Origin of the sequence: Acinetobacter sp. YH12205 (genome assembly GCF_013418125.1) — a bacterium.
Taxonomy (GTDB): domain Bacteria; phylum Pseudomonadota; class Gammaproteobacteria; order Pseudomonadales; family Moraxellaceae; genus Acinetobacter; species Acinetobacter towneri.
The window spans coordinates 400,633-446,176 of the sequence record NZ_VPCQ01000002.1 but is presented as its reverse complement, the minus strand read 5'-3'; the positions used below and the strand labels follow the sequence as shown (position 1 = coordinate 446,176).

Here is a 45,544-nt window from a genome sequence, read left to right as displayed (position 1 = left end):
GCTTGGCCAGAAAAATGAGTCGTTCTCGCTGTTCTAAACTAAGTGGTACAGAAACAATTCGAGGCATGTGTGAACATCTGTTAACTAAAAAAACTTTTTCGCATGATTAGTTATTTTTGTCAACTTAACACAGGTATTACCACCTATATTTGGTTGTTATCTAATAGCAAGCCTGAATCACGTAAAGGCAAAGTACAACTAATTGATGCAAGTTTACTTTACCGTAAGTTGCGTAAAAACTTAGGACAAAAGAACTGTGAGTTTGCGCCTGAGCATCTTGAAGAAATTTTAAATGTGTACCTGAATGGGCAAGATGTTGAACGTGGGCTTGATGCCAACAATGACCCGATTGGTTTAGCCTCTAAAGTGTTTAATAACAGTGATTTTGGTTATTACAAAGTCAATATTGAACGTCCTGATCGTCGTAAAGCACAGTTTAGTTTGGAGCGTTTACAGCCATTACGTTTTGATAAGTCATTGCTTGAGCCAATGGAATATATGTTTGCTGAATATGGTGATGCGATTTACCAAGCAGGCAAGCTCAAAGAAGTGGAAAAAGACGTTTTAGATTGGTGTGAGAAGCAAGAGATTAGCTTAAATACCAAGGCAAAAGCTAAGCTGTTTGATATTAAGCATTGGACAGCACTCAAGACTTTGTTTGAATCTGCTCAAGCGATTATGGAACAAGTAGGTGAAGTGGAATCAAGCGACTTTAATGTGTTTAAAGACAATGTGGATAAAGCGATTAAAGCCCTTGATTTAAAGCTGTCTGCATCTGAGAAGAACGCTATTTTAAATGCTGTGAGCTGGTATGACGAAACGGCTGAGAAAGTGCTGAAAAAAGTGGTGAAACTCAATGGCGATAAGTTAGCGGAGCTACTTGAACATTTAGGCTGTGAAGAGTCTGATTTAGCCGACTTTGGTTATTTTGCAACAGGCAAAAAAGGTGAGTACATCACCTATGAAACTAATGCTGATATTCGTGACAGTGAGTCTGTGCCGTTAAATCAGCGTATTCACCAATACTTTTTAGATGAAGTAAAACCGCATGTGGATGAAGCATGGATTAATTTGGATTCTGTAAAAATTGGTTATGAGATCAGTTTCAATAAGTATTTCTACCAACATAAGCCGTTACGTTCGCTTGAAGCGGTGGCTCAGGATATTTTAAGTCTTGAGAAGCAAGCGGATGGTTTAATTGCACAGATTTTGGGTCTTTAAGGAGAGGCTGAATGTTTAATAAATATGATGCTTATAAAGATTCTTGTGAAGGTTGGATTGGCTTAATACCTAATCACTGGGAAGTTGTTAAGTTAAAGCATTTATTCACTGAGAAAAAGCATAAAAAAAATATGTCATTGAGTTCAGGTTCAATCAGCTTTGGAGATGTTGTTTATAAAGATGACGAAAAAATTACAGAAGCTACAAAAGCTTCTTATCAAGAGGTTTTGAAAGGGGAGTTTTTATTAAATCCTCTAAACTTAAATTACGATTTAATTAGTTTACGGATAGCTTTATCAAAAATTAATGTAGTGGTGAGCGCAGGCTACATAGTTCTTTTAGCAAATAATCTTGTCTATAAGGAATATTTTAAATATTTACTGCATCGTTATGATGTCGCATATATGAAATTATTAGGGTCAGGTGTCCGTCAGACTATTAGTTTTAATCATATAGCTAATAGTCTATTACCTTACCCAAGCATGCTTGAGCAGAAAAATATAGCAGAATTTCTAGATCAAAAAACATCTGAAATTGACCAAGCCATAGCCATTAAAGAACAGCAAATTGCTTTACTGAATGAACGTAAGCAAATTGTGATTCAAAAAGCAGTGACGCAAGGTTTAAATCCAAATGTACCAATGAAAGATTCGGGTGTGGAATGGATTGGTCAAATTCCTCAGCATTGGATTGTCAAAAAACTTAAGTATGTTTTAAAAGAAAGATCAGAGCGTTCAAAAGATGGTTTAGAACCTTTATTAATGATGAGCCAAGTACATGGGCTAGTCGTTAGATCTGAATATAGCGAAAAAACTGAAGTAGCAGCTACTACGGTTGGTAATAAGCTTGTTTATAAAAATGACCTTGTTTTTAATAAACTTAAAGCTCATTTAGGTGTCTTTTTTTCTAGTGTTCATGATTTTGCAGGGTGTGTAAGTCCCGACTATGCTGTTTACGACTGTGTAAATTATATTGAAAATACTAAATTCTTAGAATTGTTGTTTAGAAATCCTTTGTATATCAAACAGTTTATTTTGAGATCAAGTGGTATTGTAGAAGGTCTAATTCGCCTTTATACGACGGAACTTTTCGATTTAAAAATTGGTATACCTCCTAAAGACGAACAAATGGCTATTCTAAAACATATTGAAGAACAATCTTTTAGGTTTGATGAAGCTGTGAAAAATTACTCTGAGCAAATCGAAAAGCTAAAAGAATATAAAACCACGCTCATTAATGATGCGGTGACAGGCAAAATTAAAGTGGCTTAATTATTTATCTAGCTTTTAAAAAATATAAATTACCAATGCATGCAAGAGGGGTAACTGTGAACAAAAATTTAAACGAATTGGCTTTAGAAAAAAATATCGAACGTGCATTGGTCGGTATCTGTAAAGAAGACCTTGCTCAAGGCATCGCTCAAGCCCATACGGGTTTGGGCTATGTCATCGGGCAAGTGTCTGACTTTAATACAGACTATGCCATTGATGAAAAACTATTTTTTCAATTTTTAGAAAGCACTCAAAAAGATAGCTTAGATGCCTACAAAGCCTATAACAAAAACGACTGGAAACAAAAAATTCTAGGGCGTTTTGACAAGCTGATTAAAAAACATGGCATTGCCTATATGCTTAAAAAAGGGATGGCACTCGATGAGCAACATTTTCATTTTATGTATCCATGCCCATTGGCAAGCAGTAGCCAATCGGTTAAACAAAATTTCGCGTCTAATATCTTTAGCGTGACACGACAAGTACAGTATTCACTGAAAAACCGTCGTGAAGAAATTGATATGGTCATCTTCCTGAATGGTTTGCCATTGGTGACGATGGAACTTAAAAACGCATGGACAAATCAAACAGCACGTTATCACGGTCAAAAACAATATCGTGAAGATCGTGATCCAACACAGCCATTGCTTACACCTGCACGTTGCTTGGTGCATTTTGCTGTCGATACCGATGAAGTCTATATGACCACCAAACTAGAAGGTAAAAAGACTTACTTTTTGCCATTTAACAAAGGTACAGCTTCAGGTGGACAAGGTAATCCTGTTAATCCAAACGGTTATAAAACAGCATACCTGTGGGAAGAAATCTTTGCCAAAGAAAGCTTGGTCAATATTGTTCAACACTTTGTCCGTTTAGACGGTAAAGATTCAGATCAACTCAGCAAACGCACCTTATTTTTCCCACGTTATCATCAGCTTGATGTGGTACGTAAAATCATTCGTGATGTGTCACAGCATGGCGTAGGCAAGCCGTATTTGATTCAACACTCCGCAGGTTCGGGAAAATCAAACTCAATTACTTGGGCAGCTTTTCAGCTCATTGAAGCCTATCCAAATAATGCACTTGCAGCAGGCAAACGAGCGTTACATCAACCGTTGTTTGATTCGGTAATTGTGGTGACAGACCGTAAAATTTTGGATAAACAACTGCGGGATAATATTAAAGATTTTTCGGAAATCAAAAACATTATTGCCCCTGCAATGAACAGTGCTGAATTAAAAAGTGCTTTAGAAACAGGTAAAAAGATTATTATTACCACCATTCAAAAGTTCCGCATCATTTGGGATAGTGTGACTGATTTAAGTGATAAAAACTTTGCCATCATTATTGATGAAGCACATAGTTCACAATCAGGCGAAGCACATAACAGCATGAACCGAGCGATGGGCAATGAAGCGTTAAAAACTGCTGATGATGTTCAGGACATGCTTGTGGCAATGATGACCACACGTAAAAAGCGTGAAAATGTATCGTACTTTGCTTTTACTGCAACGCCTAAAAACACCACTTTAGAAAAGTTTGGTCAACTAGATGTTGCGACAGGCAAATATGTACCATTTCATCTATACAGTATGAAACAAGCCATTGAAGAAGGCTTTATTTTAGATGTGTTGGCAAACTATACGACATATAAGAGCTTTTATGAGATTCAAAAGTCGATTGAAGACAATCCAATGTTTGAATCGAAAAAAGCACAACGTATTTTAAGAGCCTATGTGGAAGCATCACAACAATCCATTGATGCCAAAGCCAGCATTATGCTTGAGCACTTCATTGATAACGTGGTCAATAAGAAAAAGCTCAAAGGCGTCGCAAAGGGCATGGTGGTGACACAAAGCATTGAAGCTGCAATCCGCTATTACTTATCACTCAAAAAATTGCTAGATCAAAAAAATAACCCATTTAATATCATGATTGCGTTCTCAGGTGAGAAAGAAGTTGATGGTACAACCTATACTGAAGAATCACTGAATGGATTTAATGATGCTAAAACAAAAGAAAAGTTTGATTTAGATGAAAACCGTATTTTGGTGGTGGCAAACAAATATCTCACAGGTTTCGATCAACCGAAACTGACCACGATGTATATCGATAAAAAATTGACAGGCGTACTATGTGTGCAGGCATTGTCACGTTTAAACCGTGCTGCGCCAAAATATAATAAACGCACGGAAGACTTATTTATCTTAGATTTCTACAATGAGATTGATGACATAAAAAAAGCATTTGATGATTTTTATACTTCGACCTCGTTATCTGAAGCGACTAATGTCAACGTGCTCAATGATATTAAAACGGCCTTAGATGACACAGGCATTTATGAATTACATGAGGTGGTGAAGTTTAATGAACTGTTCTTTAGTAATGCTTCTGGCAGTGACCTAAGCCCTATCATTGATACAGTGGCAGCCCGTTTTGATGACGAAAGAAAAGGATCATGGGAACATGAGCAACGTGTCGATTTTAAGGTGAAGGCAAAACAGTTTGTTAAAATTTATGCCCAAGTCTCTTCGATCATGCAGTTCAATAAAAAGGAATGGGAACAACTGTATTGGTTCTTAAAGTTCCTTATTCCAAAATTGAATGTACAAGATGGACGCTTAAATGGTATTGATGATCTGTTGGAATCAGTTGATTTAAGCACTTATGCTTTAAAGCGTGAGCATATCAACAAAACCATTACGCTTGATGCAGAGGAAACAGTTGTAGCGCCAACAAACGCCAATCCTCGTAATCCAAGCGAAGAAAATGATGATGAGACTTTAGATACGATTATTTCGAAGTTTAATGAAAAGTGGTTTCAGGATTGGAGTGCGACACCACAAGATCAACGGGTGATTATCATTGATTTGGTGAAACGTATTCAGCAGCATCAAAACTTTATGAAAAAGTATAAGCAGACACAAGATCCACAAAACAGAGCACTCGTGTTTAAAAAGATGCTCGATGAAATTATGGTGGTACAGCGTAAAAACATGGTGGATTTATATAATCTTTACCGTAAGGACTCAGCATTCCAAGATACGTTTAGCCAAACCTTGGAAAACTTGGTTGATATGGAAGAAGTTTGATTTTCTAAATTTGGTCATTGGGTATCAGTACCCAATGACCTTTTATTTTGTATGTTTTAGATATTTTGAGGGGCGTCTTAATGGCGAAATATTCAGTACATCAGCATCCAATTGATACATTACTCTCTTGGATAAAATCAGGTGAAATCGCAATTCCTGAAATCCAGCGACCTTTCGTTTGGTCGAGTAGTAAAGTGCGGGATCTAATGGATTCGCTATATAAAGGTTATCCTGTCGGCTATATCATCACATGGCGTAACCCGGATATTCGTCTTAAAGATGGAACCTTATCCGCAGGAAAAAAGGTACTTATTGATGGACAGCAACGTATTACTGCATTGACTGCTGCTGTTGTTGGGCAGTTGGTGTTAGATAAGGACTATAAAGAAACTAATATTCGAATAGCGTATAACCCAACTGCTAAAGATGATGAGCCCTTATTTGAAGTATGTAACACAGCTATCGAGCGTAATCCAATCTGGGTCAATAATATCGCCCCAATTTTAAATGGGGATATTTCAATATCTCAGGCTAGACGTGCATATATGGGATTGAATCCAGATGCAAATGAAGATTTCATTGAAGATAAGCTTGAGCAGTTAAAAGCAATCAAAAATCGTCAGATTGGTATCATTGAACTAGATTCATCTCTGGATATCGACACGGTTACTGAAATTTTTATACGAATCAATCAAAAGGGTGTAGTACTCAGTAATGCAGACTTTGTTATGTCAAAGATTGCATCAGATGAGCAATTTGGTGGAAATCGATTACGTAAAATGATTGATTACTTTTGCCATCTTTTGAAAGATGGTAGTTTTAATAAAATCATTAAACAAAATGATAAAAATTTTGCAGATACGGAGGACTATAAAAAAATTAGTTGGATAGCTGATATCAAAGATGATTTGTATCAACCTAACTATATAGATGTTTTACGTGTGGCATACACGTGCCAATTTAATCGTGGAAAATTTAGTGATCTTGTGGCGTTACTTTCTGGCCGCGATTTTGAAAATAGACGTAATATACAAAGTATTGCTGAAGAAAGTTATCACAAGTTACGTCAAGGTTTAGAAGACTTCTTCAACCAGACAAATTACCAACGTTTTCTAACGATCATCCAATCAGCGGGATTTATTGACAAAAAACTTATTAGCTCAAAGACTAGCTTGAATTTTGCTTATGCGCTTTATTTGCAGCTTAGAGCATCAAAAATGCCTGAGCCACAAATTCAAAATCTTGTAAAACGCTGGTATGTGGTTTCGTTACTGACAGGGCGTTATTCTGGATCTTCAGAATCAGCGATTGAGCGTGATAGTAAACAAATCTTAGAAAAAGGTATTGAAGGATACTTAGCTCAAATCGAGCAAGCAGATTTAGATGATGGGTTCTGGAATTACCGTTTGGTAAATGAGCTGGATTCTTCAAGTACTGTTAATAATGCATACTTGTGTTATCTAGCAGCACAATGCAAATCAAATGAGCAATCCTTCCTGTCTGGTAGTTTAACTGTACGAAGCTTAATAGAGCAAAGAGGGGATGTACATCACGTTTTTCCAAAAGACTATTTAGCTAAAAATGGGTTTAAGAAAAGTGAATATAATCAAGTAGCTAATTATGTTTATACAGAGCAAGCAATCAATATTAAACTAGGAAACGCTTCTCCAAAAGTGTATATGGAAAAAATCCAAAATGATATTAAGTTGGATAAGAATGAAATAACTTCTCTGAAAAGTATTGAAGGTTTAGACCTGAATTTACAGACTCATTGCATACCAAGTAATTTAAACCAGTTAGATGCTGATCAATATACTGAATTTTTGAATGAGCGTCGTAAGCTCATGGCACAAAAAATTAAGGAATTCTATAAAGGTCTATAATTCTTATAGATGGTTACAGGCTGTGCTTCATGCACAGCCTATTCTCTTTCTGAGGTTGATGGGTAAATATGGGTAATAGATAGTGGGTAATATTGTTTTAACTTCATGTTTAAATTAAATTTTCAATATGAGTTGTTTTGTCACCATCTCAGCAAAAAAATCAAATAAGAAAAGTAGATATTCAAGAAATTAAACAATTTTTAAGCTTTATGACATCTCCTGTCATTTTCATATCTTATTTTCATCTTTCAATTGATTAGTTACCGCAGTCAAGCAAAATTAAAAGGAAGCTCACATGAAAATATGCCCTAATCCATTTACTATTAAGCAAAAGATGAAAGCACTAAAGCGTCTTTTAAAAGCATTAATATTTGGAAAAATAAAATGGGCTGAATTAAAGAAGTTCTATTTAGCAATGTTACATCTAGAACGTTATTTAGAAAGGCTAAATTCTCTTTAAATTAAAATTTCATTAATGTTTTTATGTGATTTAGTGTAATTTTTTGTTTGTTTAATGTGTTATATTTCAAGTATATCAAACTTTAAAATTTTGATATGTGTTTTAAATAATTAGAGAAAATTTATGCAGCGTGATGATTCTATTCATGAGCGTTTAGCCGACCGATTGGCCAATATTTTAACAAAGTTAAATATGGGCTATCAGTTAAGTATAAAAGAGCTCGCATCCGAGTTTGGGGTAAGTACACGTACTATTTCGAGAGATTTTGATCGCCTTAACACTTATTTGCCATTGCTACAAGATGATGAAACTAAAAAATATTACTTAGAAGCAAATTATTTAGGGAAAATTGCACCACAAGATATCCGTAATTTTGCACAGCTCTCAGGAATTAGTGATTTATATCCTTCATTAGATATATCCTTTTTACGTGAACTTTTAGATAGTCGAGCACATCATATTTATAGTGTTAAAGGTTACTCTTTTGAAGATGCAAGTCAGTTTAAAGAATTATTTAAAGTGCTTGGAAAAGCAATTCAAGAACATAGCCAAATTGGCTTTGTATATAAAGGGGAACCTAGACTGGTTCAGCCTTATCGTTTAATTCATCATCACGGCAGTTGGTATTTGGCTGCGGTGAGAAAAAATCAACTGCGTACTTATCGTTTTTCACATATTCAGCTTATGGACTCTTCACATGGATATTCACAATTTGTTCCAGATCCGAATATTGTAAAACTTGTAGAAGATGATGACAGCATCTGGTTTGGACAGGATAAACAGGAAATCATTTTATCTATTGATAGTCAGGTTGCTTTTTATTTCAAACAGAGATCAATACTACCTGAGCAACAAATTGTAAGAGAGTTGGGGGATGGTGGGTTGTTGGTCTCCTCAAAAATTAATCATGATATGCAGCTGTTGCCTTTAATCCGGTTTTGGATTCCACATCTTAAAATTGTAAATCCAGGAAGATTGCAAGATGAGATGGAAAAGGGACTAAAGGAATATTTAGAGCGTAGGAGTTCATAATGGCGTGGAAGCCTAAACCAATGAAAATACAATGCCATCAATGTAAAAAAATAGGAATTTTTGCACCAAAAAGTGATGTGATTTTAGGTTTTCCAAGATGTAAAAAATGTGGAACCATCATGCAAGTGGTGGGAGAAGTCACATTATTAAATTGGGTAAAACACCCTAAAAGTTGGTTTAAATAAGTAGCATATTAGGAGATAAAATGTCAGCTTCATATTTATTAAAAGAAAGCCAAGATTTAAGGAAATATAGTCAAGATTTTCTCAATCAATCTTTGCGAAGTGAAAAGCCTGTGATTGTGACTTGGGGATTGATGAATGCAGGTAAAAGTTCATTATTAAATATGTTGACTCAACATATTGAGCAAGAATTTTTTAAAACTAATGATTTTCGTGAGACCACAGAAGTCAGTGCTTATGAAGGGGATCAATATATTTACTTAGATACACCAGGATTAGATGCAAATACAGCAGATAATTTAGAGGCACTAAAAGGTATTAAAAAGGCAGATATTGTACTTTTTGTACATCAGCTTCAGGGTGAATTGGAAGCAAATGAGGTTGAATTTTTAAAAGATGTTCGTACTTCTTTTGGTCAATATGCAGAGAAAAATATTATTCTGATCTTGAGTAAAGTGGATAAGGAAGATCGATCTAAGGTTGATCAAATTCAAAAAAGAGTATTAGAGCAATGTGAGCAATATTTAGGTTTTCAACCACAATGCTTTCAAATTTCAAATAAACTTTATCAACAAGGAATACAAAAGCATAAAGATGGTTTAGTTCGTCATAGTCATATTGAAGATTTAAAGCAATGCATTAATAGTATCGTCTCGAATACGCGAGTCGTTCGTCAAGAGCGATTAAATCAAGAGAAAGCGCTATTGTTAAAAAAATTGACTGAACAAAAAACGAAGATTGAAGCGGAACATCAGGTACAACGATCATTATTAATGGATGGTTTTGTCTCATTCCAAAGAAGTTTAAAAAGTTTAAAACAATTTGTTGAGACAAAAGCTCAACAGTACAAAAATATTTAGGAGAATAATCATGCCATTACCTTGGTTAATTGGAGCAGCAGTGGTTGCTGCAGGGGCTGCGGTGGTTGCGGCATTATCAGAAGATGATAAGCCGTCAAACAACAATAATGATGATGAAGATCGCCGTCGCCGAGCTGCTGAACGTGAACGTCAAGAACGTGAGCGTAATGAAAGAAAAATATCGATTAAACAAGAGTTCGATCACGGTGTCCAACGGACATATCAAGAGATCATTGCCTCATTACCCAATTTGGTGACAGTACATGGAACGATGATCAATAATCTAACCTTGTCGAGTAATGGTTCTAATTTTTCAGAACTGGAATCGAATGCGGTAAAAACTGCAAAATATCAGTTTATTAAAGATTTTTCTTTGTTTGAGCAAATTTATGGAATTAATGTTAAACCTACTGAACAACTGAAAAGTACGCTGAAACAGATAGATTTACTTCAAGATGAATTGAACCAATTAACATCAGTAATTAAAGCATTATCTTAAATTTTTATGTGTAATTCCTTAGTAAAAGGAATTGCACATTTTTTGACTTAAATTAAGTTTGGATTATTTTATGGAATCAGCGGTTTTGTCAATTTCTCGCCCAGAACTCTTAAATATTTTTAAAGAGTTGCAACAAAAATTTAATTTTTCCCAAGAACAAGATCAAGTTTTTAAAAGCCACTGCCATCAATTTCAGCAAAATATGGCAAGTTATTTAAAAGCATCTGAGCATAATATTTCTAAAGATAATCCATTATTTCAACAAATTGGAAAATTTAGGAGTATTCTCGAAGAAACTAATCAAAATTGGCAAAAGAAAATAACCACACAAGATACAGGGGTGCATTTTCGAGCAGGATTTAATGATTCTTTATTGGTGTTTGTGTATGGCAAAGTAAAGTCGGGTAAAAGTTCTTTGGGTAACTATATGGCTTGGGGGCATACTGATCCAACAGAGCAACAAAAAAGTGAAATTCAAAAAGAGTTACAGCCTGTTTATTTTTCAGGTCAAAAAACAGAAGTAAAAGGTGGTGATGTTGCCAAAGAAGCTGAAATAAAAAAAGAATTTCGGGTAGGAGCAACTGAAGCAACCAGCTCGATTCAGGGCTTTAGTCTTGATGGATTAACGTGGATTGACTCACCTGGGTTGCATTCTATTAATCAAGAAAATGGTGATTTGGCAAAAGATTATGTGGAACATGCTGATTTAATTTTATACACAATGAAATCGGATTCACCTGGGCGAGAAAGTGATTTAAATGAAATTCTAAACCTTTATCGTGCAGATAAGAAGATTATCTTACTTTTAACTGGAAGTGATGATGTTGCACATGATTGGGATGATGAAAAAGATGAAATGATTTCTACTACCGTTATGAAAGATCTACAACGTCGTTTAGATCAACAAAAATATGTTCGTTCAGCATTGGAAAAAATTCCAGAGTTGGCAGGAAAAACGAATAATATTGAAATTTTATCTTTCTCTGCACGTTATGCACAAGAGAACGAAGGTCAGGTTGATAATTTTGCTGATAGCGGCATGGGACAGTTGTTTGCAGCGCTTGGGAAAATTGCGAGAGAAGATGGTGTGAAATTGAAACATCGAACCCCAATGTTGAATTTTAAAAACTTTCTGACTGATTTTATGAGTGATTTGGAAAACTATGCGCAACTTATTGTGGATTTTCAGCACCCAATTGAAAGAATACAAAAAAGTATTCCAATTCAAATTAATGAACAAAAACGTTTGATTCAGCAACAGTTGAGCCAAAAGGTGGATGCTGAATTTGAAAGTTTGACTCCATATCGTGATGATCCGATACAAATGAAGCAGGCGATTAAGAAAATAGCAGATACTTTGGCACAGCAGCAAAATGAAGCCATGATTACGGCGCAACAAACGATTTTACAACAAGTGATGAGTGAATTCGGAAGTCAGTTAACGAATGTTATACAGCATAATGCTTTATTGGATTTACCGGAATTTAAAATTGAGCAACGTACGGAACAGGTTGCAGATAGTGTAACTTCTGGGACACGTAGACGTAATGGTGGATTTGGTGCTTTGGTTGGTACTGCTATTGGTGGGGGGATTGGTCTTTTGGGAGGGCCTGCAGGAGTTGCGGCAGGGATGGGGATTGGTTCTACTGTCGGAAGTTGGTTGGGTAGTAAGACAGGTGATGATGCCAGTGTAAATTATCGTGAGATTACTTTAAATGTTGGAGATAATTTAATACACATTCAAAAGCAGTTTTATGAGCGATTACAAAATTCAATTCAAGTACAAATGACTGAATTTCAGAAAACCTTACTGGAAATGGCATTAAATAGTGCTGAGCATTTAGTAACGCAATTAAAAAATGAAATAAATAGTTTTCAAAAGCAATTAAATAGCATGATTTTAGATACCGAAACTAAATTGAATGGATAATGAACACCAAAATGAATATTCAAATTAAGCAATTGTTTGCAACATATGAACAGAGCAAAGTGTTGGTGGCTGAGCATACTTATATGCAACAAAGTTTTGCTACAGTTCAAAATATGTTTGAGGATAAGAGAAATAAACCCGATGCCAATATTATGGTGTATGGGGTTTATAATGCAGGAAAAAGCACGTTGATTAATGCCTTAGTTGGGAAAGAAGTCGCAGCCACGGGCGATATTCCATTAACCGACAAAGTCACGGAATATCCATGTCGAAATTATATGATTTTGGATACCCCAGGAATTGATGCGCCGAAAGAACATGAAAATGTGACGAAAGAGCAACTAGAAAAGGCCGATGCAGTAATTTTTGTGGTGAATCCTTTAGGTGTAGTGGAAGAAGCCAAAACCTTAGCGACTTTAATGGATCTCTTCGAAAATAGAAAAAAGGTTTTTCTGGTATTTAATGAAAAAAATCAGCTTAACGAAACAGATTTTATTCAACTTAAAAACCAAACACGTGCAAGACTACAAGAATTAGCCGATGAACGCCATTTAAAAAATATTTTGAAAGATATTCCAATTATTAAAATCAATGCTCAAATGGCATTGATGGGAAAATTAAAAGATAAAGAAAAATTGGTAGAGATGAGTGGGTATTTTGAATTTGAGAAACAATTAGATAAATTCATTGAAGGAATTTCTCAAGAAGATATTTATACCCGACTAGAAAATAATTTAAATTTATTTTTAACAGAAAACATCAAGCGAATTGAAGCGCAATCTAAAGATGAGATTGTGAAGCAATATGATCAGCTTGTTGCTAGTTTATTTAAAGATAAATTAGATACTCGACAAGTTTTGATAAAACGTATTGATGGAAATAAAAAAGAGTTATATGAAAATATAAAATCATGGATTTATAATGAAGTAGAAAATATAGAAAATAATATTGAAAACTGGATACTAGATAAATCTAAATTAATTGAAACTGAATTAAATGATTGCTTAACCTCATCTAGCATAAAGATTCAGGATGAGATTGAGCAGTTACAAGCAAATATACCTGCGTTTTGTCTAGATGGATTGCCTAATGATCTTAGGAAGGTGAAAGTTGATCAATTTAGTCAAGAAACTTATGTACATACTGCCTCTGAGAATGATCAAGGGATTAACATTAGTAAAGAACAATTAGGGCAATTTGCAGCATCGATGAGTAAAAATATTAAGACAGAGCATGTCGTTGCTGGACTTAATTTGGTGAAGCAGTATTTACCTAATTTGATGAAAGGTATAGGGCAAAAAACTATCGAAAAATGGGCTGGGCAAATAGTTGGCAAGGCGGTACCTATTGCAGGGGCGGCACTGACGCTAGGGTTAGCTTTGCATGATATATTCAGTGATGACCCCGAGACAGAACAACTTAAACGTCATCAGGAAATTGAACAAAAGGCAAGAGAACGTAGAGATGAGCAAATTGAAGATTCGGCACTACAAATTTCGGATCAGTTTGCGACTAGTTTAGCTATTGCAATCTATTCAGTTATCGATGATTTTTTTACTCAAATCATTAATGACGTTAAGCAAATCAGTTTAGAGTTCGGAGCGCAAGATCAAGCGAATCGTAAAATTTTAGACCAGCTATTAAATCTTCAACAAGAGTTATCTTGATCAAATGACTAAACAGCAAGAGATAAAGTTTCCTTGTACAGCTTGCGGCAAGTGTTGCCGCAAGGTTAATCTAAGTCTCCAGACGCAATTTTTAGATCGAGGGGATTCAGTATGTCGTTATTTGAATGAGCAAACTAATTTATGTAACATCTATGAAAATAGACCCATTGTTTGTCGCATTGAAGATTACTATAGAACCTATCTATCAGATCAAATTGAATGGATTGATTTTATTGAGATTAATGAGAGTATTTGTAATAAACTATAAGTTTAATATTTATCATTAAATGAGGGCGTTCAAAATTCTGTGTCAGTAAATTTGACTAGATTTTAATTATATCATCTAATCGACCTTCAAAGTAAATGGATAATTGAGTAATCGTTTGTCCCCATTCCTGAATAGGCATTGTCCATTTTTCTGATGCCTGTTGAATACCAATATACAGCAATTTCATCAGACTATCCTCATTGGGGAAAGCTCCTTTGGTTTTGGTTAGTTTGCGGAATTGACGATGTACGGCTTCAACGGCATTGGTGGTGTAAATCGGCTTCCTAATCGCTTTAGGGTATTTGAAATAGGCGGATAGTAGATGCCATTTGGTACGCCATGACTGAATGATCACACCATATTTTTCGCCCCATTTTTCTTCTAGCTCATCCAGTGCTACTTCTGCCGCCCCTTTGGTATCAGCACGGTAAATTGGCTTTAAATCAGCCATAAATGCCTTCTGATCTTTACTGGCAACATAGCGTAAAGAATTACGGATTTGATGAACGATACACAGTTGTATTTCTGTTTGAGGGTAAATCGCTGCTATGGCTTCGGGGAAACCTTTTAGTCCATCTACACAGGCAATCAGAATATCCTGAACACCACGATTTTGTAGGTCTGTCAGTACACTAAGCCAATGGTTCGCCCCTTCGCTTTCCGACAAATGCAAGCCGAGTAGTTCCTTCTTACCTTCAACATTTAAAGCTAAAATGGTATAGATCGCTTTGCTCACATAAACACCTTTATCCTTCACTTTGTAATGTATGGCATCTAACCAAACAAAGGGATAAATTGTATCGAGTGGGCGTTGTTTCCATGTTTGTAACTGAGGGAGGAGCTTATCTGTAATATTGGTGATAGCACCATCTGAAATCTCCAATCCATACATATCAGCAACATGCTTTTGAATATCACGATAGCTCATACCAAGTGCATAGAGTGATATGATTTTATTGTCAATTTCTTCTGATAATTTGGTCTGGTTCTTTTTAACTAACTGTGGCTCAAATTCACCATTTCGATCTCTAGGGGTTTCAAGCTCAAATGAACCTGATGTAGATTTTACTGTCTTGCGAGTATAGCCATTGCGGCGATTACCTTGTTTCGGATTCGCTTCAATGTAATTCTCGATTTCTGCTTCAAGAGCAGCTTCGGTCAGCTGTTTAATTAAAGGGGTGAGTATGCCATTTTCTCCAGTCAGTGCTTGTCCTGACTGGAGTTGTTTTAAGGCTGTTTCAAAATCAAATGTAGTTGCCATAATGCATCATTCCTGTTTTTAACAGTTTAAGGAAATGACACAGTTTTTTGAACACTACCCATTAAATTGATATCTCAACATTTATGGCGAATATTATTCTCAAATTCCTAATACAACTTGATACGGTTTAAATCCTGCGAGTACCGTATCGGAAACCAAGTGGATAAATGCGTCAGTTTCCCCATAAGCCATCCATTGATCAAGAGCTTCATAATAAGCTAATCGACTTTCAACAGTGATAACACAAGGCGGATAGCCAGCTTTTAATAATTCAAGATTCATCAATAGACGTGATGTACGCCCATTGCCATCAATGAATGGATGAATGCCAACAAAATCAGCATGTACTTTGGCTGCACGTTCAATTGGATGTAGTTTATGTGCTTCACTATTATACCAGTCTACGAATTGAGCCATTTTATCATTGAGTAGGGTATAGTCCGGTGGTGTAGTTGTAGCACCTGAAATCAATACATTTTGCTGGCGATATCGGCCAGCATTATCATCGTCAATATTCTTTAAAATGAGTTGATGGATATTGCGAATTTGCCATTCAGAAAAAGGTTCTTCCTTTCTAATAATATCTTCAACATAGTAAATTGCATTTCTATGATTGATTGCTTCGAAGTGTTCTCGTAATGCTTTGCCACCAACGGTTATTCCTTCCAAAACGACTTTTGTTTCTAGCAATGTAAGTGTATTACCTTCAATCGCATTCGAGTGATATGTCCAACGGACAATAAGATCTTCTTGTAAATTTTTTACAATTGCAGAAGCAAGAGGACGATGCTGATCTAATTTTTTCTTTAAATCATCAATACTTTCAAACATGCCCTGAACCCTGAATCTTAATTAATTAATGATACATGAAAAACGGAGCATCTAAAAACGTAATGATATAGCGTATCATAGATGAGAGATTGAATATGATAGAATAATGAGATAGATCTAAATCATGGATGTGGGAAATAAAATCATTAGGCATTTGATGTCATACATCTGATTAGAGTTTTTACGGTATTTAATACGGTAAATAAAATCTTTAAGTATGAAAAGTTAAATACTATCAATAGCCTACTGATGGTTTCTGGTGCGCGCTGAGCGCACCAAATTAGTATATAAGCATTGAACTGTAATATAAAAAATAGTTGAAAAGTATATAAAAAATTAAGATAAACATTCGATCTTATTTGCCATAGCCTGATCACGTTTTTCAGCATATAAAACTCACATATTTTAAAACTGAAAAATCTGAGGGCAGCTTCGTGGGCTATATCGTTAAACTCATTCCAGAAAACTTATATTTTGTTCCGCATGATAATGAAATTGGTACCACGGAATTTCGCAGTAAAGCCGTCGCAGAAGGTTTGTTCTACGATTATGCTGAAGCAACAGCAATGGTAAAGCTATACAATAAAGATATGCTGCAAGATGTTGATTATGAAATTGAGTTAATTGAATAATCGTCGACTTCTTATTATTTGAAAGTATCGCCAAGTTATGCAGAAGCTAATCGCAAAGCTGGAGCTTTTAACCGCATAAAATTATGCCGTAACTGAAAATTAAATCAATTGAAATTTTGCTGTGTGAATGTGTTGAAATGTAGTGGGCTATTGCAGCAAAAAATAAGTTTCACTATATTAAAACTACAGTAGGTCATTCAATGTAATAGACGCTACGATGCAGTTGGACGGATCAATGACAGCTCGTTGAGTTTGTAACTCTTGTTCAAACAATAAAATCAGCACTAGCCTTCCAACATAAAAAACTCGCAGCAATGCGAGTTTTTTATGTGCTAGAATGAAAAACAAGCAAATTTACTGTGGTTTTGTAAGTTGTAAATAAAATTTTAAAAAATATGTGTTTGAATTTATTAGATAATTTAAATTTAGTTTAAAAAAATACTACATTGTCAAACAATCTAACAACTCACTTTTTTAAAAAATTTATAAGCTATGGTATAAAAAATTTCCGTCAAGAAAAAGGGAACAACAATGACGCAAATCATCGATATTAAAGTTAAAGACCAGTTTAGCCATATTTACGAAGCAAAAGCATTGCTACGTAATATCCCAGAAACTTCATTGGCAGCGGGTTTGGCACTATTTCACAAAATTGAACACATTATTGTGGAAGGTGAAGTGATTTTACCAAGCATCGAACTTTTGTTTGAAAGCCGCGAGTCTGATAGTATTTTCCGTGTGTTGGAGTAAATATTTGTGAGACTACTTTATTTTTAGAAAAGCTCATTTCGATGAGCTTTTTTGTGCGCAGGATTTTTAAAGCACACGTAAATAAAGTGCTCATTAAGTGTAAAACATATCGCTTTAAACCGTCTGATCTTCTACAAGTTGGATATTTACATCGTATTTATCAAACTCTTGAATAATTTTTTGAATGACCGCTTGCCCAATGTCATCATCGGGTTGAAAACTCAACTCTTGATTGGTTTGACTATCAAAACATTCAATTTGCAAGATTTGCCAGAGCTGGGCATCTGTACTTTGTTGAATCACTATGCGTCGCGGTTGTAAATGTGCTGAAATTTGACGCGGCAACACATTGGTAATCGCTAACTGTATTTGGCTTTCCTGATCTTTTGGGCTTAAAAAGGTAATCACCCAATTGCCAACTTTACTGAGTTGCATTGGATTGTCATAAGCATCAAACGCTAAAAAAAATGCATGATTCATCATGACCCTGTGCCTCAACAATTCTGGAAAATACTATATCGCTGATTTTTATGAGTCGGGGCTATGCCGCTAAAGTCTTAGCTTTTATAGGGATAATGAATCTAAGGTTTAGATGTGGATTTATATGTGTTTTTAAAGTGTTGAAAAGTAATAAAAATAAATTAATCCATATATCCCTGAGCATGGTTTTAATTGTTAAAAAGACTTAAAACTAAGTAAAAAAATCTAAGCTTTAAGTCGGATTAAGCTTTTGTAGGGAGTGATTGATTTGCTGCAAAATCTGATTGAGTGCTTTTGGCGGCAAACGAGTTTCTTGTAAAGAGGTAATCCATTGCATTTGGCAGAGTTTTAAGCTGCGAATATCCTGCGCTTGTAAAATTCGCTGAATCAGTTGTTTTGCCATTAATCCACAATGACGCTGTAAAGTATCCATCATGAGAAATTTTACATCTTCAAAACTCAAGGCAGTAATTTCAGGCTGTATTTCTGCTTGTGGTTCAGGTTGTTCAGCGGGCTGTTCTGTATTAATGGCAGCTGCAACACGTGCTTCTAAATATGCAGGAACTGAATTTACTTGAAGATGTTGGGTGCGGATTGGTTCTGCCAAACTCTCAGCATGGGCTTGCGGGGTGCTGCTTGCAAGTTGGCTATGAATTTCTGTGCGCAAAGTGGTAGATGATGGCACTGGCGCTTGTTGCAGCAGAATGTTAGCCGTTTGCTCTTGTTGTTGCAATGTATCTTGCTCAAGCGCAGCAGGGGCAATTAGTTGCATATCTAATAGCTGTTCAATCAATTCAGGTGGTGCAAGACGTTGCTTGAACTGATCTCCGAGTAAATCAAAATCTTCAGTACCAATCAGTACCAATAAACGACGTTGACGTGCATTTAAATCACGTGTGCGCTGTTGTAATGCATCTAGACCGAGTTGAGTTTTTTGATAATTAAACATGAGCCTTAATTTATTTCCCCAATAAATTAAGGCAAAGCATAGACTTTGAAAATTACAATAATATGAATAATTTATGACAGGTAAATGCAATAAGATTCACTTGAAACATTTATAAAGTCAAAATGCTGGTATTTTCGAGCGCCTTGCGTAAGTAAGGATCTAAATCTTCTTGTCTTAATAACCATTGCACATAATCGGCAGGAAGGTCGGCAATTGCCGTACCACGATGTTTACCAAAATTGATAATTTGTGGAATACGTGCTTCTTCTGAGGCGATATAGAGTTCTTCAATACTTTGAATTTGTAGTTGATGAACTTCATGCATCAAAATATTGGCTGTTAAAATAATATCCATATCGGCACGATGCGCTTTTTTAATCATGTCACGCGCTTTTTCGCTGCCTTTGGTAATCATATAAATTAAAGCTGAAATATTGTGTGCTTCGGCGTTTGGCCATACGCGACGTGCAAGTGCCAAAGTGCAAATGGCTTTAATTTTAGAAGTATCCACACCACATTTTTCTAAAGCGCGAATATCGTAATCAATATTATGCCCAATGATATAGGTGGTTTCGGCAGGTAATTCAAAACTACTGTAATGCGGTTGATCAATTAAATCCGATTCTAAAATATGATGCACCGCCATCGCTGCGAATGAAATAGGCTCATCAACTTGATACAACTGATCGAAAATTTTACTTTTATCTAGACTGATTTTGCCATCTTGAATTTGAATGGGGGCGTAGGCAATCTCAATGGGTTGTCCATTTAAAGTATGGGTTTCAGTGTCGAGAATAATAGCCTGCATGTCCTGATTCGCTTGCGTCATTCAATAAAAATGCAATCTAACATTAGCCGCTGCGTATGACAAATTGAATTGAAATTTAATAGACAGCTGTATATGTGATCAATTTACTGATTTTTACCGTAAGTGTTTAATTTTAAATAAAATACACTTGCATATTAATTGTTGAAATCTTGCCTGATACGATAAAAAAGCGTACAAATAAAGATTGCGAAGGATGCAATTAATAAGAATATGAAGACAAGGGTAAGCAAATGAAAAAAATATGGTTAAGCGTGGCTTTGGCCAGCAGCAGTTTGTTTTTAACCGCCTGTAATGATGATCATGACGATACGAGTGTTGTGGTTGTTGAGGATGGTATTCCGAAATATAATTTTAGTGCCCCAGTCGTGAAAACAGAGCTTTATCGGGATCAGGGTGAAAATGCGAATAATCTTTTAAATGCAGTGAGTTCATCTAAAACATTGATGACATATAAAATGTTAGGTGTAAATGGACAGGAAACTCAGGCAACTGCACTTGTTTTTACCCCTCAAACAGTTAAACCTGCGGGCGGATGGCCACTTGTAGTTTGGGCACATGGCACAACAGGCGTGGCAGATGCGTGTGCACCGAGCCGTCAAGGTTTAAATGGAAATGAGTACTTCATTGCTAAACTATTGGCAGCAGGTTATACCGTTGTTGCACCCGACTACGAAGGTTTAGGCGAACCGAGCGGTAAAGAATTACACCCATTCTTAAATTTAAAAAGTGCAGCTTATTCGATTACAGATGCTGTTGTCGCTGCAAGCAAGCTTTTGGGTAATACTGCAGAAACGCGCTGGAGTGTAGTTGGACATTCACAGGGTGGACATGCGGCTTTAGGTGCAGCGCAGTATGCATCGCGTGCGCAGTTAAATTATAAGGGTGCCATAGCTATCGCACCTGCATCAAATTTAGCGTTGGTATTGGCGGGTGGTGAACAAAAAGCAGCTCAGGAGCCAGATGTAATAAAGAAAGTACAGACACTTGTACCATTAGATACGTTTACTGCTCTAATTGCTGCGGGGCTAAGAAATACTGCTCCAACCTTGAAATATTCTGAAATATTTGTGTCACCAACAGATCAACTTGCTGCTCAGGCAGAGTCAATCTGTTATGAGGCATTAGGTGGGAGTATGCTTCAGCCAATGCGAGAGCACGCACAGACTTATGGAAAATTGGATGGTTATCCACGTACTCAACCGAATTTCATGACGACCATCTCTGAAGTTAAAGATTTCTTAACCAATGGTTCACAGCCATTAAAAGTGAAAATCAGTACGCCTATATTTATTTATCAAGGAACGGCTGACCCAACTGTACCGAAACAAGTCACGGATTACTTGGTTCAGTCAGCTCAAGGGATGGGAACTAAAATTCATTACGTCACTGATCAGGATTTACCTGTAGAGCAAAAATGGGATCATGGTTCGGTGTATGTGGATAATATGGATGAGATTGTCAAAGATGTTCAATCACTAATGCCTATTCAATAAGTTGTTGAATTACGATAAAGATTGATTTGACCTAAAATAGCTCATGTTTTATCTGAAACATGAGCTATTTTTATGTAAAACTGAGCAAAGTTCATTCTCTCAGTTCACAAACTTTATGCTACAATACGCGCCAATCTTAGCACGGCTTAAAAGCCCTAAATTAATAGGACCTCGCTAATGTTTGCCAATATTTCTATTGCCGAATTTGATCCAGAATTAGCTCAAGCGATCACCAATGAAGATGCGCGCCAAGAAGCTCATATTGAGTTAATTGCTTCTGAAAACTACTGCTCACCTGCAGTAATGGAAGCTCAAGGTTCAAAACTTACCAATAAATATGCAGAAGGCTACCCAGGCAAACGCTACTACGGCGGTTGCGAATACGTAGATATTATTGAACAATTGGCGATTGACCGTGCTAAAGAACTCTTTGGTGCAGATTATGCTAACGTTCAACCACACGCTGGTTCACAAGCAAACTCTGCAGTTTACTTAGCTTTACTTAACCCAGGCGACACTGTGTTAGGTATGAGCTTGGCACATGGTGGTCACTTGACTCATGGTGCAAAAGTAAGCTTCTCAGGTAAAACATATAACGCTATCCAATATGGTTTAAACCCAGAAACTGGCGAAATTGATTACGAAGAAGTTGAGCGTTTAGCGCTTGAACACAAACCACGCATGATTGTTGCGGGTTTCTCTGCGTATAGCCAAATTGTAGATTGGCAGCGTTTCCGCGACATCGCAGACAAAGTTGGTGCTTATTTATTTGTAGATATGGCACACGTAGCAGGTCTAGTGGCTGCTGGTGTATATCCGAACCCTGTGCAAATTGCTGACGTAACGACTACTACTACACACAAAACATTGCGTGGTCCACGTTCTGGTCTAATTCTTGCGAAAGCAAACGAAGAGATCGAGAAAAAATTACAATCTGCTGTGTTCCCTGGTAACCAAGGTGGTCCATTGGTACACGCAGTTGCAGCAAAAGCAATTTGTTTTAAAGAAGCAATGGCGCCTGAATACAAAGCGTATCAACAACAAGTTGTTAAAAATGCGCAAGCGATGGCTGAAGTTCTTATTGAACGTGGTTATGATGTAGTATCTGGTGGTACGAAAAACCACTTGTTCTTGCTTTCTTTAATCAAGCAAGATATTACAGGTAAAGATGCAGATGCATGGTTAGGTGCTGCGCACATTACTGTAAACAAAAACTCTGTACCGAACGATCCACGTTCTCCATTTGTAACTTCTGGTATCCGTATCGGTACTCCAGCGGTAACTACACGTGGTTTTGGTGAAGCAGAAGTACGTGATCTTGCAGGTTGGATTGCAGACATTCTTGACAGCAAAGGTGACGAAGCTGTAATTAATACTGTAAAAGCAAAAGTTGAAGCTGTTTGCGCGAAATTCCCAGTTTACGCAAAATAAGCACAGCCTTGAGAAAAGCCCCTCAAGGGGGCTTTTTTTATGGATGTAAAAAATTGATTTTTCGTTCAATAAGCTGAATTTCTGTTATAACTTAAGCGTATTGAATATGATTGTAGGCAAGCTGATGATGACAGTATTGTCGGAATGACAGGAATAAAAGTAAATGATTAGACCAAAGATTATTATTTCAGAACAAGATTTGCACCGTTTGGAAACGATGCTTGAGCATCAACCTAAATTGACGCCAACGATGCAACATCTAGAAGATGAATTGGCACGTGCTGAAGTGGTTGCGCCACAAGATGTACCGAATAATGTGGTGAGCATGAATGCCCGCGCATTGATTACCATTGCACCTGCAAAAGAACCGACTGAAATTACCTTGGTTTATCCGCATGACTTTAAAGGTGAGAAAGGGCAGGTGAATGTGGTTGCACCTGTCGGGACTGCCATTTTAGGTTTAGCTGAAGGTCAGGAAATTGAATGGCCACAGCCCGATGGTCATATGATGAAAGTCAAAATTGAGAAGATTTTGTATCAGCCAGAGCGTGAAGGCGATTATTTATAATCTGTTTATCATCCTGCGTTAGGAACATTGAAAGCCATGTTGATCATGGCTTTTTTATGCACTGGTGTTTTGAATCAGGCATCTTGTGACTGATGTTATGCGAATCTATAAAAAAGCATTTAAGCAGATCGAAATAAAAAATTGCAAAATATTACATGACCTTAGCCGAAAAACACGTACTATAAAATCATGTAAAGAGGGTTGTGATGGTCTATGGCTCAGTTTGAAGTGTTACTGCCTTTGCAAGAGATTACGGTGGATCGTGCAGAGCTTTTGGCGATTCAACGCAATGATTTAGTTCCGTTGTTGAATGATCAATATCGTCTAAATCATTATGCAGATCAGGTGATTCAAGCGCAGTCAGTTTTATTGGATGGGGTGGATCCACATTTAACTCAGCAATTGAGTGTGACCATTGAGCAGTTGATTCAGGCGCTTGGCAAATCTAAAAAAGTGTTAAAGCAACGTAAGTTTAATGCACTACAAAAGTGGCTAGGCATAGATTTGGAATATGGCGCGGGGCAAGTGCAATATTATAAAAACCTAGATCATTTGTTAGGGCAAGCAGACCGTTTGAGTCAAAAGCTGCAAATTGAAATTCAGAAATCACAATCACGTTTTCAGCAGTTTGTTGGTTTGCGTGAGCAAATGGCGAAATACATTCAAGCTGCCGATGAGTTTTTAGTGGAATATCCACGATTTGTGCGCAATCAGCATCCTTTGGATAATTTTAGCGAACGACTGGCCAAGAAAATTTATAGTTTAAAGACTTTGCAAAGTAGTAATGATATTGCGATTACTCAAATGCAACTTTCACAGCAACTCTCTTTTAGTTTGTTAGATCGCTTTAAAGAAGCGCAGCAGGTACTCATTCCTGCATGGCAATATCATGTCAAACAAAGTCAGCAAAGTGGCTCACACAGTCAGCTAGAAAAGCTGGATCAAAGTCGTGAGCATTTAATTAAGACATTAAGAAAATCCTTAGAAAAACCTGCGCAATCATAAGGCATGGTTTTGATTAGATAGAGGCGAAATATGACAACTTCTGAACAACGCAACGTCGCTGTGCAAGTGAGTGATGAACAGACTCAGCAACAATTTCAGCAACTCAATTTGCAGGAAATTGGCTTACAGCCTGATGACTTTCAGGAGGTGCTGGCTGCGCGTAAAGAATTAAGCGATCTTAGCCATCATTCGGTTGCAGAATATGGCAAAAATATCGCCACTAAAACGTCAAGTTATACCGATGAGCTTTTAGGTTTGGTGCAAAATAAGGATTTGGATGTCACAGGGCAAAAGCTGAATCAGGTGGTGCAGGTTGCACAGCAGTTAAATACCAACAGTATTTTAAATCCAAACAAAAGCAGTGGCTTTTTGGGTGGTTTATTCAATAAGTTAAAAGGCGCTAAACAAAGTTTTGATCAAAACTTTAACAGCACCAAAGCGCAAATTGATAGTCTGGTCACAGAAATTGAAAGCTCACAAAATGGTTTAAAAAACCGTGTAGATACACTGGATAAAATGTTTCATGGTGTGCAAGATGAATATAAACAATTGGGGATTTATATTGCAGCAGGTAAGTTAAAACAGCAGGAAATTCAGCAGCAAATTTCTGAATTTTCCGCGCAGCCGCAGGATCAGACCACGACTCAAAAAATTTATGATCTCAATCATCTTGCTAATAATTTAGAAAAGCGGGTGAGTGATTTGCAGGTGTTGCAACAATCTGCCATGCAAACTTTGCCGATGATTCGGATTATCCAGTCCAATAATTTAATGTTGGTCGATAAATTTTATGCGATTAAAAACATTACCTTACCTGCGTGGAAAAACCAGATTAGTTTGGCGATTTCTTTAAATGAGCAGAAAAACAGTGTGCAACTGGCCAACAGTATTGATGATGCCACCAATGAATTGCTGCGCCGTAATGCAGATTTATTGCATCAAAACTCGGTTGATACTGCCAAAGCCAATCAGCGTTCGGTGATTGATATTGAAACCCTTGAACACGTACAAAATACCCTCATTAAAACAGTGAACGATGTGATCCAGGTACAAAAAGAAGGCATGCAAAAACGTGCAGAAGCGACTACGCGTTTGCGAGCCTTACAGGAGAATCTGAATCAATTGGTGATTGGTTCAAGTCAACAGTCTGGTCAATAAATGCATTTTGACAATGACTTCATTTAATCTGAAATTTACCTGATAAGGAGTCGGATTTGCCCCCACTTGATGAATATGCCATTCAGCCACAGCAGCTAAAAACAGGTGTTGTGGCATTACAGCAGCGTCAAAAAAAGCTCAGTTTTTTGGCTGTGCTGTCTATGACGGTGGTGCTTATATCGGCAATTGGCTTTTTTATTCAGCAAGATGTGATTTATAGCTTCTTTGGTTTAAGCACTGAAGTTCAGCAATTACACATGCCTGCAAGTGTCGATGCGACTTTGGCAAATTTAGGGCAGCAACCTGATTATTTTTTCAGTTTGTTGAACTGGTTGGGTTGGTTGATTTTAAAACTGTCGGTGTCATTTATTGGTGCATTCGTTCTAGTTCATCTACTCAAGAAAATTCGTTTTTTTTATATTCGCTTTCAGTCCTTTGTCTTGAAATTTGTAGCTTGGTTGCTGAGTTTTATTTTACTTTGGTCGGCATTGAGTTATGTTCAGCATGACCGACAAGATGATACGCAGCAGGTATATGCCAAAATTGTGCATTATGAAAAGCACATTCAAGAAAGTGAATTGGCGCGTTATTTACAAAATGCAGAAATGGCAGCGCCTGTTAAAGCCTATTTGTTGGCGCAAACGGCATTGATGCATCATCCCGCAGATAAAGATGCAGCCATTCCGCAAGTGTTGACCTTGGTCAAAGCAGAGCAGCAAGATCCGCAATTTTTACATTATGGATTTAAACCTGAACAATTATGGACGATGCAGCAGCAAGTTTATGGCAAAGCTTTAACGCCTATGGCGCAAAGCGTACATAAGCAAGTGCAGCAAGCACAGCAATTAAATACGCTGGTTTATTATATGAATCTCGCGGTTATGGCGCTTATGTTAATACTGTCTGCGGTACTCTGGTTTTTATCGCGACATTTACAGCAGCGTATTCTGCGGATTCAACAACAACTTGAATAAAAAATGATTAGGCTCAATTGCTTAAGGCAGACATTCAGTTTTTATGTTAATGTCTAAATTGAATAGCTTTAGGTATTTTAAATGAAATAGTAAGCTTGAAACTCACTATCATTTAAAAAAACGATCATAAATATAAAAATAAACCGTTTCCCCTATGTAACTATTTTTCGTAAGATGACATCAACAAATAAATTTACTCCCTTGGAGACGTTAGCCATGTTAGACCAAAATACTTCTACACAACTTAAAACTTTATTAGAACGTCTTGAAAGCCCAATCGAGCTTGTCGCGACTTTAGATGGTTCTGATAAATCTGCCAAAATTAAAGAATTGGTTGAAGAAATTGCAGCACTTTCGCCACAAGTTACTGCACGTTTTGACGGTAACAACGCACGTGCACCAAGTTTTGGGATTGCAAAAGTAGGTGAGCAACCGCGCGTATTCTTCGCAGGTTTACCAATGGGGCACGAGTTCACTTCATTAATTTTGGCTTTATTGCAAACTTCTGGTTATGCACCAAAAGTATCGGATGAAGTATTAACGCAAATCAAAGAATTGAATCTTTCATCTCACTTTGATGTGTTTGTATCGTTGAGCTGCCACAACTGTCCAGATGTAGTACAAGCTTTGAACCTCATTGCGATTTACAACCCTGGCACAACAGCAACCATGATTGATGGTGCATTCTTCCAAGAAGAAGTTGAGCAGCGCAAAATTATGGCTGTGCCGATGGTATTCCAAGATGGCAACCACATTGGTCAAGGTCGTATGACTTTGGAAGAAATTGTAGCTAAATTAGATACAGATTCTGCGAGCAAAGATGCAGCGAAACTGAATGCCAAAGAGGCGTTTGATGTCTTGGTAATTGGTGGCGGCCCTGCAGGGAATACATCTGCAATCTATGCAGCACGTAAAGGTATTCGTACAGGTATTGTGGCTGAGCGGATGGGCGGTCAGGTGATGGATACCATGGATATTGAAAACTTCACTTCTATCCAAAAAACACAAGGTCCAAAGTTTGCGGCAGAAATGGAAGCGCATGTGCGTGAATACGATGTCGATATTATGAATCTACAAAAAGTATCTGCCATTAAAGGTGCTGATGAAACTGCCAATGGTTTGGTCGAAGTGACTTTGGAAAATGGCGCAACACTTGAATCGAAAACGGTGATCTTGTCTACAGGTGCACGTTGGAGAGAGATGAATGTACCTGGTGAAGCAGAATACCGTACCCGCGGCGTGGCATACTGCCCACACTGTGATGGCCCGTTGTTTAAAGGCAAACGTGTTGCAGTGATTGGTGGTGGTAACTCAGGTGTAGAAGCAGCGATTGACCTTGCAGGGATTGTAGAGCATGTGACTTTGGTAGAGTTTGATACTAAATTACGTGCAGACCAAGTCTTGCAAAACAAATTGAACAGCTTGCCAAATACTACTGTAATTACCAATGCATTATCGACTGAGGTGATTGGTGATGGCGCACAAGTGACTGCATTGAAATATAAAGACCGTGCGACAGATGTTGAGCATACTGTTGAACTTGCAGGAATTTTCGTACAAATTGGTTTATTACCAAATACGGACTTCTTAAAAGAGTCAAAAGTAGAGCTGACGAATCGTGGTGAGATTGTGATAAATGAGCGCAATGAAACCAATGTAAAAGGTGTATTTGCGGCAGGTGACTGTACAACTGTACCGTACAAGCAAATCATCATTGCAACAGGTGAAGGCGCGAAAGCATCACTTTCAGCATTTGATTACATCATCCGTTCAGGTCAATAAGTCTGAACGAATACATCTGAATACGCGGATTAACCATCCTTAAATTGTATTCGCTAAAAAGATAGCGCCTGAGTTCCCCAATACTCAGGCGCTATGTTCAGTAAAGTGCGTTATCGCACAGTATTAAAAGTTTATTTATTCTATTTTTGGTTTTAAGAACTGAGTCGGCTAACAACTCAGTTCTTTTTTTATTTTTAACATCCAGTTTGATTTACAGCAGTTAGATTCATTTCAGTCTAATTAGCCTTATTATTTTGTCCAAATAAATTCAACTGATTAAACTTTTCCTGTAGCTGCTCTTTGGTTTCGACATGCTCAGGATGCGGAATAATACATTCAATTGGGCAGACTGAAACGCAGGTTTGATAGTCATAAAACCCCACACATTCTGTGCAACGCGCCACATCAATTTCATATACCTTCTCGCCCTCATAAATTGCTTCATTCGGGCATTCGGGTAAGCACATATCGCAATTGATGCATTGGTCGGTAATCAGGAGTGCCATCGCAAAACTCGCTTAGTTTATTGCCACTTAGTTGGCTTGATAAGCCAACGATGAGGCAGAAATATCTGCAGTCGAATTTGGTAAGTTGCGAATCAGCAGGGCATAACGCATATCGACATCTGCAGGTATAGGGATTTCTACAATATGCCCTGAACCTTTGGCATCTTCAATCAGATTGCCTTTTTTATCTTTAATTTCAGTTAAAGTGAAATAGATATTGCCTTGTGGCGTCATCAATTCTAGAGAATCGCCCACTACAAAACGGTTTTTTACATCAATTTTAATGTAGTCACCATTACGTTCTAAGACTTCACCACAAAATTGCTGATGATCAAAACTTGATGAACCTGTTTCGTAGTTTTGGTATTCGCTGTGCACATGACGACGCAAGAAACCTTCGGTATAACCACGGTTAGCTAGGCCTTCTAATTGAGTCATTAATGCAGGGTCAAATGGTTTGCCTGCAAGTGCATCATCAATGGCTTTACGGTAAATTTGTGCAGTACGTGCGCAGTAGAAATAAGATTTGGTGCGACCTTCAATTTTTAGTGAATGGATGCCCATTTTAGTTAAACGGTCAACGTGCTGCACTGCACGTAAATCTTTAGAATTCATAAAGTAAGTGCCGTGTTCATCTTCTTCGGCAGCAAACATATCTTCGTCATTACGTTGTAATAACACAGGCTCGTTAAATTGATGCTGTGCCTGCATGTGTTGTTCATCTGCATCGGCAGTTTCAGAAAGATTTTTGACAGGAATTACGTCACCTGTTTCATCTTCTTTTGCATCGTGAATTTTATATTCCCAACGGCAGGCATTGGTACATGCGCCTTGGTTGGCATCACGTTTATTCATATAGCCTGAAAGCATGCAACGACCTGAATAGGCCATGCACAGCGCACCATGCACAAATACTTCAATTTCCATGCCAGGCACGTTGTTTTTAATTTCTTCAATTTCATCAATCGACAATTCACGCGAAAGAATGACACGGGTTAAACCCATATTTTGCCAGAATTTCACCGTTGCCCAGTTCACCGCATTGGCTTGTACCGATAAATGTACAGGCATGTCGGGGAAATTTTCACGCACCATCATAATCAGACCTGGGTCAGACATGATCAGCGCATCGGGTTGCATGGCAACCACAGGTTCTAGGTCACGAATAAAGTTTTTGAGTTTGCTGTTATGCGGTTGGATGTTCACCACCACATAAAACTTTTTGCCTAATTCATGTGCTTCTTGAATACCAATTGCTAAGTTTTCATGATCAAATTCGTTATTACGCACGCGCAAACTGTAACGCGGCTGACCTGCATAGACTGCATCTGCACCATAAGCAAAGGCATAGCGCATGTTTTTTAAAGAACCAGCAGGAGAGAGAAGTTCGGTGACGTGGGAAATGGTCATGATCAAAAAGCAATAGCAGAAATATGGCTTTATTGTATGAATCTAAATTTAGGATTCAACCTAGTAAATAGCTCGGGATTCAGAAGAAAACTTATGCTGAAACGCTGGGGCTAATCTTGATATAGAAAGTTCCTCATCCTGAGCTATACAAAACGCACGAGAAGGGACTTTTAATACCAATTTGACAGATTGCTTATAATCAATTTCTGATGGATGAAAGCGTGTTAACGTACACGTTGCCCATGTTTATCAATCACCACTTCACCATCTTCTTTGCTGAAGCTTTTTAATTGTGGTTGAGTGAGCAAGTCTAAGACCAGTTCAGAAGGGCGGCACAGTTTCACACCTAACTCGGTCACGACAAATGGACGATTAATTAAAATCGGATGCTCGACCATCAATGCAATTAATTCCGCATCGCTGTGTGAGCTACCTTCAAGTTGCAACTGTTCGTATGGTTCTACATTTTTGCGGATTGCATCGCGCACGCTTAAACCTGCTTGTTGAATCATGCTAGTAAGTTCAGCTTGTGTAGGTGGGGTTTTTAAATATTCAATAATTTCAGGTTCTTGTCCTGTATTACGAATTAATTCTAAAGTATTGCGTGACGTTCCACAGGCAGGGTTATGAAAAATTTTGATGGTGTTGCTCATGCGTAATGACTCGTTTTAGGTCGATAAAATTTCAATATTGCATTTATATATGGATATGCGTATATTCGCAATAGTTAATATTGAAGTGCAGATAAAAAATGAATCAAACTGATTTTTTTAAATGTTTGTCAGACCCAACCCGACTGGACATTCTGAAATTGGTGATGGCTCAACACAATATTTGTGTATGCGAATTGACAGAACAATTGCAGTTAAATCAACCGAAAATATCACGTCATTTGGCGTTGTTACGGAATTTATCTATTTTGCTAGATCAACGTCAGGGGCAGTGGGTGTATTACCGTTTGAACCCAGATTTACCCGAATGGGCGTTTGCTGTTTTAAATATTATCGCGCAGCAAGATGTCAGCCCGATGACGCACATCAACCCTACAATTGCAACACATTGCGAGTAAGCACATGGCACAGTCCAAACTTTCTTTTTTAGATCGTAATCTGACCTTATGGATTTTTATTGCCATGGGGCTAGGTGTTGCGATTGGCGTGGTATTTCCTGCAGTATCGGCAAGCTTAGATCAAATGAGTGTGGGAACAGTCAATCTTCCCATTGTGATTGGTTTGATTTTGATGATGTATCCACCATTGGCAAAAGTCGATTACGCAGCTTTGCCAGAAGTGTTTAAAGACCGCCGAACCTTGTTGTTGTCTTTGGTACAAAACTGGTTGATTGCTCCGTGTTTGATGTTCGCTTTGGCGATTATTTTCTTGCAAAACTATCCTGAATATATGACAGGTTTGATTTTAATTGGTCTGGCACGCTGTATCGCGATGGTCTTGGTCTGGAACAACTTGGCTTGTGGTGATAACCAATACGTGGCTGCATTAGTTGCGTTTAACAGTATTTTTCAGATTGTATTCTTTAGTACTTATGCATGGCTGTTTCTGAGTTTCTTGCCGCCGTATTTTGGCGTGGCAGGACAAGTGATTGATGTTGGTTTTTGGACAATCACCCAAGCTGTTTTAATCTATTTGGGTATTCCTTTTTTGATGGGCTTTTTAACACGCTTGATTTTAGTGAAAAGCAAAGGCTTAGATTGGTATCAAACGTCTTTTTTACCCAAAATTAGCCCATTTAGTCTGTTGGCATTGCTATTTACCATTGTGGCGATGTTCGCACTAAAAGGCGCAGAAGTACTGAGCTTGCCGATGGATGTTTTACGCATTTCCATTCCATTGATTATTTACTTCGTTGCCATGTTCTTTATTAGCTTCTTTATGAGCAAATGGATGGGCAATGATTATCCACGGACGACCGCCATTTCCTTTACCGCAGCAGGGAATAATTTTGAATTAGCACTTGCTGTTGCCATTGCAACGTTTGGCTTGGCTTCTCCCGTTGCATTTACCACGATTATTGGCCCTTTGGTTGAAGTGCCTGTGTTGATTGCTTTGGTGAGTGTGTCTTTATGGCTGCGTAAAAAGTTTTATCAAAATGAGTCGATTGTCAGTTCAAAGTAATTTTCTTCATTTTGAGGTTTAAGATAAAAACATGGGCATGCGTTGCCCATTTTAGTTTTAAGAGTATGCAGCATGGTATTACCCAATATTGATTTAGATTTATTGCCTACACCAAGTTTTGAACAGGTGCAGGCAAAGCCGTTGAACCATCCGCCACGTATTTTATTGATGTACGGTTCAAACCGTGAGCGTTCTTATAGTCGTTTGGCGGTACAGGAAGCGGGCAGAATTTTGGAGCACTTTGGCGCTGAGGTAAAAATTTTCCATCCCAAAGGTTTGCCTTTACCTGAAGATGGCGATGCTTCACATCCCAAAGTTCAAGAGCTGCATGAATTGTTGGCGTGGGCAGAAGGTATGGTTTGGTGTAGCCCAGAACGTCATGGTTCAATGAGTTCGATTTTCAAAGCACAAATTGACTGGATTCCGCTTGCCGCGGGCGCAATTCGTGCCACACAAGGTAAAACGCTTGCTTTAATGCAAGTGTGTGGCGGGTCGCAGTCATTTAACAGCGTCAATCAATTGCGTATTTTAGGACGTTGGATGCGGATGATCACCATTCCCAATCAGTCTTCTATTCCTAAAGCCTTTTTAGAGTTTGAGGAAGATGGCCGCATGAAAGCGTCTAGCTATTACGACCGTATTGTCGATGTGATGGAAGAGTTATATAAATTTACTTTGCTGACTCGCGGGCAAGCAGCATATTTGGTAGATCGTTATTCTGAACGTGTGGAAACTGCCGAGCAGCTATCGAAGCGTGTTAATCAGAAGTGTTTATAATCCAATTTTAGATACGTAAATACTGCATTACAAAAGGCTTAGAGAGCGATTATTCGGCTTCAAGTCGCTTTAAAATCTGACAATCATCAATAGTTGTTTGCGTGGTGCAGGCTTGTCTAAGTTGCTGAAGTTGTAGCTGAAAATGCTGCAACTCGGCAATTTTATCTTCTACATGCCTTAAATGTTCATCAATCAATTCATTCACAGCGCAGCAGTTTTGTTTCGGCTGTTTTTCTAATTCAATTAAGGCTTCAATTTCTTTTAAGTTCATATCTAAAGCACGGCAACGCTTAATAAAAATCAAACGCTTGAGTGCCTCATCGTTGTAATAGCGATAATTATTTTCGGCACGAAAGCTTGGGGTGAGTAAGTGTTTCTTTTCATAAAAACGAATTGTATCTGTGCTGACTCCAACTTTTTTAGCTAATTCATGAATTAAATATTGTGCCATACTTGACCTTGGACTAAGTCTATAGTTTTAAATGAGCATAATCGAAACAGTTTCATTTTGAAAGAAGGTGTGTCTATGGCATGTACGTGTAGTCATGAACCTGCGCCAATCAAACCGAATAGTAAATTTAGAACCGCGTTATGGATTGCATTGGTGATCAATCTCAGCATGTTTTTTATCGAGTTGATAGGTGGTGCCTATGCCCATTCATCATCCCTATGGGCAGATTCACTGGATTTCTTTGGAGATGCTGTCAATTACGGGATTTCACTTGCGGTGTTAAGTGCAAGTTTGTATTGGCGTGCTACTGTGGCTTTGGTCAAAGGCATCACGATGGCCTTGTTTGGTGTGGTGGTGATGGGCAAGGTTATCTATGCCTATATACAGGGTATTCCACCTGAAGCCATAACCATGGGTATTATTGGGATCATCGCCTTATTAGCCAATGTGGTTACTGCATTGATTTTATATGCATTTCGAGATGGTGATTCGAATATGAAATCGGTGTGGTTATGTAGCCGTAATGATGCGATTGGTAATTTCGCAGTTATTTTGGCGGCAGTGGGTGTATTTGGTACGGGTAGTTTGATTCCAGATCTTGTGGTAGCCGTGATTATGGCGAGTTTGGGCTTAACAGCGGGGTATCATGTGATTCAGCAAGCTTTGGCTGAACGAAGAATAAATGTACCAGAATAAAGAATAAACGTAAAAAGCACTCCATCTGATTTGAGTGATTTAGATGGAGTGCTTTTAATTTTTTGTAGTCGCAATAATTTTAAAATTTGAAGTAAAAATAACGATAAGTTATTCCAAATTGCTATTTACAAAAAATAATATATAACTAAAATTAAAAATAAATTGATGTATTTAAAAATAATTTACACGATGAATAATATTTAATTTTTTTTAAATTGAGGGTTAAATGAAACTAATTAAATTATTTTCTATAGCAAGCCTGATTGCTTTGGCTGGCTGTAGTTCTAAAGTAGTGACTTATGATACTGCAGGGCAAGTGATTGGTTCATGTGTCGCTACACAGGGCTTTATTTTGGGGGCTAAAGCTGTGTGTTATGGTGGTGCCAACATACAAGGCATTAACTATTCTAAAGTAGATGAGCGCACGGGTTTATTGCCAACCATACCAAATAATTCGCAGATTTCACTGCAACAAGACTAATTTTTTAGAGGGGTAATACAATGAAAATTTCTAGTTTAATCGCATTAACAGCGGCTATTTTGATGACAGGTTGTGCTTCAAAAGTGACAACTTATGATTCGAGTGGTCGTATGATTGGTTCATGTCAGGCAGAGCGTGGGTTTGTAATTGGTGGTGGTGCACACTGTGAAGGACGTGCTAACCAAGAAGGTCGCAGTGTACGTTAATTGATGCTAATGACAAAAAACCGAGCTATTTAGCTCGGTTTTTTTAGATTCAACAGCTTTTATTTTTCAACGAAAGCACGTTCAATCACGTAATCGCCCAATTCACCCATACGTGGTGATTCTTTTAAACCATGTTGGTCAAGTAATGCTGCAACATCTTTTAAGAATGCAGGGCTACCACATAACATGGCACGGTCAGTTTCAGGGTTAAAACGTGGTAAACCAATTTTTTCAAAGATTTCACCCGATTCAATTGCCGTGGTCACACGTCCTTGGTTTGGATATTCTTCACGCGTAACGGTTGGGTAATATACCAGTTTTTCACGAATACCAAGTTCTTGGAAAAACTCGTGATTTGGTAATTCATTTAGAATTAAATCTTGATAAGCCAATTCAGAAATGAAACGTGTACCGTGAACCACAATCACTTTTTCAAAGCGTTCATAAGTTTCAGGGTCGCGGATGGTTGCCAAAAATGGAGCTAGACCTGTACCTGAAGAAAGTAAGTATAGGTTTTTACCAGGATTTAAATCATCCAGTACCAAAGTGCCTGTAGGTTTTTTAGAAACCAGCAATTCATCGCCCACTTTTACTTTTTGTAAAATAGACGTTAAAGGGCCATCAGGTACTTTAATTGAGAAGAATTCTAGCTCTTCTTCATAGTTAGCACTGGCAATCGAGTAAGCGCGCATTAAAGGCTTGCCATTTACTTCCAGACCAATCATCACAAATTGACCGTTTTTAAAACGTAGTGCGGTATCGCGAGTCGTTTTAAAACTGAATAAAGTGTCATTCCAGTGGTGTACGTGAGTAATCTTTTCGACGTTGAAAGCAGCCATTAAAGGTCTCAATAAATTATCAAATTAGAACAGCTTGCTATTCTAATCTAAAATCATTCTCTATAAACTGAATATATTTAATTGAGCTTATCAGAAAAAGTGATGAAGACTGATCTAAAAATGCCAATAATCGGATTTATGCACTCTCCCTACCGAGAAAAATTTGGTATTCCTCGTCAACCAAATCTGGTACAGGTCGAATCGTATATTGAAATGCAAGCGCCTTATAACGATGTGTTGGCATTTCAAGGGATCGAAGCGTTTAGTCACTTATGGTTAATCTGGCAATTTCACGACAATAAAAACCAAACCGATGCTCATCCAACCGTACAGAAACAGCAAAACCCCTGTTTTCGTGCACAAGTGCGTCCGCCACGTTTGGGTGGTAATCAAAAAATAGGTGTGTTTGCGACGCGCAGCATGTATCGACCTGCACCCATTGGTTTATCTGTAGTGCAATTTAAACAGGTCAAAAAAGTGGGTAAGTCACTGCGAGTTTATGTGACAGGAGCAGATTTGTTGCATGGCACGCCTATTTTGGATATTAAACCTTATATTCAATATTCAGATGCTGTGCCTGATGCACAAAGTGGTTATGCGCAAGATGAACCCATAAGAAAAACAGTGCTATGGATGGACACAGCCGAAGCGCAAAAAAATCAGTTGCTCGAATCTGGCGTATTACAGCCACAGATTGCGCAGGAATTGGAACAGGTCTTGTCTTTAGATCCACGACCTGCATATCAGGATGATGCTGAACGAATTTACACCATGAATTTTGCAGATTTTGATGTCAGTTTCCGTGTCGATCAGCACGCAGTACACATCCTAAAAATTGTTTTAATCGCTGTCGATTAAACCATCATATATAAAATAGCCACCAACGCCAGCATGTGCAGAATTTGGGTAGGTGCGAAATAAAGTGCAAAACGTAAGCCGCCAATGAGTGCGGCATTGATACATTTAGAAATTGCATGAGCAACAAGACCTAAAATTAAGGCGTACAGCAACATTTGCTGACTGGGTGGACCTTGCATCACCACGGTTGCAATTGCGGCATGAACCTCAAATAACGAGGCGAGCAGGGTACCAATGATTAAACCTGCATCCCCAAGGGTTTGTTCCAAGCCGTATACCATCGCTTGAATTGCGGTCAATGTCGCCACAATAATTGCGGCTTCTTTAAGGCTAAACATACGGGTATCGGTTTCTGGCTTTGCCGTTGCCGTACTTTTATGTTTTTTGAGCAACCAGACACCCGCTACAACCAAAATCGCGATTCCGACCAAACTTGGAATAATTAATAACTTAAACCAAATCAGATTGACACCCGCCACAATAATCAACATTTGCGCTAAAGTCGCCACGCAAGACATCAGCGCTGCACCTGCGTTGGCACGTGCTTCACCACGACCTGCGCGTACTTCCATGCCTAAACTGGCAATGGTTGCTGTGCTTGATACAAAACCTGAAGCAATCGCAGACAACATGAGGGCATTGCTGCTTGAGAGTAAGCGCTTAGCGATATGCGCTAAAGCCTGCACACTTAAAATTAAAATCAATAATTTTAAAATCACATAAGGATTAAGTACATTGCCCCATAGTGCGGTATTGGGTGTCAGCGGCAAGGCAATTAACACCAAAGCCAGTAAGAACAAGCCATCACGTAGTTCAGCTTCGGTAATCCACTGACTGACAATGCCATGCATGGTGTGCTTGGTCATGAGTAAACCTGTCAAAATAACCGATAAACCTGCTGCCAATGGAATATTCCATAAACACAATGCACCAATAAAATAGGTCATCACGAAGGCAAGTTCGGTGGTAGCGCCGGGGTCATCTTCCGTTTGATTTTTGAGGGAATATAAGCCAATTCCCCCAACAATCAACGCACCCACAATGGCAATGCTCGTGCCCAATAAGAAGCAAATGGCACCTAATAATGCGCAAATTCCAAAGGTACGTACGCCTGCAAAACGGTGATGTTGTCCATTTTTTTTACTGCGTTCACGCTCTAATCCAATCAGTAAGCCACAGCCAAGTGCTGCTGCAAACATGGTGAGCAGTTCGGGAAAATTGGTTGTAACCAAAGATGGAGGAGTCAGAAAATCCACAGCAACATTCCAAATACAAGGTGTTATTTTAAACATCATATATTTGAATTGTGTTTATCGCCATTTATGAATCTATTTTCACTCTAAAATTATGGCTTAATCGAACCATACAAGATTACTGTATTAAAGAAGTCATTCAGCCCTGAAAGCAAACTCTGCTATAGTAAACCCAGATTTTGGGGCATATAACAATGAATTTTAATTTTGAAATAGACAGTACTTGGTGCTTAGAACAATTAGTCAAAGATGGTAAAATTACCGAACGTGATCAGGCTTTGGTACAAACCACGCATCGTCAACGTGATCAATTAAAATGGCATCCGTTACAATGGATTGCCAACTTTAATTTGGTCGATCAAAGTCATCCCCAAACCACTTTAACTTTAAACCGTTTATGCCAATGGCTGGCTGATAAATCAGGCTTGCCATTCTATATTATTGATCCGTTAAAAGCCGATGTTGCTGCTTTAACAGCTGTGATGTCGCAGGAATTTGCACTGCGTAACCGTATTTTAGCGGTGGAAGTGACTGCAGATGCGGTGTTAATTGCGACAGATCAACCTTATAAAAAAGAATGGGTTGCCAACTTAGAACATAGTTTATTGCCCAAAAAAATTCAGCGAGTTTTACTCAGCCCAGATCAATTACAGCGTTATTTGATCGAATATTACCAAGTGAGTCGCGCAGTACACTCATCACAAAAATCTTCTGCACATGACCGTGAAAATAAAGGGGTCGAGGCTTTATTGCAATTGGGCGATACCCAAAACCCAGATGCCAATGATCAACATATTGTGAAGTTGGTGGATTGGGTGCTGCAATTTGCCTTTGAACAAGGCGCAAGTGATATTCACCTCGAACCACGTAAAGACACAGGCAAAGTACGTTTTCGTATTGATGGCGTGTTGCACACCATCTATAACATGCCTGCCAATACGCTTACCGCAGTCATCTCACGGATTAAAATTTTAGGGCGTATGAATGTAGCCGAAAAACGTAAACCGCAAGATGGACGTTTAAAAACCCGAACTCCAAAAGGACAAGAAACTGAACTGCGTTTATCGACCTTACCAACGGCGTTTGGCGAAAAACTGGTGATGCGTATTTTTGACCCAGAAGTATTGGTACGCAGTTTTCAGCAATTGGGTTTTGATAGTCGTTTGTTGAATGAATGGCATGCCCTGACTGCACATAGTCACGGCATTATTTTGGTTACAGGCCCTACAGGTTCGGGTAAAACCACCACGCTGTATTCATCGCTAAAGCAATTGGCTACCGATGAAGTCAATGTCTGCACCATTGAAGACCCGATTGAAATGTTAGAACCGAGTTTTAACCAAATGCAGGTGAATACTGCAATTGATTTAGGTTTTGCCGATGGTGTGCGTGCCTTAATGCGTCAAGACCCTGACATTATTATGGTCGGAGAAATTCGAGATCAGGATACCGCAAATATGGCGATTCAAGCGGCACTGACGGGGCATTTAGTTTTATCGACACTGCATACTAATGATGCGCCGTCAAGTTTGACTCGTTTGCATGATTTGGGCGTGCAGCCATTTTTGACTGCTGCCACAATTTTAGGCGTTTTGGCACAGCGTTTGGTGCGTAAGCTATGTCCGCATTGTAAGCAGGAAGGCTCAATAAATGAAAAAGACTGGGAACATTTGACCTTTGACTACATTATGGAAATGCCTGCACAAGTGTTTAAACCTGTCGGATGCGATGAATGTCGTCAAACGGGCTATAAAGGTCGGGTCGGAATTTATGAGTTTATGCCTTTAAGTTTAGACACCAAACAGCTCATCAGTGCCAATGCCAATTTAAATGAATTACGTCAGCAAGCTAAAAAAGAGGGCATTGAACCGTTGCGTATTGCAGGCGCACGCAAAGTTTTAGAAGGCATGACCACTTTAGAGGAAGTGTTGCGAGTCGTGCCATTAAATTAGCAGATTCAAACTTTTTACGATGAATTTTAAAAAATGGAAATCTTAAGATTCAGCTCATCTTGCTTTGTTTTAATCACCATAACGAAATGAGCAACACAAAAAGGTGAAGCAATGAAATTTACAATGAAAGCAATGTTGATGGCAGGTTTAATGGCAATGGCTTCAATCACCATGGCAAACGACAGCATTAACACCCAAGCACTACATCAAAATGTAACTGTAAAACAAGCTTTAAGCCTGAAAGATGACAGCAAAGTGCAGTTAAAAGGTTATGTGGTGAAATCTATTGGTGATGAAAAATATCAGTTCCGTGATAACACAGGCACTATTACGGTCGATATTGATGATGACTTATGGAATGGCAAAGCAGTTTCTGCCAAAACGCCTGTTACCTTAATTGGTGAAGTGGATATTGATCACAAGCCTACAAAACGTATTGAAATAGATGTAGATCAAGTTCGTTTCTAAATCTACGCTGTGTAAAACAGCATTAGTTGCTACACAAAACTGATTTCACTCAAAAACCACATACGCTGTAAGGTGTATGTGGTTTTATCATGTAAAGTATTTTGAAATCATAAAATTTTGAAGCATAAATAACAGAGGAAGATATGCGCTTACTCTTGGCTGAAGACGATGTATCGCAAGCAGAAAGTATTAAAACCTGGCTGGAAATGGATGGTTATAATGTCGATTGGGTCGAGCGTGGCGATCACGCCATTTTAGCCATTCAGCAGCATCATTATGATTGTGTGTTGTTAGACCGTGGGTTGCCTAAAAATAGCGGTGATGAAATTCTGCACGCTTTACGACAGCAGCAACAGGATACTCCTGTTATTTTCATTACTGCGCGCGACAGTATTCAAGATCGGGTACAGGGACTTGATTTGGGCGCCAATGATTATTTGGTTAAACCGTTTAGCCTTGAAGAACTCTCGGCACGGGTACGCAGTCAGTTACGCAATGCGCAAAGTCATCCGACACAGCAGCTTGAATTTGCCAACTTGGTTTTAGATACGCAAAGCAAACAAGTGAAAGTGGATGATCAACAGGTCAATTTAACGGCCAAGGAATTCCAGATTTTACATAAACTGATGCAAAACCCGCAGCATGTGGTGACTCGTGAACAGCTCGAAGAGTCTTTATATGCATGGGGCGATGAAATTGAAAGTAATGCGATTGAAGTATTTATTTATCAATTACGCAAAAAAATTGGCAGTAGCCGCATTAAAACCATCCGAGGTTTAGGCTATCGTATGCAGCAAGATAACTAATTCAGTTTGATCTCCGCATGTCTAAACAGGTCATTTCTTTACAATCCAAACTGGTTAAAAGCTCCGTTTTAAGCTCGGTCTTGGCGGGTGGACTCGCCCTGATTTTATTATTGGCGGTTGCCAGTTATCAGACCATGCGCGTGCATGATGACATTATGGATGAAATAGCCGATATGTTGCTGCGAGCAGACTTGCGTGACCATGCAGGCAATCAGGTCGATGAGTTGAGTGAGCAATTTCATATTGCCTATCAATTGGGATTAGATGATCTGATTTTGACTACCTCTGAAGATGAACATGACATTTCTCAGCTTCACTTGTCTCAGCTTGCCGTGGTATCTGAGCATGGTTTTTCATTTCACTGGCAAGATGGACAAATTTGGCGCAGCTATGTGGCAGAGGAAGATGTCTTGCATGTGATTGTCGCGCAGCCGCTTAAATATCGCTTCAAGGAAATTGCTGCAACCAGTTTAGGTTATGCCGCTATTTTATTGCTGTTGTGGTTGCTGCAATGGGCCATTGTGCATTTTATGATTGGTCGTCAATTTAAGCGGATTCAGCAACTCTCCCAACAAATTGCAGAAAAAAATCAACATGATTTGACGCCAATTATCCCCACACAACCTGAATTGAAAGAACTGCAACCCATGCTGCAGCAATTGAATAAATTGTTGGGGCGGGTAGAGCAGTCTTTAATTGCAGAACAGCGATTTACAGCAGATGCTTCGCATGAATTACGCTCTCCTTTATCTGCCATTCAATTGCGTTTGCAGGTGCTAAAACGTAAATACCAACAACAACCTGAGTTGGCACAAGATTTAGAGCAAATTCAGCGTGATGTCAGTCGTGGTACACAAGTATTGGAAAATTTGCTGTTATTGGCACGTTTAGACCCGACAGATGCGGCATCGTTAAATAAAAGTGCGGTATCTATAGCAGACTTGGTGCAGGAAGTTTTACAAAGTCTGACGCCGTTTATTCAGGAAAAAGCCATTCAGATTCAGTCAGATATTCAACCGATACAAGTGCAAGGCAATCCTGAATTGCTATTTAGCTGCCTGCGCAACTTGATTGACAACGCAGTGCGTTATGCAGCACCTCAAGGACGTATTTGGATTGAAGCGAAACCGCATGAATTGATGCAGGAAATTTGCATCGCCGACAATGGTCATGCAGTGACTGATGACGTTTTGGCACGTTTGGGCGAACGCTTTTACCGTGCTTTAGGCAGTAAAACTCAAGGTTCTGGTTTAGGACTGTCGATTTGTAAGAAAATTATAGAGTTGCATGCAGGAAAAATTGAATTTTCACGTGCTGAACAAGGTGGTTTAAAAGTGCGTATTTTGTTGCCTAAAGCCCAGTTGTAAATATGATTGGTTTTAGGAAGCAAGTTAAAATTAAACAAGTCAGAACTTAAAAGCAGTATGCGCTGATTCATACTGCTGTTTCCACGTTTATTATTGTGTTGATTATTTTAATTATTTTGTGAGAATAAGACGATTGTTACGGGTTAAGCGTAAACGATATTCTTCGCCTGCATGCAAAATACGAATTTCGCGTCCTAGCGCGAACAAGTTATTTGAATGTAACATAGGTAGGGCATGCTGAGTGTCTGAATGACGTGAAAATAAGTTAAATGGGGCGTTCATTTTGAGTTACTCCGTGGTGTGTAAGAATTGTTTTAAATGATAATCATTATCATGTAAACCTGTCAACGGATTATTTTTAATTTTATAAAAGTCTACAATTTGCAGTAAAACGTACATTGCAAAAAAGGAATCGGGTTCATGTCCAAGCCAAATATTCATGTGGCAATTGCGCTGTTATTTCATCAAAACAAAGTGTTGGTGGGTTGGCGCGAAGCCAAACAACATCAGGGCAATAAACACGAATTTCCAGGTGGGAAAGTGGAAGCAGGCGAAACTCCTGTAGATGCTTGCCGCCGTGAAGTGTTTGAAGAAGTTGGTGTTGGCATACAGCATTGGCATGCTTTTGATATTATTTGCCATGAATATGATGATGTGATTGTCAATCTGCATATTTTTCAGGCTGCTGTACCCGCAGCGTTATTAAAAGATATTCAAGTGCCTTGGACATGGTTTAGCCGTCCGCAACTTTTAGAGCTGAATTTTCCACAAGCCAATCGTGCAATTGTGCAACGACTAGTGTGGCAACAGGCAATTAAAGTCAGTGAAGATTTAAAACATTTAGCAAATTTGCCTAAGCAAAAACTGCTGTATTGGCGGGTTGAACCCAATGCTGCATGCAAGGTCGAATTGTCAGAATATTGCATTGAGCAACTGGGGCAAGTGATTATCAATTTGGAATTGTGGAAGCAATTAAATACGATTCAGCAACACGCCATTGCAGCAATTCATTTAAAACAATCGCAACTGATGCAATTACAAAAGGGCGATTTAAAAGTTGGGCAGCGTTATATTGCAGCGTGTCATGATATTGTTTCGGCACAACATGCACAGCAAATTGGTTGTGAAGCAATTTTACTCAGTCCTGTTTTAGTAACCACCACGCATCATGATGCCACACCTTTAGGATGGGAAAAATTCCAGCAGATCGCTGAATCTGTCGATATTCCTGTTTTTGCTTTGGGTGGCTTAACTCAGGATGATTTTGCTACGGCAGAGCAGCATCATGCCTATGGCATTGCAGGCGTACGTTTTATTTGAATTTCTGGTTTGACAAATAAAAAATCGCTGATGTAATTACACTCAGCGATTTTTAGTTTATTAAATCATCGTCCTTACAAATCCTTCAAAGCTTGTTGGGCTTCCGCAAGGCTTTTGGCATTATTTTGTTGCTGTGCTGCTTTTTGAAGGACTAACCACAATTGACGTTTCATGGCAGGGCTTTGAGCATAAGTCAAACCACGACGTGCCAAAGCTTCGGCATTGGCAGGTTGTTTCTTTTGGTTGGCAATTAAAGCCAAATATAAATAGGTCTCAGCCGCTTGCGGGGCAAGTCGCTGCGCTTGCAAAGCCGCAGTTTCGGCCTGATTGAATTGGCTTTTTTTATACGCGGTCTGGGTTTGCTGCATCAACTTTTGAAAAGCAGGCAAACTACGGCCATCTTCTAATTTTTGTTGTACGCTTTGTTTCGGCACCACCACTTGCAACGATTGACGCTTAATTTCTTCACGTTCATAAGGACGAATCACCACACCTTCTGGTGTAGTCACAGTGTGAGGTTTCTCAGGCGTAGGCTGAGGTGCGGGCGGTTCAGGTAAACTCTGGCAAGCTACAATCGTTGCCATCGTGCCGACTACAAACGTGGTGAAAAAAACTTGCCTTAAAAGAGATAATTTCATAAGTCTAACTGACCGATATCCTCAAGTTTAATTGATATAACTGCCGCTTGAGATGACACGACCATCGGTATTGTCATCCGCTACAGGTTCTGTTTCACGGATATAATTTTCGATACTATCACTGGTCTCAGGAGCTGCTTGCTGAGTTTCGGTATCGGGTTGGTAAACGGGTTCAACTTGATAGTGTGAAAAACCACATGCGGTTGCCTGACGCGGTACATTATTACGATTTATAGGAATGTACATCGCGCCTTCACAGCCTTGCGCCGATAAATGTCCCGTATTGCGGTCAATCCAATGCCATTGAATTTGTTCAGTCTGACGTAAGTTGACAGGTTTTTGGCGCAATTGCTGCATTACATTGCTCCACACGGGCAAAGCACCAGACGAGCCTGTTAAGCCTGTGACTTTGTTATCATCCAAACCGAGCCATACAACGGTTAAATAATTGCCTGAATAGCCTGCAAACCATGAATCACGGGTATCATTGGTGGTACCTGATTTGCCCGCCAATTTCAAATCTGTCGATAAGCTATTGTAAGCTGAACGACCTGTACCAGAACTCATCACTTGCTGTAAGCCATAATTCAAAATATAGGCGGCAGAAGGATCAATAGTTTGTTGTACGGTTAAACCATAACGATCCAGTAAACGTCCATTGGCATCGACTACGGTGCGAATCGCTTTGGTCGGATATTTAAAACCACCTGTGGCAAAGTTACCGTAAATGTCCATCACCTGCATAGGCGATAAATCTACTGCACCCAAGAAAATAGATGGATATTGCGGAACCGCATCACTTGGTACACCAAATTTAATGAGGTGATTACGGAAGGTAGATAATCCAAACTCCTGTCCCAAACGAACTGCAGATAG

At 38.5% G+C, this 45,544-nt stretch carries 47 protein-coding genes and 1 pseudogene (1 of these 48 cut by a window edge); 33 read left to right on the top strand and 15 right to left on the bottom strand.

Annotation, left to right across the window (positions count from 1 at the left end):
- Positions 1-67, bottom strand: a pseudogene (locus FTU92_RS14160) (helix-turn-helix domain-containing protein); the annotation flags it as partial.
- Positions 68-102: 35 nt separating this feature from the next.
- Between FTU92_RS14160 and FTU92_RS04430 the strand changes: the two are divergent.
- The 12 genes from FTU92_RS04430 to FTU92_RS04375 all read left to right on the top strand — a co-directional run bounded on the left by FTU92_RS04430 (position 103) and on the right by FTU92_RS04375 (position 14,365).
- Positions 103-1,221, top strand: coding sequence for a hypothetical protein (locus tag FTU92_RS04430; RefSeq protein ID WP_257218746.1), 1,119 nt, complete (start codon positions 103-105; stop codon positions 1,219-1,221).
- Positions 1,222-1,232: 11 nt separating this feature from the next.
- A complete protein-coding gene (locus tag FTU92_RS04425) occupies positions 1,233-2,492 on the top strand; it encodes a restriction endonuclease subunit S (RefSeq protein ID WP_179990651.1) in 1,260 nt (419 codons plus the stop codon).
- Between the two features lie 56 nt (positions 2,493-2,548).
- Entirely contained in the window at positions 2,549-5,584 is a 3,036-nt protein-coding gene (locus FTU92_RS04420) for a type I restriction endonuclease subunit R (RefSeq protein WP_373685402.1), read from the top strand.
- Positions 5,585-5,664: 80 nt separating this feature from the next.
- Positions 5,665-7,467 carry a DUF262 domain-containing protein gene (locus FTU92_RS04415; RefSeq protein WP_016659432.1) on the top strand — a complete coding sequence of 601 codons (1,803 nt, stop codon included), beginning with the start codon at positions 5,665-5,667 and terminating at the stop codon, positions 7,465-7,467.
- A 295-nt stretch (positions 7,468-7,762) separates the two neighbouring features.
- Positions 7,763-7,927 (top strand): hypothetical protein, encoded by a 165-nt coding sequence (locus FTU92_RS04410; RefSeq protein WP_180060915.1) that lies wholly within the window; start codon positions 7,763-7,765, stop codon positions 7,925-7,927.
- A 123-nt stretch (positions 7,928-8,050) separates the two neighbouring features.
- The gene (locus FTU92_RS04405) at positions 8,051-8,959 is read left to right on the top strand and encodes a YafY family protein (protein WP_180060916.1); all 909 of its coding nucleotides are present in this window, start codon (positions 8,051-8,053) and stop codon (positions 8,957-8,959) included.
- The gene (locus tag FTU92_RS04400; RefSeq protein WP_180060917.1) at positions 8,959-9,144 is read left to right on the top strand and encodes a hypothetical protein; all 186 of its coding nucleotides are present in this window, start codon (positions 8,959-8,961) and stop codon (positions 9,142-9,144) included. Before FTU92_RS04405 ends, FTU92_RS04400 begins: the two co-directional genes overlap by 1 nt.
- Before the next feature lie 20 nt (positions 9,145-9,164).
- Complete coding sequence (locus tag FTU92_RS04395; protein WP_180060918.1) at positions 9,165-10,001, top strand: GTPase; 837 nt, start codon at positions 9,165-9,167, stop codon at positions 9,999-10,001.
- Between the two features lie 10 nt (positions 10,002-10,011).
- Positions 10,012-10,500, top strand: coding sequence for a hypothetical protein (locus FTU92_RS04390; RefSeq protein WP_180060919.1), 489 nt, complete (start codon positions 10,012-10,014; stop codon positions 10,498-10,500).
- Between the two features lie 70 nt (positions 10,501-10,570).
- Positions 10,571-12,430: a dynamin family protein gene (locus tag FTU92_RS04385; RefSeq protein WP_180095709.1), complete on the top strand. Its 1,860-nt coding sequence runs from the start codon at positions 10,571-10,573 to the stop codon at positions 12,428-12,430.
- 11 nt (positions 12,431-12,441) lie between these two features.
- Positions 12,442-14,097 (top strand): GTPase, encoded by a 1,656-nt coding sequence (locus tag FTU92_RS04380; RefSeq protein WP_180095707.1) that lies wholly within the window; start codon positions 12,442-12,444, stop codon positions 14,095-14,097.
- 4 nt (positions 14,098-14,101) lie between these two features.
- Entirely contained in the window at positions 14,102-14,365 is a 264-nt protein-coding gene (locus FTU92_RS04375) for a YkgJ family cysteine cluster protein (protein ID WP_130114014.1), read from the top strand.
- Positions 14,366-14,420: 55 nt separating this feature from the next.
- Here the strand turns inward: FTU92_RS04375 and FTU92_RS04370 are convergent, their stop codons facing one another.
- Positions 14,421-15,626 carry an IS256 family transposase gene (locus FTU92_RS04370; protein WP_180095705.1) on the bottom strand — a complete coding sequence of 402 codons (1,206 nt, stop codon included), beginning with the start codon at positions 15,624-15,626 and terminating at the stop codon, positions 14,421-14,423.
- A gap of 99 nt (positions 15,627-15,725) precedes the next feature.
- Complete coding sequence (locus tag FTU92_RS04365; RefSeq protein WP_180060922.1) at positions 15,726-16,457, bottom strand: Fic family protein; 732 nt, start codon at positions 16,455-16,457, stop codon at positions 15,726-15,728.
- Between the two features lie 434 nt (positions 16,458-16,891).
- Here FTU92_RS04365 and FTU92_RS04360 point away from each other — a divergent pair, with 434 nt between their 5' ends.
- Both FTU92_RS04360 and FTU92_RS04355 read left to right on the top strand, forming a co-directional pair.
- Positions 16,892-17,089, top strand: a complete 198-nt coding sequence (locus tag FTU92_RS04360; protein WP_004972905.1) for a hypothetical protein — start codon at positions 16,892-16,894, stop codon at positions 17,087-17,089.
- A gap of 531 nt (positions 17,090-17,620) precedes the next feature.
- Positions 17,621-17,839, top strand: coding sequence for a hypothetical protein (locus FTU92_RS04355; protein WP_004972907.1), 219 nt, complete (start codon positions 17,621-17,623; stop codon positions 17,837-17,839).
- Between the two features lie 114 nt (positions 17,840-17,953).
- Here FTU92_RS04355 and FTU92_RS04350 read toward each other — a convergent pair whose 3' ends face one another.
- From FTU92_RS04350 to FTU92_RS04340, 3 genes are all read right to left on the bottom strand, one after another.
- On the bottom strand, positions 17,954-18,322 hold the full coding sequence (locus FTU92_RS04350) for a hypothetical protein (protein WP_371971679.1): 369 nt from the start codon (positions 18,320-18,322) through the stop codon (positions 17,954-17,956).
- 229 nt (positions 18,323-18,551) lie between these two features.
- Positions 18,552-19,268 carry a hypothetical protein gene (locus FTU92_RS04345; RefSeq protein ID WP_178318921.1) on the bottom strand — a complete coding sequence of 239 codons (717 nt, stop codon included), beginning with the start codon at positions 19,266-19,268 and terminating at the stop codon, positions 18,552-18,554.
- A gap of 109 nt (positions 19,269-19,377) precedes the next feature.
- Positions 19,378-20,076, bottom strand: a complete 699-nt coding sequence (locus FTU92_RS04340) for an exonuclease domain-containing protein (protein ID WP_154321257.1) — start codon at positions 20,074-20,076, stop codon at positions 19,378-19,380.
- Positions 20,077-20,327: 251 nt separating this feature from the next.
- Here FTU92_RS04340 and FTU92_RS04335 point away from each other — a divergent pair, with 251 nt between their 5' ends.
- From FTU92_RS04335 to ahpF, 7 genes are all read left to right on the top strand, one after another.
- The gene (locus FTU92_RS04335; RefSeq protein WP_180095703.1) at positions 20,328-21,590 is read left to right on the top strand and encodes an alpha/beta fold hydrolase; all 1,263 of its coding nucleotides are present in this window, start codon (positions 20,328-20,330) and stop codon (positions 21,588-21,590) included.
- 177 nt (positions 21,591-21,767) lie between these two features.
- Entirely contained in the window at positions 21,768-23,021 is a 1,254-nt protein-coding gene (glyA, locus tag FTU92_RS04330) for a serine hydroxymethyltransferase (protein WP_019836649.1), read from the top strand.
- Positions 23,022-23,184: 163 nt separating this feature from the next.
- Positions 23,185-23,589, top strand: coding sequence for a nucleoside diphosphate kinase regulator (gene rnk / locus FTU92_RS04325; protein ID WP_004972920.1), 405 nt, complete (start codon positions 23,185-23,187; stop codon positions 23,587-23,589).
- A 213-nt stretch (positions 23,590-23,802) separates the two neighbouring features.
- A complete protein-coding gene (locus tag FTU92_RS04320) occupies positions 23,803-24,594 on the top strand; it encodes a tellurium resistance protein (protein ID WP_180095701.1) in 792 nt (263 codons plus the stop codon).
- 30 nt (positions 24,595-24,624) lie between these two features.
- Positions 24,625-25,752, top strand: a complete 1,128-nt coding sequence (locus FTU92_RS04315) for a toxic anion resistance protein (protein ID WP_104852204.1) — start codon at positions 24,625-24,627, stop codon at positions 25,750-25,752.
- Between the two features lie 56 nt (positions 25,753-25,808).
- The gene (locus tag FTU92_RS04310) at positions 25,809-26,726 is read left to right on the top strand and encodes a hypothetical protein (RefSeq protein WP_131261786.1); all 918 of its coding nucleotides are present in this window, start codon (positions 25,809-25,811) and stop codon (positions 26,724-26,726) included.
- 216 nt (positions 26,727-26,942) lie between these two features.
- Positions 26,943-28,508 carry an alkyl hydroperoxide reductase subunit F gene (ahpF, locus tag FTU92_RS04305; RefSeq protein WP_096901839.1) on the top strand — a complete coding sequence of 522 codons (1,566 nt, stop codon included), beginning with the start codon at positions 26,943-26,945 and terminating at the stop codon, positions 28,506-28,508.
- A 236-nt stretch (positions 28,509-28,744) separates the two neighbouring features.
- On the opposite strand, the gene FTU92_RS04300 is transcribed toward ahpF, so the two are convergent.
- From FTU92_RS04300 to arsC, 3 genes are all read right to left on the bottom strand, one after another.
- The gene (locus tag FTU92_RS04300) at positions 28,745-29,014 is read right to left on the bottom strand and encodes a YfhL family 4Fe-4S dicluster ferredoxin (RefSeq protein ID WP_004972931.1); all 270 of its coding nucleotides are present in this window, start codon (positions 29,012-29,014) and stop codon (positions 28,745-28,747) included.
- 27 nt (positions 29,015-29,041) lie between these two features.
- The gene (gene yegQ / locus FTU92_RS04295; protein ID WP_131261785.1) at positions 29,042-30,424 is read right to left on the bottom strand and encodes a tRNA 5-hydroxyuridine modification protein YegQ; all 1,383 of its coding nucleotides are present in this window, start codon (positions 30,422-30,424) and stop codon (positions 29,042-29,044) included.
- Positions 30,425-30,648: 224 nt separating this feature from the next.
- Positions 30,649-31,077, bottom strand: coding sequence for an arsenate reductase (glutaredoxin) (arsC, locus tag FTU92_RS04290; RefSeq protein ID WP_004972934.1), 429 nt, complete (start codon positions 31,075-31,077; stop codon positions 30,649-30,651).
- Between the two features lie 98 nt (positions 31,078-31,175).
- Here arsC and FTU92_RS04285 point away from each other — a divergent pair, with 98 nt between their 5' ends.
- The 3 genes from FTU92_RS04285 to arsH all read left to right on the top strand — a co-directional run bounded on the left by FTU92_RS04285 (position 31,176) and on the right by arsH (position 33,333).
- Positions 31,176-31,493 carry a metalloregulator ArsR/SmtB family transcription factor gene (locus FTU92_RS04285; RefSeq protein ID WP_004972936.1) on the top strand — a complete coding sequence of 106 codons (318 nt, stop codon included), beginning with the start codon at positions 31,176-31,178 and terminating at the stop codon, positions 31,491-31,493.
- A gap of 4 nt (positions 31,494-31,497) precedes the next feature.
- Positions 31,498-32,556, top strand: coding sequence for an ACR3 family arsenite efflux transporter (arsB, locus tag FTU92_RS04280; protein ID WP_179991050.1), 1,059 nt, complete (start codon positions 31,498-31,500; stop codon positions 32,554-32,556).
- Between the two features lie 72 nt (positions 32,557-32,628).
- The gene (gene arsH / locus FTU92_RS04275) at positions 32,629-33,333 is read left to right on the top strand and encodes an arsenical resistance protein ArsH (protein WP_004972939.1); all 705 of its coding nucleotides are present in this window, start codon (positions 32,629-32,631) and stop codon (positions 33,331-33,333) included.
- Positions 33,334-33,382: 49 nt separating this feature from the next.
- Here arsH and cadR read toward each other — a convergent pair whose 3' ends face one another.
- Positions 33,383-33,784, bottom strand: coding sequence for a Cd(II)/Pb(II)-responsive transcriptional regulator (gene cadR / locus FTU92_RS04270; protein ID WP_004972941.1), 402 nt, complete (start codon positions 33,782-33,784; stop codon positions 33,383-33,385).
- Positions 33,785-33,859: 75 nt separating this feature from the next.
- On the opposite strand from cadR, the gene FTU92_RS04265 reads away from it, so the two are divergent.
- From FTU92_RS04265 to FTU92_RS04255, 3 genes are all read left to right on the top strand, one after another.
- The gene (locus FTU92_RS04265) at positions 33,860-34,480 is read left to right on the top strand and encodes a cation transporter (RefSeq protein WP_178318927.1); all 621 of its coding nucleotides are present in this window, start codon (positions 33,860-33,862) and stop codon (positions 34,478-34,480) included.
- 226 nt (positions 34,481-34,706) lie between these two features.
- Positions 34,707-34,961: a hypothetical protein gene (locus tag FTU92_RS04260; RefSeq protein WP_004972946.1), complete on the top strand. Its 255-nt coding sequence runs from the start codon at positions 34,707-34,709 to the stop codon at positions 34,959-34,961.
- 20 nt (positions 34,962-34,981) lie between these two features.
- Complete coding sequence (locus FTU92_RS04255; RefSeq protein ID WP_004972947.1) at positions 34,982-35,167, top strand: hypothetical protein; 186 nt, start codon at positions 34,982-34,984, stop codon at positions 35,165-35,167.
- 59 nt (positions 35,168-35,226) lie between these two features.
- Here FTU92_RS04255 and FTU92_RS04250 read toward each other — a convergent pair whose 3' ends face one another.
- On the bottom strand, positions 35,227-36,006 hold the full coding sequence (locus FTU92_RS04250; protein ID WP_004972950.1) for a ferredoxin--NADP reductase: 780 nt from the start codon (positions 36,004-36,006) through the stop codon (positions 35,227-35,229).
- A 120-nt stretch (positions 36,007-36,126) separates the two neighbouring features.
- Between FTU92_RS04250 and tsaA the strand changes: the two genes are divergently transcribed.
- Positions 36,127-36,864 carry a tRNA (N6-threonylcarbamoyladenosine(37)-N6)-methyltransferase TrmO gene (gene tsaA / locus FTU92_RS04245; protein ID WP_207973603.1) on the top strand — a complete coding sequence of 246 codons (738 nt, stop codon included), beginning with the start codon at positions 36,127-36,129 and terminating at the stop codon, positions 36,862-36,864.
- Here tsaA and FTU92_RS04240 read toward each other — a convergent pair.
- Positions 36,861-38,063, bottom strand: a complete 1,203-nt coding sequence (locus tag FTU92_RS04240; RefSeq protein ID WP_180095726.1) for a DUF4010 domain-containing protein — start codon at positions 38,061-38,063, stop codon at positions 36,861-36,863. The two genes, tsaA and FTU92_RS04240, sit on opposite strands and share 4 nt — an antisense overlap.
- A 248-nt stretch (positions 38,064-38,311) precedes the next feature.
- On the opposite strand from FTU92_RS04240, the gene FTU92_RS04235 reads away from it, so the two are divergent.
- The 4 genes from FTU92_RS04235 (at position 38,312) to FTU92_RS04220 (ending at position 42,710) form a co-directional block, all read left to right on the top strand.
- Positions 38,312-40,069 carry a GspE/PulE family protein gene (locus FTU92_RS04235; RefSeq protein WP_004972956.1) on the top strand — a complete coding sequence of 586 codons (1,758 nt, stop codon included), beginning with the start codon at positions 38,312-38,314 and terminating at the stop codon, positions 40,067-40,069.
- Between the two features lie 111 nt (positions 40,070-40,180).
- Positions 40,181-40,537, top strand: a complete 357-nt coding sequence (locus FTU92_RS04230) for a NirD/YgiW/YdeI family stress tolerance protein (RefSeq protein ID WP_179988821.1) — start codon at positions 40,181-40,183, stop codon at positions 40,535-40,537.
- 143 nt (positions 40,538-40,680) lie between these two features.
- Complete coding sequence (locus tag FTU92_RS04225; protein WP_096901847.1) at positions 40,681-41,343, top strand: response regulator transcription factor; 663 nt, start codon at positions 40,681-40,683, stop codon at positions 41,341-41,343.
- Between the two features lie 17 nt (positions 41,344-41,360).
- Positions 41,361-42,710, top strand: coding sequence for a HAMP domain-containing sensor histidine kinase (locus tag FTU92_RS04220; protein WP_180095699.1), 1,350 nt, complete (start codon positions 41,361-41,363; stop codon positions 42,708-42,710).
- A gap of 111 nt (positions 42,711-42,821) precedes the next feature.
- On the opposite strand, the gene hemP is transcribed toward FTU92_RS04220, so the two are convergent.
- Positions 42,822-42,992, bottom strand: coding sequence for a hemin uptake protein HemP (gene hemP, locus FTU92_RS04215; RefSeq protein WP_004972965.1), 171 nt, complete (start codon positions 42,990-42,992; stop codon positions 42,822-42,824).
- 138 nt (positions 42,993-43,130) lie between these two features.
- Between hemP and FTU92_RS04210 the strand changes: the two genes are divergently transcribed.
- A complete protein-coding gene (locus tag FTU92_RS04210) occupies positions 43,131-44,030 on the top strand; it encodes a thiamine phosphate synthase (RefSeq protein ID WP_180095697.1) in 900 nt (299 codons plus the stop codon).
- Between the two features lie 74 nt (positions 44,031-44,104).
- On the opposite strand, the gene FTU92_RS04205 is transcribed toward FTU92_RS04210, so the two are convergent.
- Both FTU92_RS04205 and mrcB read right to left on the bottom strand, forming a co-directional pair.
- A complete protein-coding gene (locus FTU92_RS04205) occupies positions 44,105-44,614 on the bottom strand; it encodes a tetratricopeptide repeat protein (protein WP_180095695.1) in 510 nt (169 codons plus the stop codon).
- An 81-nt stretch (positions 44,615-44,695) separates the two neighbouring features.
- Positions 44,696-45,544, bottom strand: partial view of a penicillin-binding protein 1B gene (gene mrcB, locus FTU92_RS04200; protein ID WP_180095693.1) — the end only. The gene runs 1,545 nt beyond the window's last position; the window shows 849 of its 2,394 coding nt (coding positions 1,546-2,394); the start codon falls outside the window, past its right edge; the stop codon is at positions 44,696-44,698.

What these genes read in the sequence shown, in the direction of transcription:
- FTU92_RS04400 (WP_180060917.1), top strand. Translation starts at nt 8,959, where the DNA reads ATGGCGTGGAAGCCTAAACCAATGAAAATACAATGCCATCAATGTAAA.
- FTU92_RS04230 (WP_179988821.1), top strand. Translation starts at nt 40,181, where the DNA reads ATGAAATTTACAATGAAAGCAATGTTGATGGCAGGTTTAATGGCAATG.
- FTU92_RS04335 (WP_180095703.1), top strand. Translation starts at nt 20,328, where the DNA reads ATGAAAAAAATATGGTTAAGCGTGGCTTTGGCCAGCAGCAGTTTGTTT.
- FTU92_RS04390 (WP_180060919.1), top strand. Translation starts at nt 10,012, where the DNA reads ATGCCATTACCTTGGTTAATTGGAGCAGCAGTGGTTGCTGCAGGGGCT.
- FTU92_RS04315 (WP_104852204.1), top strand. Translation starts at nt 24,625, where the DNA reads ATGACAACTTCTGAACAACGCAACGTCGCTGTGCAAGTGAGTGATGAA.
- FTU92_RS04355 (WP_004972907.1), top strand. Translation starts at nt 17,621, where the DNA reads ATGACGCAAATCATCGATATTAAAGTTAAAGACCAGTTTAGCCATATT.
- FTU92_RS04345 (WP_178318921.1), bottom strand. Translation starts at nt 19,268, where the DNA reads ATGTTTAATTATCAAAAAACTCAACTCGGTCTAGATGCATTACAACAG.
- FTU92_RS04300 (WP_004972931.1), bottom strand. Translation starts at nt 29,014, where the DNA reads ATGGCACTCCTGATTACCGACCAATGCATCAATTGCGATATGTGCTTA.
- FTU92_RS04340 (WP_154321257.1), bottom strand. Translation starts at nt 20,076, where the DNA reads ATGCAGGCTATTATTCTCGACACTGAAACCCATACTTTAAATGGACAA.
- FTU92_RS04225 (WP_096901847.1), top strand. Translation starts at nt 40,681, where the DNA reads ATGCGCTTACTCTTGGCTGAAGACGATGTATCGCAAGCAGAAAGTATT.
- FTU92_RS04240 (WP_180095726.1), bottom strand. Translation starts at nt 38,063, where the DNA reads ATGTTTGCAGCAGCACTTGGCTGTGGCTTACTGATTGGATTAGAGCGT.
- FTU92_RS04235 (WP_004972956.1), top strand. Translation starts at nt 38,312, where the DNA reads ATGAATTTTAATTTTGAAATAGACAGTACTTGGTGCTTAGAACAATTA.
- arsB (WP_179991050.1), top strand. Translation starts at nt 31,498, where the DNA reads ATGGCACAGTCCAAACTTTCTTTTTTAGATCGTAATCTGACCTTATGG.
- FTU92_RS04250 (WP_004972950.1), bottom strand. Translation starts at nt 36,006, where the DNA reads ATGGCTGCTTTCAACGTCGAAAAGATTACTCACGTACACCACTGGAAT.
- FTU92_RS04260 (WP_004972946.1), top strand. Translation starts at nt 34,707, where the DNA reads ATGAAACTAATTAAATTATTTTCTATAGCAAGCCTGATTGCTTTGGCT.
- FTU92_RS04380 (WP_180095707.1), top strand. Translation starts at nt 12,442, where the DNA reads ATGAATATTCAAATTAAGCAATTGTTTGCAACATATGAACAGAGCAAA.
- FTU92_RS04350 (WP_371971679.1), bottom strand. Translation starts at nt 18,322, where the DNA reads ATGATGAATCATGCATTTTTTTTAGCGTTTGATGCTTATGACAATCCA.
- FTU92_RS04205 (WP_180095695.1), bottom strand. Translation starts at nt 44,614, where the DNA reads ATGGCAACGATTGTAGCTTGCCAGAGTTTACCTGAACCGCCCGCACCT.
- cadR (WP_004972941.1), bottom strand. Translation starts at nt 33,784, where the DNA reads ATGGCACAATATTTAATTCATGAATTAGCTAAAAAAGTTGGAGTCAGC.
- FTU92_RS04375 (WP_130114014.1), top strand. Translation starts at nt 14,102, where the DNA reads ATGACTAAACAGCAAGAGATAAAGTTTCCTTGTACAGCTTGCGGCAAG.
- FTU92_RS04220 (WP_180095699.1), top strand. Translation starts at nt 41,361, where the DNA reads ATGTCTAAACAGGTCATTTCTTTACAATCCAAACTGGTTAAAAGCTCC.
- FTU92_RS04410 (WP_180060915.1), top strand. Translation starts at nt 7,763, where the DNA reads ATGAAAATATGCCCTAATCCATTTACTATTAAGCAAAAGATGAAAGCA.
- FTU92_RS04255 (WP_004972947.1), top strand. Translation starts at nt 34,982, where the DNA reads ATGAAAATTTCTAGTTTAATCGCATTAACAGCGGCTATTTTGATGACA.
- hemP (WP_004972965.1), bottom strand. Translation starts at nt 42,992, where the DNA reads ATGAACGCCCCATTTAACTTATTTTCACGTCATTCAGACACTCAGCAT.
- FTU92_RS04385 (WP_180095709.1), top strand. Translation starts at nt 10,571, where the DNA reads ATGGAATCAGCGGTTTTGTCAATTTCTCGCCCAGAACTCTTAAATATT.
- FTU92_RS04320 (WP_180095701.1), top strand. Translation starts at nt 23,803, where the DNA reads ATGGCTCAGTTTGAAGTGTTACTGCCTTTGCAAGAGATTACGGTGGAT.
- FTU92_RS04370 (WP_180095705.1), bottom strand. Translation starts at nt 15,626, where the DNA reads ATGGCAACTACATTTGATTTTGAAACAGCCTTAAAACAACTCCAGTCA.
- FTU92_RS04265 (WP_178318927.1), top strand. Translation starts at nt 33,860, where the DNA reads ATGGCATGTACGTGTAGTCATGAACCTGCGCCAATCAAACCGAATAGT.
- arsC (WP_004972934.1), bottom strand. Translation starts at nt 31,077, where the DNA reads ATGAGCAACACCATCAAAATTTTTCATAACCCTGCCTGTGGAACGTCA.
- FTU92_RS04395 (WP_180060918.1), top strand. Translation starts at nt 9,165, where the DNA reads ATGTCAGCTTCATATTTATTAAAAGAAAGCCAAGATTTAAGGAAATAT.
- ahpF (WP_096901839.1), top strand. Translation starts at nt 26,943, where the DNA reads ATGTTAGACCAAAATACTTCTACACAACTTAAAACTTTATTAGAACGT.
- FTU92_RS04405 (WP_180060916.1), top strand. Translation starts at nt 8,051, where the DNA reads ATGCAGCGTGATGATTCTATTCATGAGCGTTTAGCCGACCGATTGGCC.
- tsaA (WP_207973603.1), top strand. Translation starts at nt 36,127, where the DNA reads ATGCCAATAATCGGATTTATGCACTCTCCCTACCGAGAAAAATTTGGT.
- yegQ (WP_131261785.1), bottom strand. Translation starts at nt 30,424, where the DNA reads ATGACCATTTCCCACGTCACCGAACTTCTCTCTCCTGCTGGTTCTTTA.
- FTU92_RS04365 (WP_180060922.1), bottom strand. Translation starts at nt 16,457, where the DNA reads ATGTTTGAAAGTATTGATGATTTAAAGAAAAAATTAGATCAGCATCGT.
- FTU92_RS04425 (WP_179990651.1), top strand. Translation starts at nt 1,233, where the DNA reads ATGTTTAATAAATATGATGCTTATAAAGATTCTTGTGAAGGTTGGATT.
- glyA (WP_019836649.1), top strand. Translation starts at nt 21,768, where the DNA reads ATGTTTGCCAATATTTCTATTGCCGAATTTGATCCAGAATTAGCTCAA.
- FTU92_RS04415 (WP_016659432.1), top strand. Translation starts at nt 5,665, where the DNA reads ATGGCGAAATATTCAGTACATCAGCATCCAATTGATACATTACTCTCT.
- arsH (WP_004972939.1), top strand. Translation starts at nt 32,629, where the DNA reads ATGGTATTACCCAATATTGATTTAGATTTATTGCCTACACCAAGTTTT.
- rnk (WP_004972920.1), top strand. Translation starts at nt 23,185, where the DNA reads ATGATTAGACCAAAGATTATTATTTCAGAACAAGATTTGCACCGTTTG.
- FTU92_RS04285 (WP_004972936.1), top strand. Translation starts at nt 31,176, where the DNA reads ATGAATCAAACTGATTTTTTTAAATGTTTGTCAGACCCAACCCGACTG.
- FTU92_RS04210 (WP_180095697.1), top strand. Translation starts at nt 43,131, where the DNA reads ATGTCCAAGCCAAATATTCATGTGGCAATTGCGCTGTTATTTCATCAA.
- FTU92_RS04430 (WP_257218746.1), top strand. Translation starts at nt 103, where the DNA reads ATGATTAGTTATTTTTGTCAACTTAACACAGGTATTACCACCTATATT.